The organism is Achromobacter sp. 1011791174, from assembly GCF_059760925.1.
In genome coordinates this window covers 54,533-107,846 of record NZ_JCBANH010000008.1, presented here as the reverse complement: position 1 = coordinate 107,846, position 53,314 = coordinate 54,533, and the positions used below count along the sequence as shown (strand labels likewise).

The following is a 53,314-nucleotide window of genomic DNA, read 5'->3' as shown; positions in this document are numbered from 1 at the left end:
GGAGCGGCGGGTTGGGACGGGCGCGGGTCTCCCAGGGGGCGGCCGCGCGGACATACAATCCTGCGCATGACGACTGCCACCGATTACGACGATCTACATTGGATGCGACGCGCGCTGGACCTGGCGCGGACCGTCATGTACACGACCGCGCCCAATCCCCGGGTCGGCTGCGTCATCGTGCGCGACGGACGCGTGCTGGGCGAAGGCGCGACCCAGCCGCCGGGCGGCCCGCACGCCGAGGTATGCGCCTTGCGCGATGCCCAGGCCCGTGGCGAGACGGTGGCGGGCGCCACCCTCTATGTCACGCTGGAGCCGTGCAGCCATCACGGCCGCACCCCGCCCTGCGTGGACGCCGTGCTGGCCGCCGCGCCGGCGCGCGTGGTGGTGGCGATCGGCGACCCCAATCCCCTGGTCAACGGCCAGGGCCTGGCGCGGCTGCGCGCCGCCGGCATCGCCGTCACCACCGGCGTTTGCCAAGAGGAAGCGCTGGCGCTCAATGCGGGCTTCATCTCCCGCATGAGTCGCGGGCTGCCCTGGGTCTGGATGAAGATGGCGGCTTCGCTGGATGGCCGCAGCGCGTTGCATAACGGCATGTCGCAATGGATCACCGGCCCGCAGGCGCGCGAGGACGGCCATCGCTGGCGCGCGCGCAGCTGCGTCGTGCTGACGGGCATGGGCACGGTGCTGAAGGACGATCCGCAGCTCAACGTCCGGGGTATCGAGACGCCGCGCCAGCCACGCAAGGCGGTGGTCGATGGCGGATTCGCCATTCCCGAAACGGCGCGGCTGTTCGATGGCGCGGAAGTCATCGTCTTCACCGCCCGCGAGGATGCGGCCAAGGCGCGCCGCCTGGAACAGCGCAACGCGCGCATCGTTTGCCTGCCGGGCGAGACGGCCGGCAAGGTGGACCTGCCCGCCATGATGCGTTGGCTGGCCCGGGAGCAATTCAATGAAGTCCACGTCGAGGCCGGCGCGGGCCTGAGCGGCGCGCTGGTATCGGCGGGCTGCGTGGATGAGCTGCTGCTGTACCTGGCGCCGGTGCTGCTGGGCGACGCGGCCGGCATGGTGCGCCTGCCGCTGCTGGAACACCTGGATGGCGCCCGGCGCTACGCCTTCATCGACACGGCTGCGATCGGACCCGACCTGCGCCTGCGCGCGCGGGTCGAGGCCAGCTGGCAGCAGCTGTTGCAGCGGGTGGCCTTGCCCGATCTGAGCTGAGCGCATAGGCAAGGCCGGCCCTGAAGGACGACCCGGACAGGGTGTTGCGGCCGGCCCGGAGCTGACCGCCAGCGCGGATCAGCCCTGCGAGCGCGCGCCGCGACGCGAACGCCAGACCCACAGCGCAACACCCGCAGCGGCGGCCGCCAGCGCCAGCAGGCCGGCGGCCAGCAGGCGGCCCGGATGGTCGTGGCGCAGCCGTTCCCAGGCCTTCCAGGCCTGGACATAGTGGAACCGGGCCGCGCCCTTGAAGTCGGGTTCCGCGCATTCCTGGCCGAAGCTGCCGCTGAATGGCACGACGGCGCCGGTTTCCACATAGCGCCGGTACATTTTCGCCGCGACGTCCGGCGCGTCGTTGATGACGAAGCGCGTGCCCTGGCACAGCACCGCCGCGTAAGCCTGCGAGCGCGCCGGCAGTTCGTCGGCCGCCTTCATCATGTGGCTGGCGGCGATCTGCCGGTAGTGGAAGCGGGCATAGGGCCGCGCTTCGCTGGCGGCGTAGCGCTCGCGCTCCTGCTGCGTGACATAGGGACCGGGCAGGGCGGCCTCGGCGCGTTGCGCGGGCGTGGCGGGAATCGCGTTGCCATGCTCTTGCGTCCACAGGAAGTAGTTGCGGCCCGCGCCATAGGTATAGCTGCCGTCATAGACCGCGTAGTCGGGATCTTCTTCGTAGCCCATGATCTCCATGCCATGGCGACGGGCCATCAGCCCGGCCTGGTGCCAGGCCTGCGCCCGTCCGGTGCGGCCCCAGCCATTGCCGGCTTCGCGCAGGGCCGCCGCATAGGCGGCAGCCTGGCTGCGTGATTCGTCGTTCTCCAGCTTCGCCACGCCTGCCGCGTCATAGCGCATGCGGGCAAAGCGCGGATCGGCCTCGGCGGGGAAATAGGGCACCGCCTGGTCGATCATGCCCTCGCGCACCATGCGCCGCGCCAGCAGCAGGCGCAGGCGGTCAGCGGTCGGGACGGGATGCTGCCGGGCCCAGCCGTAGTAGTCGTCGCCGTCCTTCAGGTCGAACACCTTGGGTCGGGCGGGGGCGGGCGTGGCGGGCGCCTGCGCGTCCACGTACTGTTTGAGTTCGTCCAGCGTCAGCACGCGTTCGGCGACATAGGCGGCGTCGTTCCAGTAGGGCGTCATCGGCCAGCCCTCTTCTTCGGCGGGCCGCGCCGCGTCCAGCGGGCCGCCCGCCCGCAGCAACTGGTCCAGCGCTTCGACATATTGGCCGCGCGACAGGGTCAGCACGCCCTGTTCGGCCCGCAGGCGTCCCGCGCTGTCGGCGTCGAGGCTGCCATCGGCGCGCGGGAACGCGGCGGCGGCGCGGGCATAGGCCTGCGCGGCCTGGACCGAGTCGCCCTGGCGCAGCGCCAGCTTGGCGCGCACCCACCAGGCCAGCGCCGTGTCCAGCCGGCTGGCCAGCGATTGCGCCAGGTCGTAGCGGCCGATGCGATAGGCCAGGGCGGCGACGCGGTCGGCGTTGGCCACCTGCCGTACGTCCAGCGCCTGCAGGGCCGATACCAGGGACTTGAGCGTGGGATTGGGCTCGACATTGGGCGCGCCGCGCGCCGAATCGGCCAGGCCGGGCTGGCCGGTGGCGTCGAAATTGGCGTAGGCATCGAAAGCGCTGTCGGGCTGGCCATCGACGATGTCGCCGAGCCGGGCCAGCGCATAGGACACCAACAACCCTTGCGAGACGGGATCGTCGATCAAGGCGCGGGCGCGTTCGGGCTTGCCCAGCGCCCAGCTGGCCAGCAGGCGCAGCGACGCATGGCCGCTGGACGAGCCGCGCGCCGCCTGTTCGGCGTACAGGCGGATGGCCTGCTTGAGCGCGGCCGCGGGAACCGCGTCCATGCAGGGGGTGTCGTTCAGGAGATCAATATAGCTGCACTCGCCTTGCGCGCCGGTCAGCAGCAGGCGCGCCTGCTGGCCGTAGCTGGCGACGGCCAGGCCCAGCGGATCCGGCGCACCGGCGCGGGCCAGTTCGCGGGCGTGTTCGTAGGCCTTGGCGGTTTGTGCCCGCGCGGCGGCATCGTCGTGGACGGCGTTGGAGATGTCCCCGATATCAGCCAGCATGTACGACGCCCACACGCTGCGTGCGACAGACTGCGCGGCCGGCAGCGCCAGGATGGCCTGGAAGCGTCGCTGCGCCCGCGCCAGCCGCTGTTCGCCGAGCTCGCCCGGTTCGCGCTGTGCCAGCAGGTAGTCCACCGCGCCGGCGGCATACAGGCGCGCGGCTTCCGGGACGCCAGCGCCGGCGGCGTAGGCCGCGTCGCCGTCTGCCTGCGCGCGCATCTTGCGGATGGCGTTGCGCTGAGTCGTGTCCAGTTCTGGATCGTCGTCTTCCGGTATGTATGCCTGCGGCGGCTGATAGTACGGATCGGTATCGCGGGCCCGCAGCGCGTCGGTGGCTGGCGTCAGCCGCGCCGCCTCGTAGCGGAACGAGTTGGACGGCGTGGCGTGCAGCGTGCCGCCGCGGTCGTCCAGCAGTTGCGCGGGGAAGTCGGGGCCGCAGGCAATGACCACGCCGGCGCCGATGAGGCCGGCAAACAGGAGCGCCTTTGCGAGTTTCTTAGGGTTGGACATGGAGGTTGGTCGGTTCGTGTTCACAGCGTATCCAGCCGATGTTGCGTTGGGCGCCGGCGTGCAGCAGGCCTTCCTGCGCGCGACGCAGGTAGATGCCTAGTCCGTCGCGTTCCAGCGTGTAGCCGTTGATGCCGTCGGCGGCGGCGCAGGCGCCGTCCAGCCGCACGGCGAAGGGGAGCGCGGCGTCGGCATCGCCGGCGTTCGCGAGTATGAGGTCGCGCGCGCCGCCGGCGGCGGCCTGCGCGCTGACGGACAGCGCCGGACGCAGCGGCTGGCGCGCCAGCACGGCGCGCCACGTCGGCAGGCTCCAGGCGCGCGCGTCGACACGGGTCGGCAGCCGGAACCAGACGATGCCGGCCAGGCCGGGCGGGCGCCGGTCTTCGATGCGGGAGACAAAGGCCGCCATGTCGGCGGGCGTCACGAGCAGCTCCGCCGAGCGTCCGCCAGGCATGAGCGCGGGTTGCTCGCTTTCGACCGCTGCGATCCTGCCCTCGTCGTCCCAGGCGACGCGACTGCCGTAGGCGGGCAGGGCCACGCGCCAGGGCTTGCGGGTCTGCGCCGCGTAGGCGTCCAGCCAGGCCTGCGCGCGCTTGGCATCGAACAGTCCGCGCGTCGGACTGAGCACGGCATGGACCTGCAGCACGCTTTCGTCGGGGATGGCGAGCAGGGCGGCGAGCGCGGGACTGTCCAGCCAGGTCGGCAGGGCGGTGATGGACAGGGGGATGGACGGATCCAGGCGCGCCCGCAGGCCGGCAAGGAAGCGCGTGTACGCCGGCAGCTTGGAGGTGGCGCAGTCGTAGTCGATTTCCACGCCCGCCAGCGCGATGCCGGCCCGTTGCCACGAATCGCGCAAGGCCGCGATGCGCGCATGGATCTCGGCGTCGCGCAAACCGTCCACGCGGCCGTCGAAGCGCAGCACCATGATGGCGGGCCGGCCGGCGGCGGCCAGGGCCGGCAGGGCGGGCGTCGCGTCGGACCACTTGCCGTCCGGGGCCACGTCGGCGGCCAGCACGCGCCAGGCCCGCACCAGATCGGCGCTGTCAGTCATCGCGGCAGTCACGGCCGGCGTCCAGCGGCGTTGCCAGACATAGGCATCGTTGTCCAAGGCCGGATCGGTCTTGCCGCAAGCCGCCACGAGGACGCTGCACAGGACGACGGCAACGCAGCCATGCGCCGCGTGGGCGGCAGGCAGGTACCGGCGAACCACGTTTCGCAGGCGGGATGGCATGGGCGGCTGATGCTGCTTCGGAGATGGGCGCGATTGCGCAAAGCCGTGATTCTAGCGCCGCAGGCAATCCTTGCGCGCGGCATGGGTATTAGCACTCCGCCGGGCCGGCTGCCAGATGTCCGCGAATCATTCAGCATCCCCGCGCCTCGCATTTCTGACGCGTTCTTGAAGTGTTCTTGGCGTGCTTTTCACAGACGGCGTTTGATATTTTTTGCAAGGTCGCGGCAAATGAATTGCCACAAAACGGTCAATTGGGCTTAGCATAGGTGCATGACTTGGCGCCACGCCCGCGGTTCGTACCGTTCTCAGCCACGCGCCCTCGTCACACCTAGGATTCGCGTGCTGTCTGATTGGCGCTTTTTCACGCCGCATCGGCACGCCGCTGAACGAAGCCGCAGCGCGACGTTCAGGCCGCTCGCCGCGATCGCATGGCGGGCCTTGCGGGACCGACATCTCCCGCACATAAGAATCCATGGGATATCGCTCATCCCTTCAAATCATTGCCGACCATTTCGTATGCGGCCGCGTTTTGCGCGCGTACTACGGCGATATGCTGAAGCCGATCGAGTGAACTTATTCACCGAAGTTGCATTCCCTGACGGAACTAGTGTCCAAAGGGTGCAGCCTAATTGGAAAGGACCCCGATACGCCTCATGGCCGATGTGTGGCGAAAGCAACATACGGCTACGCTGAAAATGCTTATCGCGAGTTTGTATTGCAATACGGAAGTATTGCGATGGCACTGAGGCACAATGGGGACAAGTCGGGTCGTAATGGCTTTTTCGCGTGTTGTAGGAGGTTTCCGTGCAAAACATCGTCGAAGGCTTCAAGTCGCAGTATGCAAGAGAGCAGGAGTCAGAGCTCTCCCTCGAGGAATATCTGAACCTGGCCAAGAGCGATCCCATGGCATACGCCAGTCCCGCCGAGCGCATGCTCGCGGCGATCGGCGAGCCCGAGGTCGTGGATACGCGCAACGACCCGCGCCTTTCCCGCTTGTTTTCCAACCGGACCATCCGGCGCTATCCAGCGTTCCAGGAGTTCTACGGCATGGAGGACGTGATCGGGCAGATCGTCGCGTTCTTCAAGCATGCCGCGCAGGGACTGGAAGAGCGCAAGCAGATCCTCTATCTGCTCGGCCCCGTGGGCGGCGGCAAGTCGTCCATCGCCGAGCGGCTCAAGGTGCTGATGGAGCGCTTCCCCATCTACGCGCTGAAGGGCTCGCCCGTCAACGAGTCGCCGCTGGGCCTGTTCCATCCGGAACGCTTCGGCGAGACGCTGGAAAAGGAATACGGCATTCCGCGCCGCTACCTCACCGGCATCATGTCGCCGTGGGCCGTCAAGCGCCTGAAGGAATTCGACGGCGACATCTCGCAGTTCCGCGTCGTGCGCCTCAATCCCTCGGTGTTGCGCCAGGTGGCCATCGCCAAGACCGAGCCGGGCGACGAGAACAACCAGGACATCTCGTCCCTGGTCGGCAAGGTGGACATCCGCAAGCTCGATCGCCATTCGCAGGACGATCCCGACGCCTACAGCTACTCGGGCGGGCTGTGCCTGGCCAACCAGGGGTTGCTTGAGTTCGTGGAAATGTTCAAGGCGCCGATCAAGATGCTGCATCCGCTCTTGACGGCCACGCAGGAAGGCAACTTCAAGGGCACCGAGGGCTTCTCGGCCATCCCGTTCAACGGCTGCATCCTGGCGCACTCGAACGAATCGGAATGGCAGACCTTCCGCAACAACAAGCACAACGAGGCCTTCCTCGACCGTATCTACATCGTCAAGGTCCCGTACTGCCTGCAGGTGTCGGAAGAGGTTCGCATCTACGAGAAGCTGCTGCATCACAGCTCGCTGTCGACGGCGCCCTGCGCGCCGGGAACGCTGGACATGATGGCGCAGTTCTCGGTGCTGACGCGGCTGAAGGAACCGGAAAATTCCAGCATCTATTCGAAGCTGCGCGTCTATGACGGCGAAAGCCTGAAGGACGTGGATCCGAAGGCCAAGGCCTTGCAGGAGTACAAGGACTACGCCGGCACGGATGAAGGCATGACCGGCGTGTCCACGCGCTTCGCCTACAAGATCCTGTCCAGCGTCTTCAACTACGACCAGACCGAGGTCGCCGCGAACCCGGTGCACCTGATGTATGTGCTCGAGCAGCGCATCGGCCGCGAGGACTATCCCGACGAGGTCCGCCGGCGCTATCTCGAATTCATCAAGGGCTACCTGGCGCCGCGCTACGCCGAGTTCATCGGCAAGGAGATTCAGACCGCCTACCTGGAGTCCTACTCCGAGTACGGCCAGAACATCTTCGACCGCTACGTGACCTTCGCCGACTGCTGGATCCAGGACGAGGAATTCCGCGACCCGGAAACCGGCGAGAGCTTCGATCGCAGCGCCTTGAACGATGAGCTGGAAAAGATCGAGAAACCGGCCGGCATCGCCAACCCGAAGGATTTCCGCAACGAGATCGTCAACTTCGTGCTGCGCGCCCGCGCCAACAACAACGGCCGCAATCCGACCTGGACCAGCTATGAAAAGCTGCGCGAAGTGATCGAGAAGAAGATGTTCTCGAACACGGAAGACCTGCTGCCGGTGATCTCGTTCAACGCCAAGGCATCGGCCGAGGACAAGTCCAAGCATCAGAGTTTCGTCGACCGGATGGTCGAGAAGGGATACACGGAGAAGCAGGTCCGACTGCTGTGCGAGTGGTACCTCCGTGTGAGGAAGTCTTCCTGAGCGAGGTGAATCATGAATTCACTGATCGATCGCCGTCTTAACGGGCGCAACAAGAGCGCCGTCAACCGGGAACGTTTTCTCCGGCGCTACAAGGATCAGATCCGCAAGGCGGTGCATGGCATGATCCGCGACCGCTCGATCCAGGACATGGATCAGGGCGGCGAGGTCAACCTGCCCGCGCGCGACATCTCCGAGCCTACCTTCCATCACGGGCAGGGCGGCGACCGCGAGATGGTGCATCCCGGCAACCGCGAGTTCGCCAAGGGAGACACCTTCGACCGGCCGCAGGGAGGCGGGCAGGGGCAGGGAGGATCCGAGCCCGGCGAGGGCGAGGCGGTCGATCAGTTCACCTTCAGCCTGTCGCGCGCTGAATTCCTGAACCTGTTCTTCGAAGACCTGGAACTTCCCAACCTGGCGCGCAACCAATTGGGCGAGGTCAGCCAGCGCAAGTGGCAGCGCGCGGGCTACACGACCTCGGGCTCGCCCAGCATGCTGAGCATCAGCCGCACGCTCAAGTCATCGCTGGCGCGCCGCGTGGCGCTGAGCGTCAAGGCGCGCGCGGACCTGGAAGACGCCGAGGAACGCCTGGCCAAGGCCCTGGCCGCTGGCGCGGGCGCCGACGAGATCCGCGCGCTGGAGCAGGACGTGGAGGACTGCCGCGAGCGCCTTGCGCGCGTGCCCTTCCTGGACGACCTGGACCTGCGCTACCGCAACCGGGTATCGGTCTCGATTCCGATGGCGCGCGCCGTCATGTTCTGCCTGATGGACGTGTCCGGCTCGATGGACGAAGGCAAGAAGGATCTGGCCAAGCGCTTCTTCACGCTGCTGTACCTGTTCCTGTCGCGCAAGTACGAGCACGTCGATCTGGTGTTCATCCGCCATACCGACAACGCCGAGGAAGTAGACGAACGCACCTTCTTCTACGACCCGAAGAGCGGCGGCACCATCGTGCTGTCGGCGCTGGAGCTGATGCGCGAGATCCTGGAAAAGCGCTACCCGCCCAGCGCTTGGAACGTCTACGCGGCCCAGGCCAGCGACGGCGATTCATTCGGCGCCGACGCGGGCAAGAGCGCGCGCTTCCTGGCCGAGCACCTGCTGCCGGCCACGCGCTACTTCGCCTATATCGAGGTGCCAGACTCGCAGGAGGCGCGTAAGAGCAGCCTGTGGGCCGAGTACGAACAGAAGCTGGAGCCGCATTTCGTGATGCGGCGGATCTGCGATCGCGGGGAGATCTACCCCGTGTTCCATGACCTGTTCAAGAAGGAAACGGTATGAATGCCATCGCGGGTGCACTCGTGGAGCCGGATGCGGCCGGAGGCTCTCGGCCGATCTCGCAGGGCTCCGAATGGACGTTCGAGTTGCTGCAGTCCTATGACGACGCGATCGCGCAGGTCGCGCGCGAGTACGGGCTGGACACCTACCCGAACCAGATCGAGGTCATCACCTCGGAGCAGATGCTTGATGCCTATGCCTCGGCGGGCCTGCCTATCGGTTATTCGCACTGGTCCTACGGCAAGGAATTCATCCGCAACGAGCAGTTCTACCGGCGCGGCATGCAGGGACTGGCCTATGAGATCGTGATCAATTCCAATCCCTGCATCTCGTATCTCATGGAAGAAAACTCCATGACGATGCAGGCGCTGGTGATCGCGCACGCCTGCTACGGCCACAACTCCTTCTTCAAGGGCAACTATCTGTTCCGCCAGTGGACCGACGCCGACGGCGTGCTGGACTACCTGGTGTTCGCGCGCAAGTACGTCATGTCCTGCGAGGACCGCTACGGCATCGACGCGGTCGAGGCCGTGCTGGATTCCTGCCATGCGCTGTCGCACCACGGGGTCGACCGCTACAAGCGGCCCACGCCGATCTCGTACAAGGAAGAGGCGGCGCGCCAGGCCGAGCGGCAGGAGCATGCGCGGTTGCAGTACAACGACCTGTGGCGCACGCTGCCGCGCCTGGAAGAGGACAAGGACACGCACAGCCAGTCCTCGACCTTCCCGCCCGAGCCTGAAGAGAACCTGCTGTACTTCATCGAAAAGTACTCGCCCAAGCTCGCGCCCTGGCAGAAGGAGCTGGTGCGGATCGTGCGCAAGATCGCGCAGTACTTCTATCCGCAGACCCAGACCAAGGTCATGAACGAGGGCTGGGCCACGTTCTGGCACTACACCATCCTGAACCGCCTGCACGAGAAGGGGCTGGTCAACGACGGCTTCATGATGGAGTTCCTGCAGAGCCATACCAACGTGGTCAGCCAGCGCGGCTTCGACGAGCGCGGCTACGGCGGCATCAATCCGTATGCGCTGGGATTCGCGATGATGTCGGACATCCGCCGCATCTGCGAGGCGCCCACGCCGGAAGACCGCCGCTGGTTCCCCGACATCGCCGGCGGCGACTGGCTGAAGACGCTGGACTTCGCCATGCGCAACTTCAAGGATGAGTCCTTCATCTCGCAGTACCTGTCGCCCAAGCTGATCCGCGAGTTCCGCTTCTTCGCCATCTCGGATCACCAGGCCAATCCCAAGCTGGAAGTGGCCGCGATCCATGACGACGAGGGCTATCGCGACATCCGCCGCCTGCTGGCCGCGCAGCACAACCGCGACAACCTGGTGCCCGATGTGCAGGTGGTGCGCTTCAACCGCGACACCGACCGCTCGCTGGTGCTGCGCCACCTGAAGAGCCGGGGCCGTCCCCTGGCCGGCGACGACGCCGAGCAGGTGATGAAGCACCTGGCCCGGCTGTGGGGCTTCAAGGTCCGGCTCGAAGAGACCGAGCCGGACGGCACGGTCAGCGCCTACCGCGAGCAGGAGGCGCCGCAAGCGGCGGCCTGAACCGGCTGGCCGGACGGGGGGGGCGCCTTTGGCGTCCCCTTTTTCTTTCCCGACGTGCGGCTTTCCCGGCAATCTGCTAGAATCGCGGATTCGCATTTTCAGCAATGCGGCGTCCCTAGGACGATCAGGACAGGTGGCCGAGTGGTTGAAGGCGCACGCCTGGAAAGCGTGTATACGTCAAAAGCGTATCGGGGGTTCGAATCCCCCTCTGTCCGCCAAGATTTCTCAATTAAATCAATGCTTGGGCTGGTTGGCTGTCATTTTTTGGGGTGTTTTGGTGCCCTTTAGGCACCGGAATGACAACAGAATGGCCGCATCATTCGGTGCGCTTCGCCCTTTCCTGTGGTGGCGCTTTTCCCCCGAACTTATGCTCCACCCGCTCGCCGGCTGACGGATCAGCTGCAGGCATCCATTTGCCGTAAATCCTGGCGATCATTGTCCAGTCTCGGTGCCCCATCTGTTTCGCCACCCACATCGGACTTTCTCCTGACGAAAGTAACATGCTGGCGTAGGTATCCGTGTTTGATAGGGCCGCCGGTATCTGACCTTGGCAAGTTTCAGGATGCGGATCCACTCATCCCGGAGTTGTTGATCTCCGGTCCATCGCTTACGCAGACGCGGGTGTACAAATTGGCATCGCCAGATGCCTGGGTGTGCGGCTCTTGGGCTTTGAGCGCGCCGAGCGCCCGGGACAGCAGCTTGACCTCGCGTCGGCTCGCCCGCGCCGAGTGGGCAGCATACGGAGGGATGCGCAATGCGCAAATACAGGACGATGGCCTGCGGGCTGATGTTGATTTGAGCCTGGGCGCCAGCGGCTGCACGTCGGTGCCGCCTGCCCCGCCTCTGGCCGTGGAGCGTCCAAAGTCGGTGCCGGCGTGGATCATGGAACCGGCGCCGAACTTGATCCCGCTGCTCGATCGGATTGTTTCGCCCTCAGGTAAGGAATCCGGCGGGTGACGGCACAGCTGGAAGCCTGCCAAGCGCGTATGAGGTGAACTGTAGCGGTTAGAATTTGTCTCGATTTCAACCTGTCAGAGACATATCCCCGTGAATAAGATTCGTAGAGGATTGATTTTGGGTGCAGGCTATGCCGGTATTATCGGTGCCGCTCCGTTTATTCCCGCAAGAGCGTCAACGCTGCGAATTAAGCCGCCTGGATTTGACTATATTCCTGGAGATATCCTGGACTGCGATAGGCCGGGGTTTGCACTGCACAATATCGATCTGCTACGCGTTTTTATGGCGCGTCATCGTGCCGTACTTCCGCAGCGCGAGATCTTCATAGACCCGGTCTCGGGCAGAGATGACAATCCCGGAACGCGCGATAAGCCACTCAAGTCGCTGAAAAATGCAGAGCCGGAAAGAGGGGGAACCCTTTGGCTTAGAGCTGGGACATATACGGAGCATTTCAAACTCAGTTTCGGCGGTGGTGCAAAGCCGCTTCTGGTTCGCGCAGTCGATGGCCCGGGAACAGTCGTGTGGCGTTCGCCTGGCACTCAGCCGTCTGAAATGTCTTGGCGAAAATCGGGAGATGGATATAGCTCTACTCCTACCGGCCTTCAGCGGGCGATGCACATTATCTACCGCGCTGGGGACGAAGAAGTGCAGTTGCGGTGGTGTAAGACGATCGATCAACTGTCACAGGCGCAATCGGGGTGGACACAAGATCATGCAACCAAGCGTCTGTCCTTGCGCCACGCCGGACGTGATTTCACGCAACCGTCAGAAATCGACCGACTGGAAATCATGTATGAGCGCGACGTCGACAACTATGTGAGTCGTGCCGTACTGTTCTTGGAAAACATCACGTTCCGGGGGAATACGCAGGTCCAATTCATAGACTCTGAAGTCTACGGCCGTGGTTGCAGGTTCGAATATCTTGGCTATCACAACGTCCACGTTGCTGGTTCCACGGCGTTCTGGCAGAGATGCTCGTCCGAATACAGCCTGGGCGGGGATGGGTTCAACTACTACGACGGCAAGGAAACGAAGGCGCCATCCTACGCGCTGGAGATCGACTGCGTAGGACGGCGAAACGGCGTGCCGGAATATCGAGATTTTGACGGCAGCCGTAACAAGCAGGGTAGCAGTGGCCACCAGCGCAGTGTTATTTGCCGGATCAATGGCGTCTATGGCGGCAACTACGGACAGAGCATTGCAGACACAGGCGTGGAAAGCCGCACATGGATGGTTGGATCGCTGCTTGGGGATCCATATTCGGCCCCCGCCGATGTGGAACCAACATCGCATTGCGGCTTGTGGCTTGAGAATTCTGCATGGCTGGATACCGTCTCGGCCGGAGGCCCAGAATCTGCATACGGCCTATGGCTGGAGCGCGGCTACACTTCGATGAACGACTGCGTGTTTCAGGGCAAGCTGGCCAACGTGGGCGGCGGTGGCAAGCTGTCCTACTTTGACCCAACGTTCACGAGACTTGCAGGGGAGCAGCGGTAGAGGCCAGTATAGGGGTACGGTCAGCGCGTGGCCCAAGCCCTTGAACTCATGCGAGTTCAGGGGCTCTTTGCTTGCGGCGCGCCTTGAAGTCCCGCATGAAAAATCCAGCGCCTGGGCGCAGGATCGACTCGCGCCAGACCCATGCAAGCCCTATATTGGCGGGCAAGTCTGACCGTCAGGCTTGACCATCAACCTGACACCGACGCATCGGCGCTGCGGCCGGTTACTAGCCAACTACTAGCCAACAGTTCCGCTTCCTCAGAACCCGGAGCCATCCTCATGCCCTTCACGCCCAAGCTCGCGCGCCTTGCCCTGTCGCTATGCGCCGCCGCCCTGATGGCCGGCTGCGTGACCAACTCCGCATCCCGCGCCTGCGCGCCCAACGAGACGAACATGGTCAACGACCAGATATTCCTGGGCACCGACACCCCGTCCGGCCCGGTGTCGCCGCAGGAATGGACGTCCTTCCTGGCCGAGTCCGTGACGCCGCGCTTTCCGCAGGGGCTGACGGTCTGGCAGGCGTCCGGCCAGTGGCGCGGCAACGACGGCGCGATCGTGCGCGAGCCGTCCTATGTGCTGAACCTGGTGCATCCGGGCGATGTTGCCAGCGAGGCGGCGGTGCGCGACATTCGGACGGAGTATCAGACGCGCTTCCGGCAGGAGGCGACGTTGCGGGTGCGGCAGGCGGCCTGCGTGTCGTTCTGAGTTCCGGCGGTCCGTGTGGTGACAGGCCCGTGACGGCCTTGGCGGATGTCACGTCCGCGCAGCATGCGGCTGTCATCATCGCGGATCTCGTTCGATCTTCCTGTTGATACTCATGACCCCTACGCTGACTCGCCGGCCTTCCCTGTTTCCATTTCCGGGCGCGCGCCTGATCGCCGTGGCGCTGCTGCCGCTGGCGCTGGCCGCCTGCAATGGCGGCAGCGACGACGACGAACCGGCGGCGCAGCCCGCGCCGGTGCCCGAGACGCCGGCGCCGCCCAAGCCGGAAACGCCGGCAAAGAACCAGGCGTACCTGAAAGCGAAGCCGGGCGATGTGATCAAGGTCCGTATCGAAGAGCTGAATCCCACGCAGGCCGCCATCGGCTACGACCAGATCTACTACAAGCTGGGCCGCTGGCAAGGCGATTTCGCCCGTCCCACCTGGGCCGGCGATACCGCCAACCAGATCGACTACCTGAACCGCACCGTCGGCAAGAAGTTCGACGACTATTGCGAGGACACGGGCGCGGGCAAGCGCGCGCAGCCCTTCGCCAGCATTGCCCAGGCGCAGGCGGCGCGGCTGGACAAGCCGGAGACCTTCAGCTGCCTGAACGCGCCGGGCGCGGACGCCACCGCGCTGAAGACCGTGGTGGTGGGCTGGGACGGCAAGCTGTATCTCACCGACGGTCATCACAGCTTCTCGGCGCTGCGCGAGATCTTCGACGGCGGGCCCAAGCTGCCGGTGTGGGTCAAGGTCGACGCCAACTATAGCGACATGGCCGACGCCAAGGCGTTCTGGCAACGCCTGGTCGATGAGCGCAAGGCCTGGCTGCGCGATGGCGACAATCAGCCGGTCACGGTGGACCAGCTGCCCAAGCGGCTGGGCCTGGCCAGCGCGGGCGAGGCCGGCGGCATGCAGGAAGACCGCTATCGTTCGCTGGTCTATTTCACGCGCGACATCGCCTATGCCAACGGCGGTCTGCCCGAGTTCGCCGAGTTTCTGTGGGGCGACTGGCTGCGCCGGCAGGTGGCGGCGGGCCAATTGCCCGCGTTGAGCGCCTACAAGATGATTCCGCCCGCCACGCTGGCAAGCATCCTGGCCGTCAGCAAGCTGGACAAGAATTTGCTGCCCACCGATGCGAGTGACAGCTACTCGGCCGCGGTGCGCGACGCCGCCGGCAAGATGGCGGCGCTGGCCGATGGCGACGTGGTGTTCCAGGACCGGACCGCCGCTCAGCTGGGTCGCATCGCCTGGGTGCAGAACGCCGCCAGCGGCACGCCGACCAAGAACGCGCGCGACGCGCTGGAAGAGCTGCCGCGCAACGACATCAAGGCCGTGGGCTCGCCGCCGCGCAACGGCGGCAAGCTCTGGTACGCGGCCAACTATCGCAACTGCGGCAAGCCGGCGGCCGGCACCTGCTGGGGCTGGTAAGGCCGGCGCTGGTCGCGGCGCTCAAGGGCCGCTGTGTTCGTAGTTGATGTCGAGCACGTCTTCTTCGGCCGAGATGATGCCGGGCTCGCCCGGCGCCTCGATGGCGCGGCCGCGCCGCGGCATGCCCGCGACCATGCGGCTGTTGCTCGCCAGCGGCAGGACGGTGGTGCCTGTGCGCGGGTCGACGCGGGGCGGGGGGTCGACGTCGCGGCGGGCGTCGCTGGCGTTCGGATCTGTCGTGGGCTTGAGCATGATGCGCGCTCCTGCAAACGGGCGCCGCCATGGCGGGCGGCGCGCATGGACATGAGGTTCATCTTAGGCCCGGAATGGGCGCGTGCGGCGCCTTGCGTTGTCACGGTTGCAAGCAGCCATTGCCGGGCGCGGGGCTTATAATTCGGGTCGGATCGCGCGGCCGCGATCCGCGTCTTTCCGGCCCCGGCCGGCGCCTTGATTTCCCATTCTCCTTCGCCCGATACCGCCTTGACCGAATCCGTCGCGCGTTCCGTCCATGCTGAGCTAGTCGCCGTGCTGGTCGCCGTCACCAACGGCGAGCCCAGAGTGCTGACCACGGAAGACGCGCGCGCCTTGCCGGCCGGGCCGTTCGAGCTGTCGCACCGTTCGCTGCAGGCGGGGCTGCGGGCCTGGGTCGAGGCGCAGACGCATCATCCGCTAGGCTATGTCGAGCAGCTCTACACCTTCGCCGATGGCGACCGCTCCGACGAGTCGGGCGCGCGGGTCATGTCGGTGAGCTATCTGGGCCTGACGCGCGAGGCCGGCGAGACCGGCGTCGCGCAGGTTGGCTGGCAGGACTGGTATCGCTATTTTCCCTGGGAAGACCGGCGCGCCGGCGTGCCCGCGCTGCTGGACGAGGCCATCGCGCCGCGGCTGGCTGCCTGGTGCGAGGCGGGCGCGGATCAGGCCTCGCGCGCGCGCCGCCGCCAGCGCGCGGACATCACGTTCGGCTTGAGCGGCGCGGCCTGGAACGAGGACATGGTGCTGCAGCGCTACGAGCTGCTGTTCGAGGCGGGCCTGGTGCCCGAGGCCGAGCGGCGCGGGGCTGTCGGGGGCGAGGCTTTGCCCGGCGAGCCCATGCGCCATGACCATCGTCGCATCCTGGCCACCGGCATCGCGCGGTTGCGCGCCAAGATCAAGTACCGGCCCGTCGTATTCGAGCTGATGCCGGCCCAGTTCACCCTGCTGCAATTGCAGCAGGCCGTGGAGGCGCTGGCGGGGCGAGGGCTGCACAAGCAGAATTTCCGGCGGCTGATCGAGCAGCAGGATCTGGTCGAGGAGACCGGCGACATGGCCTCGGGCACCGCCGGCAGGCCGGCCAAGCTGTTCCGGTTTCGCCGCGACGTGCTACTGGAACGAGCCATCGCGGGCAGCAAGCTGCCGCTGTCCAGAGGGCCGCGCGAGGCTTGACAAAGATTATGCTCATGCCTAGCATAAGTGGCACGCGATCAGGCGTGCCTTTTTTTGACTCAAAAATACTCATTATGAGCATAAATACTGAAGCCCTCGCAGCGACCGACCGCCTGCCCGTTCCGCCGCTGCCGGACGTAATGCTGGAGCCTGTGGTGCGCGCCGCGCTGCTCGAGGACCTGGGTCGCGCGGGAGACTTGACGACGGATGCCATCGTGCCCGCCGACGCCCAGGCGGAAACGCGCCTGGTGGCGCGCCAGGAGGGCGTGCTGGCCGGGCTGGACCTGGCGCGGCTGGCGTTCCGCGCGCTGGATCCCGCGATCCGCTTCAGCGTGTCGCGCGCGGATGGCAGCCTGCTGGAACCCGGCGCGGAGATCGCGCGCATCCAGGGCGGCGCCCGCGCCATGCTGACGGCCGAGCGCGTGGCGCTGAACTTCCTGTGCCACCTGAGCGGCGTCGCCACCGCCACCGCATCGATCGCGCGGGCCGTGGCGCCTTATGGCGCGCGCGTGACCTGCACGCGCAAGACCATGCCGGGCCTGCGCGCCTTGCAGAAATACGCCGTGCGCGTGGGCGGCGGCAGCAATCATCGCTTCGGCCTGGACGACGCGGTGCTGATCAAGGACAACCACATCGCCTTCGCGGGCGGCATCGCCAATGCGGTGGCGCGGGCGCGGGCGGGCGTCGGTCACATGGTCAGGATCGAGCTGGAGGTCGACACGCTGGAGCAGCTGGAGACCGCGCTGGCGCTGGGCGTGGACGTGGTCCTGCTGGACAACATGAGCCTGGATGATCTGCGCCGCGCCGTGGCGATGGCGCGCGGCCGGGCGGTCACGGAGGCCTCGGGCCGCATCACGCCCGAGACGGCCGCCGAGATCGCGGCGACCGGGGTGGACCAGATCGCCGTGGGCTGGCTGACGCACAGCGCCAAGGTGCTGGACATCGGCCTGGACGCTTGAGCACGCAGCCGCCATTTACCTTTTTGCTTACCGGCCCGACATATCGCAGGCCCGCATCATGATCCGCCTTCTCCGCCGCCTTTCCGTCCTGTCCGCGCTGGCTCTGACCGCCTGCGGCAATTCGCCGTCTGGCGAACCGATGACCGATGCCTCCTACCCCACGCACCCCATCACCATCGTGGTGACGTTTCCGCCGGGCGGCGGCACCGACCTGCTGGCCCGCCGTATCGGCGCCAGCCTGCAGGAGCAACTGGGCCAGCCCGTGGTCGTGGAAAACCGGCCCGGCGCCAGCGGCAATATCGGCGCGCGCGCCGTGGCCGAGGCGCCGCCCGACGGCTACACGCTGCTGATGGTGAACAGTTCCTTCGCCATCAATCCCGGCGTCTATCGCAACCTGGGTTTTGATCCCAGGCGCGATTTCGCCGCCGTCATCAACGTGGCCTTCGTGCCGTCGGTGTTCGTGACGCCGGCCGCGAGCGCGCTGCGCAACCTGGACGATGCGCTGGAGGCGGCGCAGCCGGGCAAGCCGCTGCCGTTCGCGTCCTGCGGCAACGGCACGCCGCAGCATCTGGCCGGCGAGATGCTGGCGCGCGCGACCGGCGCGGCCTTGCAGCAGGTGCCGTACAAGGGTTGTGGCCCGGCCTTGACCGATGTGACGGCGGGGCAGGTGCCGCTGGGCATCGTCACCGCGTCCAGCGCCGCGCCGTTGATCGCGGCGGGCAAGCTGCGGGCGCTGGCGGTGACCTCGCCCAAGCGTTCGCCGCTGTTGCCGCAAGTCGCCACGGTGGCCGAGCAGGGCGTGAAGGACTATGCGCTGGACCAGTGGCACGGCTTGCTGGCGCCCGCCGCCACGCCGCCGGCCGTGATCGACCGCATCAATGTCGCGGTGGCGCGCATCATGCAGCGCCCGGACGTGCAGGTGGCTTTGCGCGAACAGGGGTTCACGCCCGCCACCAGCACGCCGGCCGCCTTCCAGGCCATGATCCGCGCCGACATCGACCGCTACGCGGCGCTGACCGAGGCGATCGGCCTGCGCGCCGATTGACGCGCGGCCGCGGGCTTCACTTGAGGAAGCCCGTCGATATCCAAGGCACGGTCGCGACGATCACGATGCCGACGGCGATCGAGGCCAGATAGCCCATGATCGGCCGCACGCCTTGCTCCGGCGCCACGCGGCCGATCGCGCAGGCCGCGTAGTAGCCCACGCCGAAGGGCGGCGCGAACAGGCCGATGCCCATGGACAGGATCACCACCATCGCATAGTGCACTTCGTGGATGCCCATCTGGTGGGCGATCGGAAAGAGCAGGGGGCCGAACAGCACGATGGCCGGGATGCCTTCCAGCACGCTGCCCAGGATGATGAAGGCGACGATGGATACCGCCATGAACGTCGTGGCGCCGCCGGGCAGGCCGGCCATGAGGGTCGCCAGCTGCGTCGAAAAGCCGGATTGCGTCAGGGCCCAGGCCATGGCGGTGGCCGTGCCGATGATCAGCAGGATGGCGCCCGACAGGCAGGCCGTGTCCACCAGCATGGGCATGAGCCGCTTCGCGTCGAAGCAGCGGTAGATCAGCAGTCCGACCAGCGTTGCGTAGACGATGCCGATGGTGGAGACCTCGGTGGCCGTGGCGATGCCCTCGACCACGGCGGCCCGGATCACGAAAGGCAGGGCCAGCGCGGGCAGGGCCACCACCAGCGCGCGGCCGATCTCGCGGCCCGTGGCCTTGCGCGTGGCGAAGGGCGCGACATGGCGATGGCGCCACCACACCACCAGGCACAGCATCACGCCCAGCACCAGGCCGGGCAGCAACCCGCCGATGAAGAGCGCCGTGATCGACACGCCAGTGACCGAGCCGATGGTGATCAGGACCAGGCTGGGCGGCACGGTCTCGGTCTGCGCGCCGGTGGCCGACAGCAGCGCCACCAGATCGCCGTCGCTGGCGCCGCGCTTGCGCATTTCCGGGAACAGCACCGGCGCCACCGCGGCCATGTCGGCGGCCTTGGCGCCGGAGATGCCGGACACCACGTACATGGCGCCGATCAACACATAGGACAGGCCGCCGCGCACGTGTCCGAGCAGGCTGGCCAGGAACGCGACCATGCGCTGCGCCATGCCGGCCATTTCGATGAGCACGCCCAGGAACACGAACAGCGGCACGGCCAGCAGGATCAGGTGCGACATGCCTTCGTCCATGCGCCCCACCACCACCATCATGGGCAGGTCGGTGGTCAGCGACAGGTAGCCGAACGTCGCCAGGCCGAAGGCGAAGGCGATGGGCACGCCGGCGAATACGGACCCGGCGACGATGCCGACGAAGAAGATCAGCAGGTTGGCATTGCCCAGTCCGGCCAGCGCGGGCTGCAGCGCAAGCATCAGGGCGACCACGCCGCCCACCAGCAGCAGCGCGAGGCCCGTGGTGCGCCACTGGCCATGCTCGACCAGCCGCAGCAGCGCGATCAGCGTCATCAGCGCCGTGCCCACCGGCAGCGCGGCGGCGCGCCACACGTTGGGGATCTCCAGCGCGGCGGTGGTGACATAGCGTTCCTCGGACGCGTACTCGAAGCCCGGCCCTTGCAGCATCAGCAGAAAGGCCAGCGCCGCGGCCACCGCCACCATGTCCAGCATGGCTCGCGTCGCGGGCGAGGCGCGGTTGACCAGCGCGGCCATGCGCATGTGTTCGCCGCGCCGGAACGCGATGACCGAGCCCAGCATGGCCAGCCAGAGGAACAGGATGGATGCGAGTTCGTCGGACCACACCAGCGGCGTGTGCAGGACGTAGCGGGCGACGATGCCGGAGAACAGGATGATGATCTCGGCGACCACCAGCAGGGCCGCCGGGATTTCGACCAGGTGGCCCAGCGCGCTGTCCAGCGCGACGGCCCAGGGCTGCCGGGCGCCGGCCGGCGGGCTATGGCCCGGCAGGTCCGCGGCGTGCGCCGCCGCTGCCTTCATGACAGCCTCCCGGCGGCCTGTTCGAGCAGGGCCCAGGCCTTGTCGCCGTACTTTTCCTTCCAGGATGCGTAGAAGCCGGCCTTGCGCAGCGCCTCGCGGATCGGTTCGGGCTGGGGCGTGTTGAAGGCCAGGCCCTGCTCCGCCAGCTTGGCCTGCAGCTGGTTGTTCAGCGCCAGCACGTCGGCGCGCTCGGCCATGCCGGCGGCGTTGATGTGCTTGGCCACGACTTCGCGGATGTCGGCCGGCAGCTTTTCCCAAGCACGTCGATTGCCCAGGAACCAGAAGCCGTCCCACATGTGGTTGGTCATGGAGCAGTACTTCTGCACCTCATACAGCTTGGCGGTCTGGATGATGGCCAGCGGGTTTTCCTGCGCGTCGACCACGCGGGTCTGCAGCGCGGAATAGGTTTCGTTGAAGTTGATGCTGGCGGGCGACGAACCCAGCGCCTTGAACATCGAGGTCCACAGCGGACTGACAGGCACGCGGATCTTCAGGTCGCGGAAATCGTCCGGACCCGCGATGGCGCGGTTGCTGGTCGTGACCTGGCGAAATCCGTTGTCCCAGATGCGGTCCATCACGAACAGGCCCTTGCCGTTGATCTCGCGGCGCACGTGCGCGCCCAGTTCCCCGTCCATGGCCTTCCAGACGGCGTCGTAGTCGGGAAAGGCGAAGCCCACGCCGCTGATGGAGGCGGCGGGAACCAGGGTGGACAGGATCAGTCCGGACAGGGTGAAGAACTCGACGGCCCCCGCGCGCAGCTGGCTGAGGGTGTCCGTGTCGGAGCCCAGCTGGCTGCTGGGGAACACGGCCAGTTCGAAGCGTCCGCCCGTGTCGCGCGCGATATTCTGCGCGGCTTCGTTGGCGCGCAGGTTCATGGGGTGCGACGGAGGCAGGTTGTTGGCGTACTTGTAGCGGAACTCCGGGGCCGCCAGCGCTTTCTGGAACGGCGCCAGCGCCAGCAGCGCGCCGCCTCCCGCGGCGCGCATCAGGTTGCGTCGAGTGGTATTCATGCTGTCTCCTTGGTTATGAGAGCCGGTCCGCTGTCGAGAGCGGACCGGGTAAGGCGCCGTTTCCGGCTTCTTGCTTTATCTTTGCATGAGGTCCAAAATATGGACCCAGGTACAACTCTTAAATTCATTAAATCATATTGATTCTGCTGCGTAAACCAATAGAATGGGCGTGTGATGAAAAAGAAGTCAGTTAATAAGGGTCCACAAAATGGACCAAAAAATAATATCGAAGAACAAATCCACGGAGACGATGTGGCGGAAGTGTCGACCCAGGTGGGCGGAGCGCAGGCCATCGCGCGCGCCATGCAGGTGCTGCGCGGCGTGTCGCGAGCCCGTGGCGACGGCGCCGGCTTGCTGGCCCTGACGCGCGATACCGGCCTGAGCAAGCCCACCGTGCATCGCATCCTGGCCGCGCTCGCCGCCGAAGGAATGGTCGAGCAGGAACCCGTCAGCCGGCGCTACTTCCTGGGACCGGAATGCCATGTGCTGGGCAATGTCGCCAGCGAGCGTTTCGGCATCAACCGCCTGGCGGCGCCGGTGGTGGCGCGGCTGGCGCATGAATGCGGTGATTCCGCCTTCTTTTCCATCCGGCGCGACGTGTTCGCCGTCTGCGTGCTGCGCGAGGACGGCGACTATCCGCTCAAGACCCACGTGCTGCTGCCGGGCGACCGCCATCCGCTGGGCGTGGGCGCGGGCAGCCTGGCGATCCTGGCCGCGCTGCCGGACGACGAAGTCGACGCCTGCCTGCAGGCCAACGCGGCGCTGATCGCGCGGCGCTATCCGCACTATTCGGTGCCGCTGATCCGCGCGCTGGTCGACGAGTCTCGCGAACGCGGCTACTCGGTGAACCAGGGGCTGGTGGTGCCCGGCTCCTGGGGCCTCGGCGTGCCGCTGCGCGACGAGCAGGGGCAGGTGCTGGGCGCGCTCAGCATCGCCGCCGTGGAGTCGCGCATGGACGAGGAAAGACAGTTCCAGTTGGCCAAGCTGTTGTCGCGCGAGGCCCAACGCCTGCTGGCGCAGGCCAGTCCCGGGGGGAGGGAGGCGCGCGCGCGCCCGCCTGTCCCCAAGCCCAAGCCCTGATTCCGCCGCCGGCGGGGACGGGGCTGCATCCTGAGGAGACAGCAATGAGCAAGCGCGCCGTGATTGCGGGATGGTCGCACATCCCCTTCGGCAAACTCGACGATCCGGACACCGAGAGCCTGATGGCCCGGGTGTCCGGCGCGGCCCTGGATCATGCCGGCTTCGCCGCCGAGGAAGTCGACGGCATCTACGTCGGCGTCATGAACAGCGGCTTCCAGAAACAGGACTTCCAGGGCGCGCTGGTGGCGCTGGCGCATCCCGCCCTGGCGCACGTGCCGGCGACGCGGCTGGAGAACGCCTGCGCCACCGGATCCGCGGCCCTGTACACGGCCATGGATTTCATCGAATCGGGCCGTGGGCGCGTCGCCCTGGTGGTCGGCGCCGAGAAGATGAGCGCGCGCCCGACGTCCGAGGTGGGCGATATCCTGCTCAACGCCAGCTACCGCAAGGAAGAGGCCGGCATCGAAGGCGGCTTCGCGGGCGTGTTCGGCCGCATCGCCGCTGCCTATTTCGAGCGCTATGGCGATCAGGGCGAGGCCCTGGCCCGCATCGCGGCGAAGAACCACCGCAACGGCGTGGACAACCCCTATGCGCAGATCCGCAAGGACCTGGGCTTTGAATTCTGCAACGCCGTGAGCGAGCGCAATCCCTACGTGGCCGCGCCGCTGCGCCGCACGGACTGCTCGCTGATTTCCGATGGCGCGGCCGCGCTGGTGCTGGCCGATGCGGATCTGCTGCCGGACTTGCGGCGCGCCATCGCGTTCCGCGCGCGGCAGCACGTCAACGACATCCTGCCGCTCAGCCGCCGCGACCCCATCGCATTCGAGGGTGCGGCGCGCGCCTGGCGCGCCGCGCTGGATCAGGCCGGGCTGGTGCTGGACGACCTGAGCCTGGTGGAAACGCACGACTGCTTCACTATCGCCGAACTGATCGAGTACGAGGCCATGGGCCTGACCCCGCGCGGGCAAGGCCACAAGGCGCTGCGCGAAGGCTGGGTGCAGAAGGATGGGCGTCTGCCGGTGAACCCGTCCGGCGGCCTCAAGGCCAAGGGGCATCCTGTGGGCGCCACGGGCGTGTCCATGCATGTGATGGCCTGCATGCAGCTGGCGGGCGAGGCCGCGGGCATGCAGATTCCCGGCGCGGCGCTGGCGGGCGTGTTCAACATGGGCGGCGCGGCCGTGGCCAACTACGTCAGCATCCTGGAGCGCGACAAATGAGCGGACCTGCTGCACATATGCCGGAAGGCGGCGTCGCGCCGGTATCGCGCCGGGTGATGAACCTGGCCCATTTCCTGGTGCAGGCGGCGCGCCGGCATCCTGAGCGGCACGCGCTGATCTGCGGCGAGGCGACGCTCAGCTGGCGCGAGCTGGATGGCCGCAGCGCGGCGCTGGCCCGGGCGTTGGCCGCCCATGGCGTGGGCAAGGGCGACCGCGTGCTGGTGCATTCGCGCAACAGCTTTGAATTCGTCGAAACGCTCTTCGCCACGCTGCGCCTGGGCGCCGTCTGGGTGCCGACGAACTTCCGCATCGCGCCGGACGAGGCGGCCTATCTGGCGCAGGCATCTGGCGCCAAGGTGTTCCTGTGCCAGGGCGACTATGCCGACCACGCCGAGGCCGTGGCGCGGGCCATGCCGCAGCTGGCGCTGCTGGCAAGGCTGGGGCCGGAAGGCTTCGCCGCGCCCGAGGTCGCGGACCTGATCGAGGCGCAGCGGGGCGCCGCGCCGGCCTGCGTCGATGTGGAGCATGACGATCCCTGCTGGTTCTTCTTCACGTCCGGCACCACCGGGCGGCCGAAAGCGGCGGTGCTGACGCATGGGCAGATGGCCTTCGTGATCACCAATCATCTGTGCGATCTCATGCCGGGCACGACCGAGCAGGACGTCAGCCTGGCCGTGGCGCCGCTGTCGCACGGCGCCGGCATCCATCTGCTGACCCAGGTGGCGCGCGCCGCCTGCACCGTGCTGCCGGCGTCCACGCGCTTCGACGCCGAGGAGATCTGGCAGCTGGTGGAGCGCCATCGGGTGAGCAACATGTTCACCGTGCCCACCATCGTCAAGATGCTGGTCGAACATCCGGCCGTCGACGCCTGGGATCACTCCAGCCTGCGCTACGTGATCTATGCCGGCGCGCCCATGTACCGCGAAGACCAGAAGCGCGCGCTGGAAAAGCTGGGGCCGGTGCTGGTGCAGTACTTCGGCCTGGGCGAGGTCACTGGCAACATCACCGTGCTGCCGCCGGCCCTGCATGAGGCGGCGGACGCGCCCGGCGCGCGCCTGGGCACTTGCGGCATCGAGCGCACCGGCATGCAGGTCAGCATCCAGGACGACAGCGGCCGGCAGCTGGACCCCGGCCAGCCGGGCGAGATCTGCGTATGCGGTCCGGCGGTGTTCGCGGGCTACTACGCCAATCCGCAGGCCAACGAAAAGGCCTTCCGTGACGGCTGGTTCCGCACCGGGGACCTGGGCTATATGGATGCGGAGGGCTTCGTCTATATCACCGGCCGGCAATCCGATATGTACATCTCGGGCGGCTCGAACATCTATCCGCGCGAGGTCGAGGAAAAGGTGCTGACACACCCTGCCGTGGCTGAAAGCGCGGTGCTGGGCGTACCCGATCCGACGTGGGGCGAGGCCGGCGTCATGGTCTGCGTGTTGCGAGCTGGGCATGACCTGAGCGAGGACGAATTGCTGGCCTGGATGGCGCCGCGCATGGCGCGCTACAAGCTGCCGCGCCACATCTTCTTCTGGGACGAGTTGCCGCGCTCGGGCTACGGCAAGGTCACGAAGAAGCTGGTGCGCGATGCGCTGTACGAGCGCGGCTGCCTGGACCGCGCGCCGGAGCTGGCGCGCTGATGCGTGGAAATACAGACAAGGATGTACAGATAAAAAAAGCCCTAGCGGGCAAGGAGACGCAATCATGGAGACGACGCAGGAGGCAGTGCTGGTAACAGGAGGGGCGTCGGGCATCGGCCTGGCGGTGGTTCGGGGGCTGCTGGATGCCGGACGCCGGGTGCTGGCGGCCGACCTTTCGCAGGAGCGGCTGGACGTCATGGGCGACATCGCGCCGCCCGAGAGGCTGGGGCGCGTGCGCCTGGATGTGTCGGACGAAGCGCAGGTCGTGGATGCGCTGGCGCGGCAGGAGAGCACTTTCGGGCCGATAGGCGGGCTGGTCAACAGCGCCGGCATCGGCCAGGACCTGCCGTTCCTGGACACCGAAACCGCGGCGCTGCGCCGCATGCTGGAGGTGAACCTGGTGGGGTCCTTCGTCGTGGCGCGCGAGGTCGCGCGCCGCATGCGCAAGCGCGGACATGGCTCCATCGTCAACATCACCTCGGTGTCGGGCATACGCGGCAATGCCGGACGCGCGGCCTACGGCGCGTCCAAGGGCGGGGTGGTGACGCTGACGCGCGTGATGGCGGTCGAACTGGCTGAATACGGCATTCGCGTCAACGCGGTTGCGCCGGGGCCGATCGAAACGCCGCTGGTGGGGCAGATGCATACCGAGCAGGCGCGCGCCGCCTGGCGCCGGGTGGTGCCGCAGCATCGCTATGCCGCGCCCGAAGAGCTGAATGGGACTATCGGCTGGTTGCTCGACGAGTCCAAATCCAGCTATGTTACCGGGCAGGTCATCTGCGTGGACGGCGGCTTCACCGCGGCCGGCATGTTGCCCGCCACGCACTGAGTTTGTCATTGCCCAGGTTTCATTCATTGCGCCACAAGCGCACGGAGACCAGACCATGCGATACACCACCGTGGATCGTTCGTTGCGGGGAGTACAAGCGCCGCCCCGTCCCAGAACGCTGATACACCCGGGCGCCTTCAACCCGGTCCGCATACACAGCCGCTGCGCCGGACATGGCCGCCACGTGCGGCTGCTGCTCAGGCCGGGGGCTTCCCTGTTCGACGCCATGGTCGACACGCTGGCCGGGGCCGGCATCGCCAATGCGTCCATGACCATCCTGGGCGGGGGCTTCCGTCACCTGGACTACTGCACCGCGCCGCCCGATCCGCAGCACCGGATGGTGGTGGCCTATACAGCGCCCATCTCGGCCGGCGCCGCCTATCTTATTTTCGGCAACGCCACGCTGGGCAAGACCGATGCGGGCGCGCCGCTGGTGCATTGCCACGCGGCATTCTGCGACGAGACGGGCGCGCCGCTGGGCGGACACATCGTGCCCCAGACCACCATCGTCGGCGAACGGCCGGTGCCGGTGCTGGTGACGTCACTGGAAGGCTTTGAGCTGCGTGCCACCTATGACGCCGAAACCAATCTGCGGCTATTGCAGCCCCAAGGGACGGGTGACCATGGACATGCCTGATGTCGAAAGCGGCAGCATGGGCCGCGTGGCCTACGCCCGCATCGGACCCAACGAAGACCTGGTGCAGGGCGTGGAAAAGCTCTGCCTGGTCGAGGGCTTTCGCAATGCCTTCGTGCGCGGCGCGCTGGGCAGCCTGGTGGATGCCTGCCTGTACACCCGCGATGGCGGATACCGCCATGTGTCCGGGCCGGCGGTCGAGATCGTCAGTCTCGCTGGCGAGGTGCGGGCGCAGCCGGACGGCTCGCTGACGGCGTCGCTGTCGGGCGTGGTCGCCGATCCGCAGGGGCAGGTGCACGGCGGACCGTTCGTGCCGGGCGCCAATCCCATCTGCATGACCTTCGAGGTCACGCTCGAGGAATGGCTGCCGGCAGAGGATGCGGCGGCCTAGAACCAGTAACGCGCCGCGTAGATGATCGTCATCGCGGCGCCCGTCACGATGACGAACAGGCGCACGGCCTGGGCGGGGAGCACGCGGATCAGGTAGCCGCCCAGGTATCCGCCCAGCAACGCGCCCGCCAGCATGCAGAGGGTGGCGGGCCAGTGGACCGATCCCTGCGCGATGAAGATGACGATGGCCGCCGCGGTGACGAAGGTGGCCAGCAGGTTCTTCAGCGACTTGATGGCGCGCAGGTTGCCGGGGTCGGTGATCGATATCACCGCGGTCAGGATGACGCCGAGCCCGGCGCCGAAGAAACCTCCATACACCGATGCCAGCGCGATCGGCACGACGCCGCGCGCGGCGCGGTCCTGCGCCTGCGCGCCGCGCCGGCGCGCGCTCCAGGCTTGTACTTGTGGCGCAAAGGCGAACAGCAGCGTGGCGAAGGCGATGAGCGCCGGCACCGGCAGGATGAAATAGGCCGGCGGGATCGCCAGCAGGACGAAGGCGCCCAGCGCGCCGCCCACCGTCGTCGCCACGGACAGCAGCCAGAAGCGGCGATCGGGCGCGGGCAGGTTTTCGCGGTCGGCCAGCGCGGCCAGGATGTGGCCCGGGGATATCGCCACCGCGCTGGAGGCGTTGGCGATGACGGGCGGCAGTCCGGCCGCGACCATGGCAGGGAAGGTGATGAGCGTCGCGCCGCCCGCCAGCGCATTGATGGCCCCGCCCAGTACGCCCGCGCCCGCCAGCAGCGCCGCCATGCTCCAGTCCATGCGTGCCTCCTGTTCAAACAACGTATTGGTCCATGTAATGGACTTAAATATGTCATGTGAAATTTATTATTGCCTATTATCTGCGAGGGTATAGAATGCAATCAAACAAAATATAAATTAACGGTCCATAAAATGGACCTAAATAAAGAGACTCCGGCGACGCCTTTTAGTCGCCACCGCTGTATCGCTGTCACTCCCGGGACGGCGTTCGCGGCCCAATCTCTATCCGGCCTTCCGCGTTCGCGTCCTGATCACTGGCGCGCGGCTCGTACCCGAGCTGCCGCGTATTCATCCGCATGGCCTTACCGGCCGCCGTTGAATCAGGAGGGAATCGATGGATGTGAGTTTCATGGCGTTTTCCCGTTTGGCGTTCGGGCACTGGGAAGGACAGCCGCTCTATGCGCTGGCCGACCTGGGCATCCCGCAGCGCCTGGCCCAGGCGCGCAGCTGCGCCGATCTGGCTGCCGAGCTGGGATGCCCCGCCGAAGCCTTGGAGCGCCTGCTGGATTGCGCGGTGGCGCAGAAGCTGCTGGTTTGCGAGGCCGGCCGCTACGGCAACAGTGAACTTAGCGCGCGCTTCCTGACCGAGGACAGTCCCGAGTCGCTGCTCAGCTGGATCCGCATCATGGACCGCTGGAAGCGGCCCTGGGCACAGCTGGCCGAGGCGGTGCGGCAGGGAGCGGCGGTCGACAATCAGGCCAAGTGGCTGGGCGAGGATCCGCAGTTCATGCGCGACTTCATCCTGGGCATGCACCAATTCGCCGCGCGTTCCGGACCGCAATTCGCCGAGGCGCTGAAGGACCTTCCCGTGCGCCGGCTGATCGACGTGGGCGGCGGCGCGGGCACCTACTCGATCGCGCTGTGCGCCGCGCGTCCCGAGGCGCGGGCGGAGATCCTGGACCTGGCGCCGGTGGTGGACATCACGCGCGAGACAGCGCGCGCCGCCGGCCTGGCCGAGCGCGTCACGGCGCGGGTGGCCGACTACCGCCACGACGAGTTCGGCGCGGATGCCGACGCGCTGCTGTTCTCCAACGTGCTGCACCAGGAAAGCGCCGAGGTCTGCCGCTCGATGCTGGCGCGCGCGCTGCGGGCGCTGCGCGCCGGCGGCACGTTGCTGGTACAGGGCTACTTCCTGTCGGAAGACCGGCGCGCGCCGCAGTTCACCACCCTGCACAACCTGTCGGCGCTGGCGCTGTGGGACGGCGGACGTAGCTGGACCGTGGGTGACATGCAGGCGCTGATCGCCGCGGCCGGCTTCGAGCGGCAGACCGTGCTGCGGCAGGAGAGCAGCGGCTTCTGCCTGCTGTCGGCCGCGAAGCTGTGACGCCGTTCCCATCCCCCAATCACGGAGCCAACATGTCCACGTTGACGCTGAACAATACCGAGTCCGAAGTGATCGCCTGGCTGAAGGAGAACCGCAATGCGACCGTCGAGGGCATCAAGGAAAAGAACCTGATCGAGGAACGCATTCTGGACAGCATGCAGTTCCTGGATTTCATCATGTTCCTGGGCGAACTGACCGGGCGCGACGTGTCTGGCGCGATCACCGTGGACGACCTGAAGACGGTGGACGCGATCGTGCGCTTCGTCCACGCGCAGAGCTAGCCGGGAGCGTCATGCCATGGATATCGACTACGCCAGAATCGGCCGCCTCATGACGCTGTCCAAGGGGCGCACGCACGACCCCTACGAGCGTTTCACCTGGCCCGAGCGCATTCCAGAGGACCAGCCCTGGTGCAGCGAGGATCTGCTGACCACCTACGGCACGCCCTACCAGGACCAACTGGACCCCGGCCAACGGGTGCGCCTGAGCAAATGGGAGGCGGTCAATTTCTTCAGCCTCAACGTGCACGGCATCAAGGGCGTGCTGGGCTTCGTCAGCCGTTGCATCTACGAGCCGCGCTATGCCGACGTGTCCGAGTACCTGCACGTCTTCATGGGCGAAGAGAACTTCCACATGTGGTACTTCGCCAAGGCCTGCCTGGACTACGCGGGCAAGATCTATCCGGCGATCCAGCTGCAAGGACCGGAGCAGACGGACAGCCCCGAGCTGGAGGACCTGTACATGTTCGCCAGCACGCTGATCTTCGAGGAGTTCGTCGACTACTACAACCATAAGGTCGGCACTACCGAAGGCATCACCGACATCCTCAAGCAGGTCAACTACGAGCACCACGTCGACGAATCGCGGCACGTCTCGTTCGGCCGCGAGATGGTCCCCAGACTGTACCGGCTGGCGCTGGAACGCAGCGCCGACCCTGAAGCCACGCGCGCCAACGTAGACCGCATGGTGACCAGCATGTTCCGCTATTTCATCAGCCTGATGTACAACCCGGCCGTGTATGACGATGCGGATGTTCACGGACTGCTGGGCTTTCGCAATGGTCACGCGATGCGCAACGCGCTGCGCGCGCATCCGGCCCGCAAGGCCGTGCATGAGCAGTGGTTCAAGCGCAGCGCGGCCTTTTTCAGCAAACAGGGCCTGGTCGCCGGCCTGGACCTGGCCGCGCTGTAGGAGGACCCGCCATGGCAAGCGTCCTGAGCGGACCGGCGGTCCAAGCCCTGTTCGGCGCTCGCCTGCCCGTGCTGCAGGCGGGCATGGGCGGCGTGGCGCAACCGGAACTGGCCGCGGCGGTCTGCGAGGCCGGCGGTTTCGGCATGATCGGCCTGTACCGCCATGAAGAAGGCGAGATCCGCGAACTGCTCGCGCGGACCGCGACGCTCACGTCGGCGCGTTTCGGCGTGAACTTCGTGCCATTCGTGCTGGACGCCGAGCAACTGCTCGGTCGCCTGGCCTGCCTGGCCGACCGGCCGGAACGTCCGGTGGTGACTTTCTTCGGTCTGCCGGAGGCGCGCGTGCTGCGCAGCCTGCCCGCCGGCATGGACTATGGCGCGCAGGTCGGCTCGCGGGAGGATCTGGACGCCGCGTTCGACGCGGGACTGCGTTTCGGCGTGCTGCAGACCGTCGAGGCGGGTGGCCACCATCTGGGCGCGCTGACGCGCGCGCGGGCGCTGGATCAGGCGGACCAGCTGCTGGCTGGCGGCCGGATGGTGTTCCTGAGCGGCGGCATCAGCAATGCCGCCGAGCTTCGGCTGGCGCTGGACGCCGGCTATGCCGGCGCCTTGTGCGGCACCGTGTTCGCCGCCACCGAGGAATCGGCGGCGCACGCGCGCTACAAGCAGGCGATCGTCGACGCCCGGCCGGACGACACCGTGGTCACCGACCGCTTCAGCATCGGCTGGCACACGCACCGCCACCGGGTCATCCGCAACCGCAGCTGTGACGGCGACCTGTCGGCCGGCGTCATTGGATTTGCCCACTATTTCGGAAAACGCTACCCCATCCTGCGCTACAGCGTTGCTGTGCCCACTGCCCAGACCGAGGGGCAGATCGAGGACATGGCGTTGTATTGCGGGACGTCCTGCAAGGACACGCATGCCGTCCGCACCGTGAGGCAGGTGCTGGCGGACCTGACGTCCTGAGCGCATCCACCCGAAGGAGATTGCATCGTGATTATCGAGAAGCAGTGGCACCAGGTGAAGAACGTCCTGCAGGCCAAGCTGGACAGCACATTCTCGGTCGCGCCGGACGCGACCACCGAATTCGACAGCCTGCTGGCCTTGGACGAGATCAACGCGCTCGGCTATGTGCGCAATTTCCCGCACCTGACCTGCGTCATGTGTTCGATCGAGCAAGGCGAGCTGCTGGGCTTCGCGCGCGGCCAGCGCAAGCTCGAACCCGACTTCAAGCAGTTGAATGCGGATGTGGCCCTGTTGCCCGCGACCTGCTACAAGATCTACCTGGGCCTGAAGGGCCAGCAGCTGGATGGCGCGCGGGTGGAGTCCTGCATCGCGCGCTGCTTCCGCCATGAAGACAAAGCGCTGGACAGCTACCGCGCCTTCAACTTCACCATGAAGGAATACGTGTACCTGGGCACGGCCGAGGGCGCGCAGGCGCATCTGGAGGCCGGCTACGACCGTGTGTTCTCCTTGTTCGCGCAGCTGGGCATCCGCGCCGATTGCGAGGAAGCCAACGATCCCTTCTTCGATTCCGGCAGCCCGGTGGCCCGGCTGTCGGCCTTGACGCCCACCAAGCGCGAGCTGGTGTTCGACGGACATGCCGTGTCTTCACTGAACTATCACCGCAACTATTTCGGCGAGAAGTTCGAGATCCGCCTGAACGGCGAATTCGCGCATACGAGCTGCGTGGCCTTCGGGCTGGAGCGCTGGATCTCCATGCTGAAGGACCATTTCGGCGACGCCCGCCGCGCGCTGGCCGCGTTGGAACAGGCCTAGGGGCGGGCCATGGCGCAGGCGCAGACTTTGTTTCGCTCGGGGCAGCAGTTCGAGAAGACCTGGGAGGTGGACGCCGCCGCCCTGTCCTTGAACTACGGCGGTGACATGGACGTGCTGGCCACGCCGGTCATCGTCTATTGGATCGAGTCCTATGCCACCGAGTGCATACGCCGGGCGGGCGACGGCAGTTGCCGTTCGGTCGGCCAGGCCGTGAGCGTCAAGCATGTCGCGCCCGCGTATCCGGGCAGCGCGGTGCGGCTGACGCTCACGGTGCAGGCCATGTTCGGCAACGCGCTGCGCTTCGATGCCCGCGCGGTGGCGGCGCGGGACGGCAGCCTGATCGCCACCGGCACCCATGACCGCGCCCTCATCGGGACTTGATCTCACAGTGGTGCTCGGCGCCAGGCCGGCGCAGGCGCCGGCCCGCACACGCCTGGGCAAGCCCTATCTGCCCGGCACGGCCGGGTTCGGCCTGAGCGACAGCGGCGGCGTGCAGGCCGCGCTATACGCCAACCGCAAGTACGTGGGCATCGATATCGAACGGCTCGACCGGCCGGATCTGGCGGCGCGGCGGCACCGGCTGGGCGCCTGGGTGGCGCGGCGCGACCATGTGCCGGTGGAGTTCCTGGCGGGCTGGGTCGCGCGCGAGGCCTGCGCCAAGTGCGTGGGGCTGGGCTTGCTGCATGCTCTGCCGCGCATGGCGATCGCCTGGACGCGGCAGGTCGCCGAAGGGGGCGGGGCCGTGGACATCGGGCTGGACTTCGCCGGCCGGGGCTTCGTGGCGCGCTGCGCCCGGCTGGATGGCCTGATGCTGGGGCTGTGCTATCGCGAGGACTACGGTCCGCCGAGAATCGTGCTGCTGCGCGGATAGGCGGCGGCCGCGCTCATGTGGCGGCAAGCAGCAGGCGTGTCGAGTGTTGCGCGGGCGGGGACTGGGGCTCGTTGCGGAAGACCGACATGGATTCGCGCAGATCTTGCGCCTGGTCCGACATGCTGCGCGTGGCCTCGGCGGCCTGCTCCACCAGCGCCGCGTTCTGCTGCGTGACGCTATCCATCTGCGAGATCGCGACGTTGACCTGGTCGATGCCGGTGCTCTGCTCGCGCGAGGCCGCTGCGATTTCCCCCATGATGTCCGCGACATGACGCACCGAGGCCAGGACCTCCTCCATGGTGTCGCCGGTGCCGGTGGCCAGCTCGGATCCCGTCGTCACATGCTGGCTGGAGGTTTCGATCAAGGCCTTGATCTCCTTGGCCGCCGTGGCGCTGCGCTGCGCCAGCGTGCGCACTTCCGCCGCTACGACCGCGAAGCCGCGGCCCTGTTCGCCGGCCCGGGCGGCCTCCACCGCAGCGTTCAGCGCCAGGATATTGGTCTGGAAGGCAATGCCCTCAATGACCGAGATGATTTCATGGACCTTGGCGGAACTGGCCGCGATGTCCTGCATGGTGGCGATCATGCGCCGCATGGCCTGGCCGCCGGCCTCGGCTGTCTGCGAGGCGGCCAGCGCCATCGCGCTGCCCTGTTGCGCGCTTTCGGTGTTTTGTTTCACGGCGGACGTCAGCTGTTCCATGCTGGCGGCGGTCTGCTCCAGCGACGCAGCCTGCTCCTCGGTGCGACCCGAGAGATCTGCATTGCCGCTCGCGAGCTGGGACGACGCGGTGGAAATGGCGTCGGCGGCGGTCTGGATGCGGGACACGGTCGCGCTCAGTTGCACGCGCATGGTCTCCAGCGAGGCGATCAGGCTGTTCGCGCCGCCGGCGGTGGGACGCAGGCTCAGCGTCAGGTTGCCATTGGCGATCTCGCGCGCCATTTCCTGGGCCTGCTGCGGCTCGCCGCCAAGCTGGCGCAGCACGCTGCGCGTGATCAGCCACGCCGCCAGTCCGCCCAGGGCCAGCGCCAGCGCGGTCGCGCCCAGGGTCGCCGTCTGCAGCGTGGCCGAGGCTCGCAGCGCCTCGTCGGCCGCCTCGTCGCTCAGGCGCGTTTCCAGCGCGGTCAGCGCGGCCAGCTCCTTGAGCCATGACGCCTGTGGCGCGCGGGCCTCCTGGACCAGCACGACGATGGCGCCCGCCGGGTCGCCGGCCAGCCCCAGGCTGGCGGCCTTGTCGATCAGCGGCATGGCCTTCAGCTCATCGCGCTTGACGGCTTGAAGCAGCGCCAGCTCCTCAGGCTGCGTGGTGGGATTGGACGTGAGCATCCGTTCCAGCTTGGCGTAGTCCTCGCGGTAGATCTGCTCCTGGGTCTTCAGCCGCTGCGCCTCGAAGTCTATGGCCTTGGGATCGCGCAGCAGCGCGATGTTGCGCACGGCGACCGCGCGGTCCGTCACGGCGGCGCGCATCTCGGCGGCCAGCCTGGCCTGTTCGTTGTTGACCTCGACGATGTCGATCATGCCGTCGCGCAGGATGCGCGTGTTGTAGGACTCGAGCACGGCGATGGCGCACAGCAACGCCAGCAGCATGCCAAAGCCGCCGAACAGGCGGGTGGATACCTTCAGGTTTTTCATCGTTTTCTCCGGGGCGGACGCGAGCCGCCGTCATGAGAGATAACGACAGGGGAGCCGGTGCAGTTGAGGGCTGAAGAGGTGAGACTAGTCTGATATTAAGGGCAGTCCTAGGCACTCAGGACGCGGGGGAACTGACGGAGTGCGGGGGATGCCGGCATGCGGAAGGGGCCGCCTTGCGCGGCCCCCCGCGGGTTCAGACGGTCTGGGCGTGAGCCTTGGCGTGCTGTTCGAGTTGCAGCTTGAGATCGGGCGGCAGCTTCAGCTGGCGCGCGAGCTCGTCCAGGTAGGCACGCTCCATGAAGCTTTCTTCGTCGACCACCAGCAGGCTGGCCAGGTACATCTCGGCGGCCATCTCGGGCGTGGCGGCGGCCTGGGCGACGGCCGCCGGATCCAGCGGACGCGCCAGTTCGGCTTCGAGCCAGCTGCGGTCGCGGGCGTCGGAAGAGAGCCTGGCGAGTTCGGTTTCGAGCAGGCCGCGTTCTTCGGGGCCGATATGGCCGTCGGCCTTGGCGGCGCCGATCATCGCGGTCAGCACGGCGCTGCTGTGCTGTTCGGCTTGTGGCGCGGGCAGGCGGTCCAGTGTCTGCGGCGGCGTCGCGGCGGCCCCGGCGCCCTGCTTGCGCTGCCAGTCGCCATAGGCGCGGTAGGCCAGGGCGCCCAGCGCGGCCATGCCGCCGTACATGGCGACCTTGCCGCCGATCTTGCGGGCCTTCTTGCTGCCCAGCAGCAGTCCCAGGGCGCCCGCGCCCAGCGCGCCGCCGCCCAGGCCGGTCAGGAAGGACGACCCCTTGCCCCCGGTGGCGTTCTGGACGCGCGAGCCGGCGTCGGAAAGCAGTCCCTGGCCGGACTGCAGCAGTTGATCAAGTAGTTGTCTGGCGCTCATACGGCCCCCTTCGTAGGCAGGAGAACCTGCGGAATCTGATCCGACCTGCGCGGGGCAAGGAAGTTCAGCTTGCAGTCAGTAACATGGCGCGTCGCCGCTTGCCCGGAAAGGTAGTGCTACAACGTGGCAAGGGCCGGCCCAGCCGCGCCGGCCGACTTCAGGAGATGTGTCCATGACGATCCGCGTGCGCCAGAATGCGCCCCAGACCCTGCAATTCACCGCCACGGCCGAAGGCCATGAACTGCCGCTGGCCATGCCGCAGCCGCAAGGCGAGGGCCCCGACCCGCACGATTACTTCGATACCGCGCTGGGCGGCTGCAAGGCGCTGACGCTGATGGTCTACGCGCAGCGCAAGGGGTTGCCGCTGGAATCGGTGGGCGTGGACGTGGTGCGCGATGCCAGCGAGGAACGCAAGGGGGTCTACCGCCTGACCGCCAAGCTGACGCTGCATGGCGGACTGACGGATGCCCAGATCGACGAATTGCTGGCGGTGGCGGAAAAATGTCCGATCCACAAGCTGATGACGGCGGTGGATGTGCAGGTATCGACGCTGGTGGTGTGGCCGGAATAGAGGGACAAGGATAGTCGGGACGGAGGCTGGGAACGGAATGGCGGGAATCCGCACTCAGCCGGTTTCCGGCTCGATGATTCCAGCCCATGTCCAACTCGATATCGTGGTCCGGCAGCAATCCGACGTACCGATCGCCAGATTCCCCGGTCGAGGGGGCCGGGGCGCGCGGCCAGCCCGAGCGGGTGGGGTCCATCGGGTCGCGGGCGCGGGCCTTTGCCTTCGTTGCCAAGGCCGGCTCCGCGCCGCGCGTGATGCGCGCGCAGGTGAGGCAGACAGTGCGCCTCTTGAAGTCCTCGCTTGCGATGCCGCCTCGCGCCGATCGGCTGCGCATGGCATCGCACCGGGAGCTGGTCGCGGAATGCCGGCGGCTGTTCCGTGCGTCGAGGCAGGACTACGGGGTGCCCATCGCGGGCCAGGTGGCGCGCATCGGCGCTTGCCTGGAGCGCCTTTGCGCACTGCAGGGCGATGCTTCCACCGTGACGCGGACGGCGCTGATGCACGGCGTTGTCGCGCGCGCCCTGGGCTCCAGGAACGTGGGCCAGCTCCTGCGTAGCGGCCGCGGGCTGGGCGAACACAGGACGCTCACGAGCGCGGAAGAGGATTTCAAGCGCGGCCAGCTCAAGGATGCGAAGGTGCCGGAAGCCGTGCGCCAGCGCATTGCCCAAAGCCTGGAGCGCAGGATGGGCGGGGATAGCCCGATGCTGCGCCTGATCCGGGAGTCGGTTGCGCTCCATGCGGCCGAACAGGTCGGGGCGCTGCCGACCGATCAGCTCAAAGCCCTGAACAAGGCGCTGGTAGAGGAAAACGATCAGCTGATACTGGCGGCCCGGCAGAGGAAATCAGGGGCCGTGGACGGCGGCCAGGGCTGAATGCCGCTGGCGCCGCCTGAAGGAAATGCTCAGTCTTCCATGCCCGGGACGACGGTCGAGAAACCGGCGTCCACGTGGGTGATCTCACCGGTCACGCCGGCGGCCAGGTCCGACAGTAGGAAGGCGGCGACGTTGCCCACGTCCTCGATGGTGACGTTGCGGCGCAGCGGCGCCTGGGCCTCGACGAACTTCAGGATGGCCGAGAAGTCCTTGATGCCGCTGGCGGCCAGGGTCTTGATCGGGCCGGCCGAGATGCCGTTGGCGCGGATGCCGCGCGGGCCCAGGGCGGTGGCCAGGTAGCGCACGCTGGCTTCGAGCGAGGCCTTGGCCAGGCCCATGGTGTTGTAGTTGGGAACCACGCGCTCGGCGCCCAGGTAGGTCAGCGTCAGCACCGAGGCGTTGCGGCCCTGCATCAGCGGCAGGGCGGCCTTGGCCATGGCGGGGAAGCTGTAGGCCGAAATGTCGTGCGCCACGCGGAAGGCTTCGCGCGACAGGCCGTCCAGGAAGTCGCCGGCGATGGCTTCGCGCGGGGCGAAACCGATGGAGTGCACCAGGCCGTCCAGGCCGTCCCAGTGAGCGCCCAGTTCGGCGAAGGTCGCCTCGATCTGGCTGTCCTCGGCCACGTCGCAGGGCAGCACGATCTTGCTGCCGAACTCCGCCGCGAATTCCGCCACGCGTTCCTTGAACCGGTCGCCCACATAGGTGAAGGCGAGCTCGGCGCCCTGCTGATGACAGGCGCGCGCGATGCCGTAGGCGATGGAACGGTTCGAGAGCACCCCGGTGACCAGAATGCGTTTGCCGGCGAGAAAGCCCATATTCAATCCTTTGATTTTGTCCTTCCGAAGGCCGCCATTTTAGTGGCACGCCTCACGACCGACCAGCCACACCAAACCGGGGCCGCGCCAGATCAGGGCCGCGCGGAGCCGGCTTTGCCGGTCCGCTGCGGCGCCCCTGGGGGAAGCGCGCAGCGCTCGGGGGGGACCTCTACCCCCGGGCGTTGGTGCCCGGCACGCGCAGCTGGCCGCCCACCTTCAGGGCGTTGCCCTTCAGGTTGTTGAGCGCGCGCAGCGCGTCGACCGTGGTGCCGTACTGCTTGGCCAGCGAGAACAGGGTGTCGCCCTGCCGGATCTTGTGGGTGCGGACGTTGGGGCGGGCGCTGGAGACGCGGGCCGGAGGCGTCGGCGTCGCGCGGCCATGTGGCGCGGCCTTGCTGCTGCTTGCCGGCGCGGAATCCAGCGCGCCGACGGCGGGGGCCAGCGAGGCCACCTGGATGCCGCCGGGGCCGGGGTCGCCCGGCACCAGCATGGACTGGCCGGCCGCGACCTTCTGGCGCGAGCCGATGTCATTGGTTTCGCGCAGCTTGGCCTCGCTGACGCCGAAGCGCTTGGCGATGGACGCGTAGGATTCGCCGCGGCGCGAGTGGTAGACCTTCCAGGCGCTCAGGTCGCCCTTGTAGTTGGTCAGGTTGGCGTTGAATATCTCGACGCGGTCGGCCGGCAGCAGCAGCGTGGGCGCGTGGTCGCCGCGGATGACCGGGCGGTTGAAAGAGGGATTGAGCGCCTTGAACTCGTCCAGCGGCATTTCGGCCAGCTTGGCGGCGATTTCCAGGTCGATGTCGCTGTTCTTGCGCACCGTCACGAAGTAGGGCGTGTTGCCGACCGGCGGCAGCGCCACCGCGTAGCGCTGCGGGTCGGCGATGATGTTCTTGATGGCCTGCAGCTTGGGGACGTAGTTGCGGGTCTCGTCCGGCATGGACAGGGACAGGTAGTCGGTGGGCTGGCCGGCGGCCTCGTTCTTGGCCATGGCGCGTTGCACGGAGCCTTCGCCCCAGTTGTACGAGGCCAGCGCCAGGTACCAGTCGCCCTGCATTTCGAACAGCTTTTCCAGGTAGTCCAGCGCCGCGTTGGTCGAGGCGATGGGATCGCGACGCTCGTCGCGCCACCAGTCCTGCTTCAGGTTGAAGTGCTGGCCCGTGGCCGGCACGAACTGCCACAGGCCGGAGGCCTGGGCGCGCGACAGGGCGGTGGGGTTGTAGGCGCTTTCGACGAAGGGCAGCAGCGCCAGCTCGGTCGGCAGGCCCCGGCGGTTGATCTCGTCGACGATGAAATACAGGTATTTGCCGGCGCGCTCGGCCATGCGCTGAACCGATTCGGGGTGGGACGCGTAATAGTCCGTCCACTGCTGCGACAGCTCGGTGTTCAGGTTGGGGATGGCGAAGCCGCGCCGGATGCGGTCCCAGGCGTCCGAGGGCGGATTGGTCAGGTCGACCGTGCGGGACGTGTCGCGGGCGATGTAACGCCCTTGGGAGTTGGTGGTGAGGTTCTTGCTGTCGTGGGATTTGGTTCCTGCGCAACCGGCGAGGACTGCCAGCATCAGTGGCAGAAGGAGTCGGGATAGATTCATCGGGCGGTCACTTGAAATCGTTCTTCCATTCACGAAGGGAGGCAAAAACCTCTACCGGCGTAGGGTGGCCGTGTCCGGCCCAGCTTGCTGCGGCACGCACGACATCGACTTGTTGGGTGCGCAGGAAAGGATTGACCTCGCGTTCCTGGCCAATGGTGGAAGGAAGCGTGGGAAGACCTGCCGCGCGGAGATGCTGGGCCCGCTGATAGCACTGTTGAAGGCTGCGGTTGGCCGGATCTACTGCCAAGGCCCAGCGCAAGTTCGCTAGAGTGTACTCGTGCGCACAGAAAACCTGTGTATCTGGCGGTAAAACGGAAAATTTTTCCAAGGAATCAAGCATTTGCGCAGGAGTTCCCTCGAACAGACGGCCACAGCCCCCGGCGAATAGGGTGTCGCCACAGAATAGGACCGGTCCTATTCCCGCAGCCCGTCCCGTGTAGGCAATATGTCCGGCGGTGTGGCCGGGCACGTCCAGCACGCGCAGGTCCAGGTCCAGCTCCGGCAGCGTCACCCGGTCGCCCTCGGTCAGCGGAACATCGCAGCGCGGCAGGCGTTCGCGGGCGGGGCCATATACGGTCAGGTCCGCGTTGCGGGACAATTCCATCACGCCGCCGACGTGGTCGCCATGATGGTGCGTGAGTAGAATGGCGCGCAGCGTCAGGCCCCGCTGCTCCAGGAAGCGCAGCACCGGGCCGGCTTCGCCGGGGTCGACCACGGCGGCCTGGCCGCCGCGCACGATGGCCCATATATAGTTGTCGGTGAAGGCGGGTAGCGGCAAGACCGCGGCAGTAGGCTCGCGGCCGCCTGCGGGGGCGGTCTGGGCTGGCATGGGATTCGAAGGATAGCGAACGTGGCAGAAGAGACTCCGCCGATTGTAGAACTGGCCGAATGGTTCCAGACGCCGCCGGGGCAATATGTCCTGGCCTGGGAGCGCGCGCAGTTCGACGCGGCCGTGGCGGACGTGTTCGGCTACTACGCCTGGCAGGTGGGGCTGGCCGACTGGAACCTGCTGCGGGCGAACCGCATGCCCTTCAAGGGTTGCGTGGGCACCGAGGCGCCGGCGCCGGAGCATGCCGAGGCATGGCAATCGCGCGTGGTGCTGGCCCAGCCCGAGGCGCTGCCGTTCGAATCGCAGAGCGTGGACCTGCTGGTGTTGCCCCATGCCTTTGAATGCACCGCCGAGCCGCACAATGTGCTGCGCGAGGTCGAGCGGGTCCTGGTGCCCGAGGGCCGCGTGGTGATTTCCGGCTTCAATCCATGGAGCATGTGGGGCGCGCGCACGCGCATGCCCGGCATGGAGCCATGGCTGCCGCAGCCGCCGTCGTCGCAGGTGTCGCTGCCTCGGCTCAAGGACTGGTTCAAGCTGCTGTCGCTGGAGGTCAAGCAGAGCCATTTCGGCTGTTACGCGCCGGCCTGCCGCAGCGAGAAATGGCTGCGTCGCTGGGGCTTCCTGGAATCGGCCGGCGCGCGCTGGTGGAGCCTGGGCGGCGCCGTGTATCTGGTGTCGGCCGTCAAGCGGGTGCCCGGGATGCGTATCATTGGGCCTGCCTGGAAAACCCCCCGCAAGCGCGCCCGCGCCGCTTCCGTCGTGGTCAACCGCCAGGCCGACCAAGACTGGCCGCGCTCCTGAGCCGGCCGCTTTCGCGAATCGCATCAACAGGACTCCAGCCAGCCTTATGCAGGACAGCAAGCCGATAGAACAGAAAGTGGAAATGTGGACCGACGGAGCCTGCAAGGGCAATCCGGGTCCGGGCGGCTGGGGCGTGCTGATGCGCGCCGGCGCCCACGAGAAAACGCTGCACGGCGGCGAGCGCCAGACCACCAACAACCGGATGGAACTGCTGGCCGTCATCGAGGGGCTGCGGGCCTTGAAGCGCTCCTGCGTCGTCACCATCCACACGGACTCCCAGTACGTGATGAAGGGCATGACCGAATGGCTGGCCAACTGGAAGCGTCGCGGCTGGATCACGGCGGACAAGAAGCCGGTGAAGAATGCCGAACTCTGGCAGGCGCTGGATGAACAGGTGGGACGCCACCAGGTGTCCTGGCGCTGGGTCAAGGGGCATGCGGGCGACCCCGGCAACGAGCGCGCGGATCAGCTGGCCAACCAGGGTGTGGAAGTGGCGCGACGGCCCTGAACGACAAGGCGCGCCGGGGCGGCATCGGGAAATACCCTGAAATCCAGGGAATCGGGTCGATTTAGTTCTTTCATCGCGCTTCCGGATTGTTCCAGTATGTAAATCCGGGTGCTAAAGTGCCTACCCTCTAATCTGTTCCCGCGGCGCCCGACTGGGCGGGGGCCGACCGGCCGGCGCCGCCACGACGCCATCTCCATCGTGATGAAAAATATCTCTTGTGCCGCGGATGCCGCGTGCGCCGGCCGCGTCTCGAATGGACGCGGGGCATCCGGACAGGATCGGGCGCACGATGCCGCGCCCATGGCGCTGGCCTGGTTCAGGCCTGCCGCCTTCCAGGGAGCGTCGCGCGATGAATAAGCCGGCGTTGTTGGCCGCCGTGACGGCGGGTCTGGTCGTCGGGGCCGTGCTGGGCGTCTACGCGCCGCGCTGGTTCGCGTCCGGCGCGGGGGCGCCGCAGGCGGTTGCGTCCACGCAGGCGCCCGCCAAGCCGGTGGCGCAACGGGTGCAGGTCGCTGCGGTCAGGCAAGTGCCTTTCGCGCGCGGCATCTCGGCCGTGGGCAGCCTGCGCTCGGACGAGTCCGTGGTGCTGCGGCCGGAAGTGGCCGGCCGCATCCAGAGCATCGATTTCAAGGAAGGGCAGCCCGTGGCGCGCGGGCAGGCGCTGGTGCGTCTGGACGACTCCGTGCCGCGTGCCGAGCTGGCGCAGGCGCGGGCCAATCTGACGCTGGCCCAGACTCATTACCGGCGCGCGGTCGAACTGCAGGGCAAGGGCTTCGTCAGCCAGAAGGCGCGGGACGAGTCCGCCAGCTCGCTCAAGGTGCAGGAAGCCGCCGTGGCGCTGGCGCAGGCGCGCCTGGACAAGATGACCATCACCGCGCCCTTTTCCGGCATCGCCGGCCTGCGCAGCGTGTCGGTGGGCGATTACGTCAGCCAGGGGCAGGACCTGGCGCCGTTGGAAGCCATCGACCCGCTCAAGGTGGATTTCCGCGTGCCGGAAATGTATCTGAACAAGGTGGGCGTGGGCCAGCAGCTGACCTTGCGCATGGACGCGCTGCCCGGCGAGGATCGGCCGGGGCTGGTCTATGCCGTCAGTCCGCTGGTCGATGCCGGCGGCCGTTCCATCCTGCTGCGGGCCACGGTGGCCAACCGCGACGCGGTACTGCGTCCTGGCATGTTCGCCCGGGTCCAGCTGCAATTCGCGCAGGACCAGGCGCTGGTCGTGCCGGAAGCCGCGTTGACGCCCTCGGGTCAGGCGCAATATGTGTATCGGGTGCGCGACGGCGTGGCCGAGCGGCGCGCCGTGACCATCGGCGAGCGCCGCGAGGGCCTGGTCGAGATCCTGACGGGCGTGGGCGAGGGCGACCAGCTGGTCGTGGCCGGCCTGCAGCGCGTGACCGACGGCGCGCCCGTCCAGATCGTGGGCGACGGCGCCTGAGGCGCCGATCCCAGCCATTCTTCAAGGCGGTCCGCCATGCGCATTTCCGAAACCTGCATCCAGCGGCCGGTGTTCGCATCGGTCCTGTCGCTGATCATCGTGCTGATCGGCCTGATCTCGTACTCCCGCCTCACGGTGCGCGAGTACCCCAAGATCGACGAGCCCATTGTGTCGGTGGATACCACCTACAAGGGCGCCTCGCCCGAGGTGATCGAGTCCCAGGTGACCAAGCCGCTGGAAGACCAGCTGGCCGGCATCGAAGGCGTGGACGTGATGACCTCGCGCAGCCGCTCCGAGCGCAGCCTGATCAATATCAAGTTCAACCTGAAGCGCGATCCGGACGCGGCGGCGGCCGAGGTGCGGGACAAGGTCTCGCGCGCGCGGCGCTTCCTGCCCGACGAGATCGACGAGCCCATCATCGGCAAGGTCGAGGCCGATTCCCAGCCCATCATCTACATCGCCGTCGAATCGGGTTCGCTGTCCGCCATCCAGACCTCCGATTACATCAACCGCTACATCAAGACCCGCCTGTCGGTGCTGCCCGGCGCGGCCGAGGTGCGCGTGTTCGGCGAGCGGCTGCCGTCCATGCGCATCTATGTGGACCGAGACAAGCTGGCGGCCTACGGGCTGACGGTGCAGGACGTCGAGGCCTCGCTGCGCAGCCAGAACGTCGAGATCCCGGCCGGCCGCATCGAGTCGCGGGCGCGCGAGTTCTCGGTGGTGTCGTCCACCGACCTGCAGACGACCAAGCAGTTCGAGAATGTGATCGTCGCCAACGTCAAGGGCTATCCGGTGCGGCTGCGCGACGTGGCCAGGATCGAGATCGGAGCGGCCAATGACCGCGTGCTGTCGCGCTTCAACGGCAAGCCGGCCATCAACATCGGCATCACCCGGCAGTCCACCGCCAATCCGCTGGAGCTGTCCAAGGCTGCGCGCGAGGAAGTCGAACGGCTGAACCTGAACCTGCCGCCCGGCATGAAGCTGAACATCGCCTATGACTCGTCGGTATTCATCGAGCGCTCCATCGATTCGGTGTTCCGCACCATCGTCGAAGCCATCATCCTGGTGGTGCTGGTGATCTTCTTCTTCCTGCGCAACCTGCGCGCCAGCATCATCCCCATCGTCACCATTCCGGTGTCGCTGGTGGGCGCCTGCGCGCTGATGTATCTGTTCGGCTTTTCGATCAACACATTGACGCTGCTGGCCATGGTGCTGGCCATCGGCCTGGTGGTGGACGACGCCATCGTGGTGCTGGAGAACATCTTCCGTCACATCGAGGACGGCATGCCGCGCAAGCAGGCCGCGCTGCAGGGTTCGCGCGAGATCGGCTTCGCCGTGGTCGCGATGACGCTGACGCTGGTGACGGTGTACGCGCCGCTGGCCTTCGCCACCGGCCGGACCGGCCGGCTGTTCATCGAGTTCGCGCTGGCCCTGGCCGGCGCGGTGCTGGTGTCGGGCTTCGTCGCCCTCACGCTCACGCCGATGATGTGCTCGGTGCTGTTGCGGCACCAGAGCAGCCATAGCCGCTGGTACAACCTGATCGAAGGCTGGCTCGACGCCCTGGGCAAGGGCTACCGCAAGGCGCTGGGCGTGTCGTTGCGGCACCGCTGGGCGGTGGTCGCGGTGGGCGTGGCGGTGGCGGCCGCGAGCGGCGTGCTGTTCAAGGTGGTCAAGAGCGAGCTGGCGCCGATCGAGGACCGTGGCGTGGTGTTCGGCATCGTCAGCGCGCCCGAGGGCGCCACGCTGAACTACACGCTGGAGAGCATGCTGGGCATCGAGCAGTTCTACGCCGACATCGGCGAGGCCAGCGGCAGCCAGGTCACGGTGGGCTTTCCCACGGTCACCGACGGCACGGCCATCCTGCGGCTCAAGCCCTGGGAAGAACGCAACCGCAAGCAGCAGGCCATCACCCAGGAATTGCAGCCGAAGTTCGCCTCGCTGCCTGGCGTGCGCGCCTTCCCGACCAATCCGCCGTCGCTGGGCCAGTCGGCCCGCTCCAAGCCGGTCGAGTTCATTATCATGAGCCAGGCCTCGTATGCCGAGCTGGCGCGCCTGACCGAGGTGTTCCTGACGGAGCTGCGCAAGTATCCGGGCCTGATGAACCTGGACACCGACCTGCGCCTGAACACGCCCGAGCTGCGGGTGCGGGTGGACCGAGACAAGATGGCCGACGTGGGCGCCAACGTGGCCACGGTCGGCCGGACGCTGGAATCGATGCTCGGCGGACGCCAGGTGACGCGCTACAAGGACGAGGGCGAGCAGTACGACGTGATCGTGCAGGTGACGCCGCGCGACCGCGCCAATCCCACGGACATCTCCGGCATTTACGTGCGGGCGCGCGACGGCAGCATGGTGCAGCTCGACAATCTGCTGGGCGTGCACGAAGGCGTGTCGCCGCAGTCGCTGAACCACTTCAACCGCCTGCGCGCCGTGAAGATCGACGGCGCGGTGGCGCCGGGCTACGCGCTGGGCGAGGTGTTGACGCACATGCACCAGGTGGCGCGCGAGGTGCTGCCGACCACGGTGGTCACCGACCTGGACGGCCAGTCGCGCGAGTTCCGCGATTCCTCGGGCAGCATTTACCTGGTGTTCGCCATGGCGCTGGCCTTCATCTACCTGGTGCTGGCGGCGCAATTCGAAAGCTGGCGCAATCCCTTCATCATCATGCTGTCGGTGCCGCTGTCCATGACCGGCGCGTTGCTGGCGCTGTGGCTGAGCGGCGGCACGCTGTCGATCTACAGCCAGATCGGGCTCATCACGCTGGTGGGCCTGATCACCAAGCACGGCATCCTGATCGTCGAATTCACCAATCAGCTGCGCGACGAGGGCAGGGAACTGTTCGAGGCCGTGACCGAGGCCAGCGTGCTGCGCCTGCGTCCCATCCTGATGACCACGGGCGCCATGGTGCTGGGCACCGTGCCGCTGGCCCTGTCGCATGGCGCCGGCGCCGAATCGCGCCAGCAGATCGGCTGGGTCCTGGTGGGCGGGCTGATGCTGGGTACACTATTGACCTTGTTCGTCGTGCCGGTGGCCTATACCTTGATCGCCACCGCGCGGCAGAAACCCGGCCATGTCGGCGGCACGCAACCGCAAGCCCCGGCACAGCCGCCGGCCGCTCCCGCGTCCGCGGCGTCGGCCCCAGCGTCGGAATAGCTTTACACATATGCGCCAGATCATCTTTGACTCGGAAACCACCGGACTGGACCCCGCGCAGGGCCATCGCATCGTCGAAATCGGCTGCGTGGAACTGGTCAACCGGATGTCCACCGGCAACAACCTGCACATCTACCTGAACCCGGACCGCGAAAGCGATCCCGAGGCCCTGGCGGTGCACGGCCTGACCACCGAATTCCTGTCGGACAAGCCGCGCTTCGCCGACGTGGCCGACGAGTTCGTGAAGTTCATCGCCGGCGCCGAGCTGATCGCGCACAATGCCGCGTTCGACGTGAAGTTCTTCAACGCCGAACTGGCCAAGACCGGCCGCAAGCCGATCACCGACTATTGCGAGACCGTCACCGATTCGCTGCTGCACGCGCGCTCGCTGTTCCCAGGCAAGCGCAACTCGCTGGACGCGTTGTGCGACCGCTTTGGCATCTCCAACGCGCACCGCACGCTGCACGGCGCCTTGCTGGACGCGCAGTTGCTGGCCGAGGTCTGGCTGGCCATGACGCGCGGCCAGGACGCGTTGCTGATCGACGTCGAGGAAGACGCCTCGGCCGGCGGCGCGGGCGTGGTGCTGACCAAGTTCGATGCGTCCGGGCTGCCGGTGCTGCGCGCGGATGCCGCCGAGCTGTCCGAGCACGAAGGGTATCTGGCCGCGCTGGACAAGTCCGTGGGCGGCGAGTGCCTGTGGCGCAAGATGGAACCGGCGGCGGGCTGAATCCGCGCCGCAAACAAATTAATTGGCGACTGACTTGCGCACGCAGAAAAAAACGTGCTAATATTTCGCCTCTTTCGGGGTGGTTAGCTCAGTGGTAGAGCACTGCCTTCACACGGCAGGGGTCACAAGTTCGAAACTTGTACCACCCACCAATTTCACCAGATGCCGCTTGCGGCGCCTGGCATCCCGAAGCGAAAAACCTGGCATCAGCCAGTTGGTTCGCTCAGCGGGATCAAAAAAAGCCAACCTTCGCGGGTTGGCTTTTTTCTTTGCGCCGCCTGGCGCGGATCGCCGATTGCGCAGCGCGCGGTTTCCGATTCTTCGCATCAGGACATCGCGCGATTGCGGGCCGCGTATGCAGCCTGGCTGCCGAGCGACGGCAGGCATTCTTGATCTACCTCAATCATCGTTCCCGAGCTTGTCGTTGCCACGGCCCGCGCCTGCCTATGATGAAAGCGCGGTCCGGCGGGCCGCCAGCCGGGCCGGCAGCCTCGGCCTGGCGGCGCGTTGAGGCGGCGCCGGTCCGCAGCCGCGGACCGGACACGAAAACAGGAGAACGCCATGCACCCCGACACCAACACCATGTTGATCATCATCGTGGCGGGCGTGGCGCTCATGCTGCTGGGTTTCGGTCTGCGCGACCGCAACATCGGCATGGGGCTGATGGGCATCGGCCTGGTGACCGCGCTGGGCACCATCATCTACAAGGCCTACATCACGTTCAATTGACGGGCGAGGACGCCCTGGCGCAGCCTGCGCGCGGTACGCGCGGGCGTGAATCAAGCGCCGGATTTCGCGGCCGCGCGGGCGGCGCGCGCCAGGATGGCGTCGAGCTGGCTGGCGAAGGCGCGGCGATCCGCCTGGCTGAGGGCCGGCGGGCCGCCGATGTCCACGCCGCTGGAACGCAGTTCTTCCATCATGTCGCGCATCGCCAGCCGTTCGCGGATCGTGCCCGCGTCGTAACGTTCGCCGCGCGGGCTGAGCGCCATCGCGCCCTTGGCCAGCACGTCGGCCGCCAGCGGGATATCGGCCGTGATGACCAGATCGCCGGCCTCGGCGTGCTGCGTGATGTGGGCGTCGGCGACGTCGAAGCCGCGCGGCACCTGGACCGCGCGGATCAGGGGCGAGGGCGGCGTGCGCAGCGGCTGGTTGGCCACCAGGGTCAAGGGCAGGCCCGCGCGCTGGGCGGCGCGGAACAGGATGTCCTTGACCACCACCGGGCAGGCGTCGGCATCGACCCAGATGTGCATGCTCAGGCGTCCAGCGCTTTCTGCAGCAGTTCGGCCACGATCTCGTTGGTGGAGACGCCGCGCGCCACGGCCATGGCGCGGATCTGGTCGGCATGGGCTTGGGACAGCTTGAGCGGGAAGGGCACCAGGCCGGCGGCCTGGTCCAGCTTGCGTTGTTCGCGCCGGTCGGGCAGCTGGGAGGCCGTGCCGAAACGGTCCGGCGTGCCGGATTGCTTGAGCTGGCCGGCCAATTTCAGGGCCTGGTTCTTTTGCAGATCGAATTTGTTCATCGCGATTTCCTGTGAGGGAGCGCCATCATATACGCAGGCCGCCTAGGGCCGCGCTGGCGTTTTGGGGTTTTCCAGGGCGCTGAGGCCTTCTTCCGCGCCATCGTGCAGCGGCACGCTCAGGCCGCGCCGGGCGGTCGCCACGCCGACCTGCGCGCCCTGGGGCGAGCCGCCGGCCAGCAGGTCCTGGCCGGTCTGGTACACGGTGCGCACGATGCTCAGCGCCTCGTCGCGGGTCAGTTCGGACGTGGTCAGCAGCAAGGCGGCCGTGCCGACCGTCGCCACCGCGTCGGGTTGGTCCGGATAGGTGCCGGCGGCGATGTCGATCGGCATCAGCACGCCGTCCTCGCCGGCGCTCAGCGCCTTGATGGCGGCGGGATCGAGCGGCAGCAGCTGGAGCTTGGCCTGGGCCAGGGCGTCGCGCAGCGGCGTGGCCGGCACGCCGATCACCTGGGCTGCGGCGTCGAGGTCGCCGGCATTCAGCGCCGGCAGCGAGGCGCTGAAAGGCGTGTCGATCACCATATAGTCGCGGCCGGCCTGCATGCCGTGCGCGGCCAGCACGCGTTCCAGCGTCGCGCGCACGGCCGAGCCTTGCGGACCGAGCGCGATGCGCTTGCCTTTGAGGTCGCGCACGTTGCGCAGCCCGGCGTCCCGGCGCACCACGATATGCACCATTTCCGGATACAGGCTGCCTAGCGCGCGCAGCGACGAGAACGGCGCCTGATCAGCGAAGGGGCCCTTGCCTTCGTAGGCCAGGCGGGCGGTGTCGGCCTGGGCCAGCGCCACGGTTACGTCGCCGGCGCGCAGCAGCGCGATGTTTTCCGCGCCGCCGCCGGTGATGAGCGGGGTGATCCGGATCTGTTGCGAGCGGCTGGCGCCGGCAAGGGCACGGGCAAAGGCCACGTACTCGCCTCGGTCAGGCCCGCCGGCCAGCGGATAGCCGTGCTGCAGCCGGCTCAGGCGGCCGTTGATGCGTGACACCGAGCGTTCCAGCTCCTGCTGCACGACATGTTGCGCGGTGCTGGAGGCGCTGTAGGCCACCGAGTGCGTGATCTGGTCCAGCGTGTCCAGCAACTGGCGCGTGACGGTGGGCGGCGTGCCGCTGTCCAGCGTGGGCGCTTCGGCGGCCTTGAAACCGGCCGGTGTGACCAGGGTCCAGGCGTCGCCGTCCTTGCGGTAGATCGCGCTGGCGTGCGCGATGATGCGGTCGCCGGCCTGGTTGCCGCTGGACTTGACGCCGCTGATGCTGCGCGGGCCCGCGCCCAGCAACGTCACCAGCGAGGCGGCGCCGGGCTTGTCCCAGGCGCCGAGCGTGACGTCGCGGTCCAGCCGCAGCTCCACGTCGTAATAGACCACGCGCCGGGTTTCTCCGGCTGGCGCGGTGCTGTCCGCGGCCGAGCCGCGCCGCTTGAGGTCGGCGATCTTGAATTGGTCCGCGCCGTAGGTGGCGGTCAGGCCGCGCTCGACGTCGGCGCGCAATGCGTCGGCATCGGGGGCGCGGCCGCAGGCGGCCAGCGTCAGGCAAAGGGCGATGAAGGCGATGCGCTTGAGCATGCTTACATCCCTCCCACGAAGGGCAGCGAGATCAGCGAAGTCAGCACGATCACGTTGAGGATGTCCACCAGGAAGGCGCCGGTCACCGGCACCACGATGAAGGCTTCGGGCGCGGGGCCGTGGCGGCGCGTCAGCGCCTGCATGTTGGCGATGGCGGTCGCCGTCGCGCCCAGCGCGAAGCCGCAGAAGGCGGCCGACATGATGCTGGCTTCATAGTCGCGCTTGAGCGCGCGGAACATGACCAGGGAGGCGTACAGCGCGCAGAACAGCGTCTGCACCGCCAGCATCAGCGCCAGCGGCCCGGCCAGCCGGGCGACGCTGGACAGGTCCAGCGTCATCATGGTCATGCCCAGGAACAGCGACAGCGCGACGGTGCCGATGATTTCCGTGGCGCGGTCATCCAGCTTCAAGCCCAGGCGCGCGCCGCCGTTGCGGATGAGCACGCCGGTGGCCAGGCACCACAGGAAGTTGGGCAGGCTGACCGGGGCATTCTCGACCAGCGTGGCGAGATAGCCGCCCAGCGCCAGGCAGATGAAGGCCGCGGTCAGCGACACGATGAACGAGCCGGACGTGGACGGCGCTTGATCCTCGCTCAGATCCGGCGCGTCATGGCTGGCGGCGGCATGGTCCAGGCTGCCGGCCAGCTTGTGGCGGCGCATGAGCCATTCCGCGACCGGGCCGCCGACCACGCCTCCCAGCACCAGGCCCAGCGTGGCGGACGTCATGGCCAGCGCCATCACGTCCTGGATGTTGTTGAAGTCGGCGAAGCGCGTGGCGTAGGCCGCGCCGGTGCCGTGCCCGCCGACCAGCGTGATGGTGCCGCCCAGCAAGCCCATGAGCGGGTGCATGTCCAGCAGCCAGGCCATGCCCAGTCCCACCGCGTTCTGGAGCACCAGGAATGGGATCAGGGCCAGCAGGAAGGCGATCAGTCGCGGGCCTCCCTTGGCGAGGAGCTTGAGGTTGGCGGTCAAGCCGATGCAGCCGAAGAACAGCAGCAGCAGCGTGGGCCGGATGCTGGTGTCCAGCGAGACGCTCACGTCGCCCCAGTTCGATAGCAGGTAGGCGGCGATGGCGAACAGCAGGCCGCCGACGATGGGGTCGGGGATGCTGTAGCGCGCCAGCACGCCGATGCGGGAAGTCAGGACGCGGCCGATGACGAGCACCAGGCAGCAGGCCAGCAGGGATTGGACGGGCGTGAGAGAAATCATGGAATCCTTCGCGCCCTGTCAGGGCGCAGCAAATTCAGGCTGTCGGAACCGTCGCCGCCGTATCGCAAAGCTGCGTCCTATCTTAATAGTAGTAGGTAGGGCGGCCATGTCGTGGCCGCTGGCGGCGTACGGGCGCGGGCAGGCGGCGCGCCTGCCAGGAGGGGGGGCGGGGCCCCCGGATTCAGAACGGGAAGGCGCGTGCCATGTAACTGGCGTTTGGTCCGTATCCGGCCAGCTTTTCGGCCAGTCCGGCGGCGTCGGCATCCACGGGCGCGTAGCCGTGGCGGCGCCAGTAGCTCACCGCGCCCTGTAGCGACACCAGGCTGGCGCGCAACAGGCCCTGCGAGGCGGCCTGGCCGGCCGCCTGTCGCAACAGCGCCTGGCCCACGCCCAAGCCTTGGGCCGCCGGCGACACCGCGCAGTCATGCAGGAACCAGTGGTCGGCGCCGTCGGGCAGGGCGTCAAGCTCGACGTCCAGCACGGGCGGAAGGCCCGCGTCCCAGGGATACGAGATCAAGTAGCCGAGCGTGCCGGATTCCGCGCCGTCGGCGATCCAGCAGTGTCGGGGCGCGAGCGCGAGCCGGTTCAGGAAGAATCCGGCGCTTTCCAGCAGGAAACCAGGGTAGGCCAGGGCCTGCACGGCAAGAATGCCGTCCACGTCGCCGGGCCGCATCGGGCGGACTTGGTAATGCATAACAACCTGTGAAAACAAAGACTTCCGCGCATTTTACCGGGGGCGGGGAAAGGCCGCTTTTACGCGCCTTTACAAATTGGGGACACAGTTTCACGGGAACTGAACGCGAGTTTATTCATTGCGGCGCCGCGATCCCTAGACTGGCTCACACGTGAATTGCCGCAGTCTGGCGCTCGGCGGCATTTCATGAAAATTCAACGAGGCTCTGCTCATACTGCCCGCCACAGTGCCCCGTATTACGTGCCACGACAGAGAGCCATGCATACCCAATTCCGGTCCGCTTCCATGCCGCCGCAAATACTGCCCAACGCATTTCCGCTCGGGACCGCCCGGTCCGCGCCGGCCGCGTCGGTACCCTATGAAGCCAGGGTGAGCTGTGTCATCCCCTGCCTGAATGAGAGCGAGAACCTGCGCATCCTGCTGCCCCTGCTGCGCAACCGGCTGTCGGCCCTGTGCACCAGCTGGGAGATCATCGTCGCCGATGACGGCAGCACCGATGGCACCGAGGCGCTGATGCAGGAATGGACCGAGCACCCAGGCTTCCGCTACGTGCAGCTGTCGCGCAATTTCGGCAAGGAGGCGGCGCTGAGCGCGGGCCTGGAATCGGCCACCGGCGATGCCGTGATTTCCCTGGACGCCGATCTGCAACATCCGCCTGCGCTGATCGAGCAGATGCTGGCCCGCTGGGCCGCCGGCGCCGAGATGGTCTACGCCGTGCGCGAGACCCGCGCCGACGAGTCCTGGGCCAAGCGCGCGGGCGCGCGCTGGTTCTACAAGCTGCTGAGCGGCGCGCGCGGGGTCGACGTGCCCGCGCACGCCGGCGATTTCCGCTTGATGGACCGCAGCGTGGTGGACGCGCTCAACGCCTTGCCTGAACGTACCCGTTTCATGAAGGGCCTGTATGCCTGGGTCGGATTCAAGGGCGAAGCCCTGCCTTACACGCCGGACGAGCGCCTGCACGGCAATAGCCGTTTCAGCGGGCTGCGGCTGTTCCGCCTGGCCCTGGACGGCCTGACTGCATTCACGACCTGGCCGCTGCGCATGGTCAGCCTGGCCGGCGTGGTCATGGCCCTGGTGGGCCTGTGCTACGCCGCGTATCTGGTGGGGGAATATCTGTTGCTGGGCAACCCGGTCTCCGGCTGGACCACCATCGTCACCGCCGTGCTGTTCTTCGCCGGCATCAACCTGATCTCCCTGGGAGTGGTGGGCGAATATGTCGCCCGCATTTTCGATGAGGTCAAAGGGCGGCCGCTCTATGTCGTGCGCCGCAGGCAGGGGCGTCCCGCCTCCAGCGACGAGGCGACGAACTGAT

At 67.2% G+C, this 53,314-nt stretch carries 49 protein-coding genes, 2 tRNA genes and 1 pseudogene (1 of these 52 only partly in view); 36 read left to right on the top strand and 16 right to left on the bottom strand.

Annotated elements, in window-relative coordinates:
• Positions 1–66: 66 nt before the first annotated feature.
• Positions 67–1,218 carry a bifunctional diaminohydroxyphosphoribosylaminopyrimidine deaminase/5-amino-6-(5-phosphoribosylamino)uracil reductase RibD gene (gene ribD / locus AC6LJ5_RS05090; RefSeq protein WP_498139958.1) on the top strand — a complete coding sequence of 384 codons (1,152 nt, stop codon included), beginning with the start codon at positions 67–69 and terminating at the stop codon, positions 1,216–1,218.
• A gap of 78 nt (positions 1,219–1,296) precedes the next feature.
• Here the strand turns inward: ribD and AC6LJ5_RS05085 are convergent, their stop codons facing one another.
• A complete protein-coding gene (locus AC6LJ5_RS05085) occupies positions 1,297–3,795 on the bottom strand; it encodes a hypothetical protein (RefSeq protein ID WP_498139957.1) in 2,499 nt (832 codons plus the stop codon).
• Complete coding sequence (locus AC6LJ5_RS05080) at positions 3,782–5,023, bottom strand: DUF3142 domain-containing protein (RefSeq protein ID WP_498139956.1); 1,242 nt, start codon at positions 5,021–5,023, stop codon at positions 3,782–3,784. The genes AC6LJ5_RS05085 and AC6LJ5_RS05080 overlap by 14 nt, the downstream gene beginning before the upstream one ends.
• Positions 5,024–5,836: 813 nt before the next feature.
• On the opposite strand from AC6LJ5_RS05080, the gene AC6LJ5_RS05075 reads away from it, so the two are divergent.
• The 8 genes from AC6LJ5_RS05075 to AC6LJ5_RS05040 all read left to right on the top strand — a co-directional run bounded on the left by AC6LJ5_RS05075 (position 5,837) and on the right by AC6LJ5_RS05040 (position 15,169).
• Positions 5,837–7,753 (top strand): PrkA family serine protein kinase, encoded by a 1,917-nt coding sequence (locus AC6LJ5_RS05075; protein WP_498139960.1) that lies wholly within the window; start codon positions 5,837–5,839, stop codon positions 7,751–7,753.
• Positions 7,754–7,765: 12 nt separating this feature from the next.
• Entirely contained in the window at positions 7,766–9,028 is a 1,263-nt protein-coding gene (locus AC6LJ5_RS05070; protein WP_103272389.1) for a YeaH/YhbH family protein, read from the top strand.
• Positions 9,025–10,581 carry a SpoVR family protein gene (locus AC6LJ5_RS05065; RefSeq protein ID WP_103272390.1) on the top strand — a complete coding sequence of 519 codons (1,557 nt, stop codon included), beginning with the start codon at positions 9,025–9,027 and terminating at the stop codon, positions 10,579–10,581. Before AC6LJ5_RS05070 ends, AC6LJ5_RS05065 begins: the two co-directional genes overlap by 4 nt.
• Before the next feature lie 127 nt (positions 10,582–10,708).
• Positions 10,709–10,799, top strand: a tRNA-Ser gene (locus AC6LJ5_RS05060).
• A gap of 529 nt (positions 10,800–11,328) precedes the next feature.
• Positions 11,329–11,538, top strand: a complete 210-nt coding sequence (locus AC6LJ5_RS05055) for an Rz1 family lipoprotein (RefSeq protein ID WP_498139955.1) — start codon at positions 11,329–11,331, stop codon at positions 11,536–11,538.
• Positions 11,539–11,628: 90 nt separating this feature from the next.
• Positions 11,629–13,035: a hypothetical protein gene (locus tag AC6LJ5_RS05050; protein WP_498139954.1), complete on the top strand. Its 1,407-nt coding sequence runs from the start codon at positions 11,629–11,631 to the stop codon at positions 13,033–13,035.
• 279 nt (positions 13,036–13,314) lie between these two features.
• A complete protein-coding gene (locus tag AC6LJ5_RS05045) occupies positions 13,315–13,740 on the top strand; it encodes a DUF3574 domain-containing protein (protein ID WP_498139953.1) in 426 nt (141 codons plus the stop codon).
• A 112-nt stretch (positions 13,741–13,852) separates the two neighbouring features.
• On the top strand, positions 13,853–15,169 hold the full coding sequence (locus tag AC6LJ5_RS05040) for a ParB/Srx family N-terminal domain-containing protein (RefSeq protein ID WP_498139952.1): 1,317 nt from the start codon (positions 13,853–13,855) through the stop codon (positions 15,167–15,169).
• Positions 15,170–15,190: 21 nt separating this feature from the next.
• Here the strand turns inward: AC6LJ5_RS05040 and AC6LJ5_RS05035 are convergent, their stop codons facing one another.
• Positions 15,191–15,421, bottom strand: coding sequence for a hypothetical protein (locus tag AC6LJ5_RS05035; protein WP_498139951.1), 231 nt, complete (start codon positions 15,419–15,421; stop codon positions 15,191–15,193).
• A gap of 228 nt (positions 15,422–15,649) precedes the next feature.
• On the opposite strand from AC6LJ5_RS05035, the gene AC6LJ5_RS05030 reads away from it, so the two are divergent.
• The 3 genes from AC6LJ5_RS05030 (at position 15,650) to AC6LJ5_RS05020 (ending at position 18,595) form a co-directional block, all read left to right on the top strand.
• Positions 15,650–16,591 (top strand): NUDIX hydrolase, encoded by a 942-nt coding sequence (locus AC6LJ5_RS05030; RefSeq protein ID WP_498139950.1) that lies wholly within the window; start codon positions 15,650–15,652, stop codon positions 16,589–16,591.
• A 74-nt stretch (positions 16,592–16,665) separates the two neighbouring features.
• On the top strand, positions 16,666–17,550 hold the full coding sequence (nadC, locus tag AC6LJ5_RS05025) for a carboxylating nicotinate-nucleotide diphosphorylase (RefSeq protein ID WP_498139949.1): 885 nt from the start codon (positions 16,666–16,668) through the stop codon (positions 17,548–17,550).
• Between the two features lie 58 nt (positions 17,551–17,608).
• Positions 17,609–18,595, top strand: a complete 987-nt coding sequence (locus AC6LJ5_RS05020) for a tripartite tricarboxylate transporter substrate binding protein (protein WP_498139948.1) — start codon at positions 17,609–17,611, stop codon at positions 18,593–18,595.
• Positions 18,596–18,611: 16 nt separating this feature from the next.
• Here the strand turns inward: AC6LJ5_RS05020 and AC6LJ5_RS05015 are convergent, their stop codons facing one another.
• Positions 18,612–20,501 carry a TRAP transporter large permease gene (locus AC6LJ5_RS05015; protein WP_498139947.1) on the bottom strand — a complete coding sequence of 630 codons (1,890 nt, stop codon included), beginning with the start codon at positions 20,499–20,501 and terminating at the stop codon, positions 18,612–18,614.
• A complete protein-coding gene (locus AC6LJ5_RS05010) occupies positions 20,498–21,511 on the bottom strand; it encodes a TRAP transporter substrate-binding protein (RefSeq protein WP_498139946.1) in 1,014 nt (337 codons plus the stop codon). Before AC6LJ5_RS05010 ends, AC6LJ5_RS05015 begins: the two co-directional genes overlap by 4 nt.
• Positions 21,512–21,763: 252 nt before the next feature.
• Between AC6LJ5_RS05010 and AC6LJ5_RS05005 the strand changes: the two genes are divergently transcribed.
• From AC6LJ5_RS05005 to AC6LJ5_RS04980, 6 genes are all read left to right on the top strand, one after another.
• On the top strand, positions 21,764–22,591 hold the full coding sequence (locus AC6LJ5_RS05005; protein ID WP_233772698.1) for an IclR family transcriptional regulator: 828 nt from the start codon (positions 21,764–21,766) through the stop codon (positions 22,589–22,591).
• A gap of 44 nt (positions 22,592–22,635) precedes the next feature.
• Positions 22,636–23,808, top strand: a complete 1,173-nt coding sequence (locus AC6LJ5_RS05000) for an acetyl-CoA acetyltransferase (protein ID WP_498139945.1) — start codon at positions 22,636–22,638, stop codon at positions 23,806–23,808.
• The gene (locus tag AC6LJ5_RS04995; RefSeq protein ID WP_392409377.1) at positions 23,805–25,442 is read left to right on the top strand and encodes an acyl-CoA synthetase; all 1,638 of its coding nucleotides are present in this window, start codon (positions 23,805–23,807) and stop codon (positions 25,440–25,442) included. Before AC6LJ5_RS05000 ends, AC6LJ5_RS04995 begins: the two co-directional genes overlap by 4 nt.
• Before the next feature lie 64 nt (positions 25,443–25,506).
• Positions 25,507–26,271, top strand: coding sequence for an SDR family NAD(P)-dependent oxidoreductase (locus AC6LJ5_RS04990; RefSeq protein ID WP_498139944.1), 765 nt, complete (start codon positions 25,507–25,509; stop codon positions 26,269–26,271).
• Positions 26,272–26,326: 55 nt separating this feature from the next.
• Complete coding sequence (locus AC6LJ5_RS04985; protein WP_103272403.1) at positions 26,327–26,908, top strand: PCC domain-containing protein; 582 nt, start codon at positions 26,327–26,329, stop codon at positions 26,906–26,908.
• Complete coding sequence (locus tag AC6LJ5_RS04980) at positions 26,895–27,296, top strand: PPC domain-containing DNA-binding protein (protein ID WP_498139943.1); 402 nt, start codon at positions 26,895–26,897, stop codon at positions 27,294–27,296. Before AC6LJ5_RS04985 ends, AC6LJ5_RS04980 begins: the two co-directional genes overlap by 14 nt.
• Here the strand turns inward: AC6LJ5_RS04980 and AC6LJ5_RS04975 are convergent.
• A complete protein-coding gene (locus tag AC6LJ5_RS04975; protein ID WP_498139942.1) occupies positions 27,293–28,057 on the bottom strand; it encodes a sulfite exporter TauE/SafE family protein in 765 nt (254 codons plus the stop codon). The two genes, AC6LJ5_RS04980 and AC6LJ5_RS04975, sit on opposite strands and share 4 nt — an antisense overlap.
• Before the next feature lie 334 nt (positions 28,058–28,391).
• On the opposite strand from AC6LJ5_RS04975, the gene AC6LJ5_RS04970 reads away from it, so the two are divergent.
• The 7 genes from AC6LJ5_RS04970 to AC6LJ5_RS04940 are packed head-to-tail and all read left to right on the top strand — an operon-like array spanning position 28,392 to position 33,224.
• Positions 28,392–29,381: a methyltransferase gene (locus tag AC6LJ5_RS04970; protein WP_498139941.1), complete on the top strand. Its 990-nt coding sequence runs from the start codon at positions 28,392–28,394 to the stop codon at positions 29,379–29,381.
• A gap of 32 nt (positions 29,382–29,413) precedes the next feature.
• Positions 29,414–29,662 (top strand): acyl carrier protein, encoded by a 249-nt coding sequence (locus tag AC6LJ5_RS04965; protein WP_103272406.1) that lies wholly within the window; start codon positions 29,414–29,416, stop codon positions 29,660–29,662.
• A gap of 16 nt (positions 29,663–29,678) precedes the next feature.
• Positions 29,679–30,572, top strand: a complete 894-nt coding sequence (locus AC6LJ5_RS04960) for a diiron oxygenase (protein WP_498139940.1) — start codon at positions 29,679–29,681, stop codon at positions 30,570–30,572.
• Between the two features lie 11 nt (positions 30,573–30,583).
• The gene (locus tag AC6LJ5_RS04955; protein WP_498139939.1) at positions 30,584–31,540 is read left to right on the top strand and encodes an NAD(P)H-dependent flavin oxidoreductase; all 957 of its coding nucleotides are present in this window, start codon (positions 30,584–30,586) and stop codon (positions 31,538–31,540) included.
• Between the two features lie 27 nt (positions 31,541–31,567).
• On the top strand, positions 31,568–32,353 hold the full coding sequence (locus AC6LJ5_RS04950) for a class-II aminoacyl-tRNA synthetase family protein (protein ID WP_103272409.1): 786 nt from the start codon (positions 31,568–31,570) through the stop codon (positions 32,351–32,353).
• 9 nt (positions 32,354–32,362) lie between these two features.
• A complete protein-coding gene (locus AC6LJ5_RS04945) occupies positions 32,363–32,734 on the top strand; it encodes a thioesterase family protein (RefSeq protein ID WP_392409372.1) in 372 nt (123 codons plus the stop codon).
• Positions 32,709–33,224: a 4'-phosphopantetheinyl transferase family protein gene (locus AC6LJ5_RS04940; protein WP_158658327.1), complete on the top strand. Its 516-nt coding sequence runs from the start codon at positions 32,709–32,711 to the stop codon at positions 33,222–33,224. Before AC6LJ5_RS04945 ends, AC6LJ5_RS04940 begins: the two co-directional genes overlap by 26 nt.
• A gap of 13 nt (positions 33,225–33,237) precedes the next feature.
• Here the strand turns inward: AC6LJ5_RS04940 and AC6LJ5_RS04935 are convergent, their stop codons facing one another.
• Together AC6LJ5_RS04935 and AC6LJ5_RS04930 are read right to left on the bottom strand one after the other, a co-directional pair.
• Positions 33,238–34,851: a methyl-accepting chemotaxis protein gene (locus AC6LJ5_RS04935; protein ID WP_498139938.1), complete on the bottom strand. Its 1,614-nt coding sequence runs from the start codon at positions 34,849–34,851 to the stop codon at positions 33,238–33,240.
• A 193-nt stretch (positions 34,852–35,044) separates the two neighbouring features.
• Positions 35,045–35,734, bottom strand: coding sequence for a tellurite resistance TerB family protein (locus tag AC6LJ5_RS04930; protein WP_392409370.1), 690 nt, complete (start codon positions 35,732–35,734; stop codon positions 35,045–35,047).
• Between the two features lie 172 nt (positions 35,735–35,906).
• Here AC6LJ5_RS04930 and AC6LJ5_RS04925 point away from each other — a divergent pair, with 172 nt between their 5' ends.
• Complete coding sequence (locus AC6LJ5_RS04925; protein WP_498139937.1) at positions 35,907–36,305, top strand: OsmC family protein; 399 nt, start codon at positions 35,907–35,909, stop codon at positions 36,303–36,305.
• Between the two features lie 86 nt (positions 36,306–36,391).
• Positions 36,392–37,174 (top strand): hypothetical protein, encoded by a 783-nt coding sequence (locus AC6LJ5_RS04920; protein ID WP_498139936.1) that lies wholly within the window; start codon positions 36,392–36,394, stop codon positions 37,172–37,174.
• A 29-nt stretch (positions 37,175–37,203) separates the two neighbouring features.
• Here AC6LJ5_RS04920 and fabI read toward each other — a convergent pair whose 3' ends face one another.
• From fabI to gloB, 3 genes are all read right to left on the bottom strand, one after another.
• On the bottom strand, positions 37,204–37,989 hold the full coding sequence (gene fabI / locus AC6LJ5_RS04915; protein WP_103272416.1) for an enoyl-ACP reductase FabI: 786 nt from the start codon (positions 37,987–37,989) through the stop codon (positions 37,204–37,206).
• A 169-nt stretch (positions 37,990–38,158) separates the two neighbouring features.
• The gene (locus AC6LJ5_RS04910) at positions 38,159–39,577 is read right to left on the bottom strand and encodes a transglycosylase SLT domain-containing protein (protein WP_103272417.1); all 1,419 of its coding nucleotides are present in this window, start codon (positions 39,575–39,577) and stop codon (positions 38,159–38,161) included.
• 7 nt (positions 39,578–39,584) lie between these two features.
• On the bottom strand, positions 39,585–40,406 hold the full coding sequence (gloB, locus tag AC6LJ5_RS04905) for a hydroxyacylglutathione hydrolase (protein WP_103272418.1): 822 nt from the start codon (positions 40,404–40,406) through the stop codon (positions 39,585–39,587).
• A 21-nt stretch (positions 40,407–40,427) separates the two neighbouring features.
• Here gloB and AC6LJ5_RS04900 point away from each other — a divergent pair, with 21 nt between their 5' ends.
• From AC6LJ5_RS04900 to AC6LJ5_RS04870, 7 genes are all read left to right on the top strand, one after another.
• Complete coding sequence (locus AC6LJ5_RS04900; RefSeq protein WP_392409368.1) at positions 40,428–41,207, top strand: class I SAM-dependent methyltransferase; 780 nt, start codon at positions 40,428–40,430, stop codon at positions 41,205–41,207.
• Between the two features lie 46 nt (positions 41,208–41,253).
• A complete protein-coding gene (rnhA, locus tag AC6LJ5_RS04895; protein ID WP_392409366.1) occupies positions 41,254–41,715 on the top strand; it encodes a ribonuclease HI in 462 nt (153 codons plus the stop codon).
• A 349-nt stretch (positions 41,716–42,064) separates the two neighbouring features.
• On the top strand, positions 42,065–43,150 hold the full coding sequence (locus AC6LJ5_RS04890) for an efflux RND transporter periplasmic adaptor subunit (protein WP_103272421.1): 1,086 nt from the start codon (positions 42,065–42,067) through the stop codon (positions 43,148–43,150).
• A 36-nt stretch (positions 43,151–43,186) separates the two neighbouring features.
• Positions 43,187–46,303 carry an efflux RND transporter permease subunit gene (locus tag AC6LJ5_RS04885; protein WP_498139935.1) on the top strand — a complete coding sequence of 1,039 codons (3,117 nt, stop codon included), beginning with the start codon at positions 43,187–43,189 and terminating at the stop codon, positions 46,301–46,303.
• A 10-nt stretch (positions 46,304–46,313) separates the two neighbouring features.
• Positions 46,314–47,030, top strand: a complete 717-nt coding sequence (dnaQ, locus tag AC6LJ5_RS04880; protein ID WP_103272423.1) for a DNA polymerase III subunit epsilon — start codon at positions 46,314–46,316, stop codon at positions 47,028–47,030.
• A gap of 77 nt (positions 47,031–47,107) precedes the next feature.
• Positions 47,108–47,182, top strand: a tRNA-Val gene (locus AC6LJ5_RS04875).
• A 409-nt stretch (positions 47,183–47,591) separates the two neighbouring features.
• Positions 47,592–47,759 (top strand): tellurite resistance TerB family protein, encoded by a 168-nt coding sequence (locus AC6LJ5_RS04870; protein ID WP_103272424.1) that lies wholly within the window; start codon positions 47,592–47,594, stop codon positions 47,757–47,759.
• 50 nt (positions 47,760–47,809) lie between these two features.
• Here the strand turns inward: AC6LJ5_RS04870 and AC6LJ5_RS04865 are convergent, their stop codons facing one another.
• The 5 genes from AC6LJ5_RS04865 to AC6LJ5_RS04845 all read right to left on the bottom strand — a co-directional run bounded on the left by AC6LJ5_RS04865 (position 47,810) and on the right by AC6LJ5_RS04845 (position 51,981).
• Positions 47,810–48,280 carry a YaiI/YqxD family protein gene (locus tag AC6LJ5_RS04865; protein ID WP_103272425.1) on the bottom strand — a complete coding sequence of 157 codons (471 nt, stop codon included), beginning with the start codon at positions 48,278–48,280 and terminating at the stop codon, positions 47,810–47,812.
• 2 nt (positions 48,281–48,282) lie between these two features.
• Positions 48,283–48,549 (bottom strand): hypothetical protein, encoded by a 267-nt coding sequence (locus AC6LJ5_RS04860; protein WP_103272426.1) that lies wholly within the window; start codon positions 48,547–48,549, stop codon positions 48,283–48,285.
• Positions 48,550–48,591: 42 nt separating this feature from the next.
• Entirely contained in the window at positions 48,592–50,100 is a 1,509-nt protein-coding gene (locus AC6LJ5_RS04855) for a TAXI family TRAP transporter solute-binding subunit (protein ID WP_498139934.1), read from the bottom strand.
• A 2-nt stretch (positions 50,101–50,102) separates the two neighbouring features.
• Positions 50,103–51,308 carry a sodium/glutamate symporter gene (gene gltS, locus AC6LJ5_RS04850; RefSeq protein WP_498139933.1) on the bottom strand — a complete coding sequence of 402 codons (1,206 nt, stop codon included), beginning with the start codon at positions 51,306–51,308 and terminating at the stop codon, positions 50,103–50,105.
• A 181-nt stretch (positions 51,309–51,489) separates the two neighbouring features.
• Positions 51,490–51,981 carry a GNAT family N-acetyltransferase gene (locus tag AC6LJ5_RS04845; RefSeq protein WP_392409396.1) on the bottom strand — a complete coding sequence of 164 codons (492 nt, stop codon included), beginning with the start codon at positions 51,979–51,981 and terminating at the stop codon, positions 51,490–51,492.
• A gap of 279 nt (positions 51,982–52,260) precedes the next feature.
• Here AC6LJ5_RS04845 and AC6LJ5_RS04840 point away from each other — a divergent pair, with 279 nt between their 5' ends.
• Positions 52,261–53,313, top strand: coding sequence for a glycosyltransferase family 2 protein (locus AC6LJ5_RS04840; RefSeq protein WP_103272430.1), 1,053 nt, complete (start codon positions 52,261–52,263; stop codon positions 53,311–53,313).
• A pseudogene (locus AC6LJ5_RS04835) lies at positions 53,313–53,314 on the top strand (ArnT family glycosyltransferase) (it continues 1,583 nt past the right edge of the window). Before AC6LJ5_RS04840 ends, AC6LJ5_RS04835 begins: the two are co-directional and overlap by 1 nt.

Excerpts from the sequence above, each read along its gene's own strand:
- ribD (WP_498139958.1), top strand. The coding sequence starts at position 67 with ATGACGACTGCCACCGATTACGACGATCTACATTGGATGCGACGCGCG.
- AC6LJ5_RS05085 (WP_498139957.1), bottom strand. The coding sequence starts at position 3,795 with ATGTCCAACCCTAAGAAACTCGCAAAGGCGCTCCTGTTTGCCGGCCTC.
- AC6LJ5_RS05080 (WP_498139956.1), bottom strand. The coding sequence starts at position 5,023 with ATGCCATCCCGCCTGCGAAACGTGGTTCGCCGGTACCTGCCTGCCGCC.
- AC6LJ5_RS05070 (WP_103272389.1), top strand. The coding sequence starts at position 7,766 with ATGAATTCACTGATCGATCGCCGTCTTAACGGGCGCAACAAGAGCGCC.
- AC6LJ5_RS05065 (WP_103272390.1), top strand. The coding sequence starts at position 9,025 with ATGAATGCCATCGCGGGTGCACTCGTGGAGCCGGATGCGGCCGGAGGC.
- AC6LJ5_RS05055 (WP_498139955.1), top strand. The coding sequence starts at position 11,329 with ATGCGCAATGCGCAAATACAGGACGATGGCCTGCGGGCTGATGTTGAT.
- AC6LJ5_RS05045 (WP_498139953.1), top strand. The coding sequence starts at position 13,315 with ATGCCCTTCACGCCCAAGCTCGCGCGCCTTGCCCTGTCGCTATGCGCC.
- AC6LJ5_RS05040 (WP_498139952.1), top strand. The coding sequence starts at position 13,853 with ATGACCCCTACGCTGACTCGCCGGCCTTCCCTGTTTCCATTTCCGGGC.
- AC6LJ5_RS05035 (WP_498139951.1), bottom strand. The coding sequence starts at position 15,421 with ATGCTCAAGCCCACGACAGATCCGAACGCCAGCGACGCCCGCCGCGAC.
- nadC (WP_498139949.1), top strand. The coding sequence starts at position 16,666 with ATGAGCATAAATACTGAAGCCCTCGCAGCGACCGACCGCCTGCCCGTT.
- AC6LJ5_RS05020 (WP_498139948.1), top strand. The coding sequence starts at position 17,609 with ATGATCCGCCTTCTCCGCCGCCTTTCCGTCCTGTCCGCGCTGGCTCTG.
- AC6LJ5_RS05015 (WP_498139947.1), bottom strand. The coding sequence starts at position 20,501 with ATGAAGGCAGCGGCGGCGCACGCCGCGGACCTGCCGGGCCATAGCCCG.
- AC6LJ5_RS05010 (WP_498139946.1), bottom strand. The coding sequence starts at position 21,511 with ATGAATACCACTCGACGCAACCTGATGCGCGCCGCGGGAGGCGGCGCG.
- AC6LJ5_RS05000 (WP_498139945.1), top strand. The coding sequence starts at position 22,636 with ATGAGCAAGCGCGCCGTGATTGCGGGATGGTCGCACATCCCCTTCGGC.
- AC6LJ5_RS04995 (WP_392409377.1), top strand. The coding sequence starts at position 23,805 with ATGAGCGGACCTGCTGCACATATGCCGGAAGGCGGCGTCGCGCCGGTA.
- AC6LJ5_RS04990 (WP_498139944.1), top strand. The coding sequence starts at position 25,507 with ATGGAGACGACGCAGGAGGCAGTGCTGGTAACAGGAGGGGCGTCGGGC.
- AC6LJ5_RS04985 (WP_103272403.1), top strand. The coding sequence starts at position 26,327 with ATGCGATACACCACCGTGGATCGTTCGTTGCGGGGAGTACAAGCGCCG.
- AC6LJ5_RS04980 (WP_498139943.1), top strand. The coding sequence starts at position 26,895 with ATGGACATGCCTGATGTCGAAAGCGGCAGCATGGGCCGCGTGGCCTAC.
- AC6LJ5_RS04975 (WP_498139942.1), bottom strand. The coding sequence starts at position 28,057 with ATGGACTGGAGCATGGCGGCGCTGCTGGCGGGCGCGGGCGTACTGGGC.
- AC6LJ5_RS04970 (WP_498139941.1), top strand. The coding sequence starts at position 28,392 with ATGGATGTGAGTTTCATGGCGTTTTCCCGTTTGGCGTTCGGGCACTGG.
- AC6LJ5_RS04965 (WP_103272406.1), top strand. The coding sequence starts at position 29,414 with ATGTCCACGTTGACGCTGAACAATACCGAGTCCGAAGTGATCGCCTGG.
- AC6LJ5_RS04960 (WP_498139940.1), top strand. The coding sequence starts at position 29,679 with ATGGATATCGACTACGCCAGAATCGGCCGCCTCATGACGCTGTCCAAG.
- AC6LJ5_RS04955 (WP_498139939.1), top strand. The coding sequence starts at position 30,584 with ATGGCAAGCGTCCTGAGCGGACCGGCGGTCCAAGCCCTGTTCGGCGCT.
- AC6LJ5_RS04945 (WP_392409372.1), top strand. The coding sequence starts at position 32,363 with ATGGCGCAGGCGCAGACTTTGTTTCGCTCGGGGCAGCAGTTCGAGAAG.
- AC6LJ5_RS04940 (WP_158658327.1), top strand. The coding sequence starts at position 32,709 with ATGACCGCGCCCTCATCGGGACTTGATCTCACAGTGGTGCTCGGCGCC.
- AC6LJ5_RS04935 (WP_498139938.1), bottom strand. The coding sequence starts at position 34,851 with ATGAAAAACCTGAAGGTATCCACCCGCCTGTTCGGCGGCTTTGGCATG.
- AC6LJ5_RS04930 (WP_392409370.1), bottom strand. The coding sequence starts at position 35,734 with ATGAGCGCCAGACAACTACTTGATCAACTGCTGCAGTCCGGCCAGGGA.
- AC6LJ5_RS04925 (WP_498139937.1), top strand. The coding sequence starts at position 35,907 with ATGACGATCCGCGTGCGCCAGAATGCGCCCCAGACCCTGCAATTCACC.
- AC6LJ5_RS04920 (WP_498139936.1), top strand. The coding sequence starts at position 36,392 with ATGTCCAACTCGATATCGTGGTCCGGCAGCAATCCGACGTACCGATCG.
- fabI (WP_103272416.1), bottom strand. The coding sequence starts at position 37,989 with ATGGGCTTTCTCGCCGGCAAACGCATTCTGGTCACCGGGGTGCTCTCG.
- AC6LJ5_RS04910 (WP_103272417.1), bottom strand. The coding sequence starts at position 39,577 with ATGAATCTATCCCGACTCCTTCTGCCACTGATGCTGGCAGTCCTCGCC.
- gloB (WP_103272418.1), bottom strand. The coding sequence starts at position 40,406 with ATGCCAGCCCAGACCGCCCCCGCAGGCGGCCGCGAGCCTACTGCCGCG.
- rnhA (WP_392409366.1), top strand. The coding sequence starts at position 41,254 with ATGCAGGACAGCAAGCCGATAGAACAGAAAGTGGAAATGTGGACCGAC.
- AC6LJ5_RS04890 (WP_103272421.1), top strand. The coding sequence starts at position 42,065 with ATGAATAAGCCGGCGTTGTTGGCCGCCGTGACGGCGGGTCTGGTCGTC.
- AC6LJ5_RS04885 (WP_498139935.1), top strand. The coding sequence starts at position 43,187 with ATGCGCATTTCCGAAACCTGCATCCAGCGGCCGGTGTTCGCATCGGTC.
- dnaQ (WP_103272423.1), top strand. The coding sequence starts at position 46,314 with ATGCGCCAGATCATCTTTGACTCGGAAACCACCGGACTGGACCCCGCG.
- AC6LJ5_RS04870 (WP_103272424.1), top strand. The coding sequence starts at position 47,592 with ATGCACCCCGACACCAACACCATGTTGATCATCATCGTGGCGGGCGTG.
- AC6LJ5_RS04865 (WP_103272425.1), bottom strand. The coding sequence starts at position 48,280 with ATGCACATCTGGGTCGATGCCGACGCCTGCCCGGTGGTGGTCAAGGAC.
- AC6LJ5_RS04860 (WP_103272426.1), bottom strand. The coding sequence starts at position 48,549 with ATGAACAAATTCGATCTGCAAAAGAACCAGGCCCTGAAATTGGCCGGC.
- AC6LJ5_RS04855 (WP_498139934.1), bottom strand. The coding sequence starts at position 50,100 with ATGCTCAAGCGCATCGCCTTCATCGCCCTTTGCCTGACGCTGGCCGCC.
- gltS (WP_498139933.1), bottom strand. The coding sequence starts at position 51,308 with ATGATTTCTCTCACGCCCGTCCAATCCCTGCTGGCCTGCTGCCTGGTG.
- AC6LJ5_RS04845 (WP_392409396.1), bottom strand. The coding sequence starts at position 51,981 with ATGCGGCCCGGCGACGTGGACGGCATTCTTGCCGTGCAGGCCCTGGCC.
- AC6LJ5_RS04840 (WP_103272430.1), top strand. The coding sequence starts at position 52,261 with ATGCATACCCAATTCCGGTCCGCTTCCATGCCGCCGCAAATACTGCCC.